Raw genomic sequence first — 55,998 nt, 5'->3', positions numbered from 1 at the left:
CAATTCGAGCGGCGTCGATTCACCGAACTTCACGACCCAGTCCACGCTTTCCAGCGCGGCCAGCAAGGCCATGCGGTCGTCTTCGTGATTGATCGGGCGATCGTCGCCCTTGCCGAGCGTGCGCACCGACGCATCGCTGTTCACCCCGACGATGAGCGTCGCGCCCAGCGCCTTGGCATCGGCGAGATAGGTCACGTGGCCGCGATGCAGGATGTCGAACACGCCGTTGGTGAAGACGACCGGACCGGTCAAGCCTGGGCGCAGCGCGGCGAGCGCCTCGCGCGTGATGATCTTGCGTTCGAAGATGGCGGACATGACGGGCTCGCTGCGGGTTCTGAAAGCGCGCATTGTGCCACGGCGGCTTTGCCAAGGATGACGTGGCGCCAGAGTGCGCGACGGTGCGTGACGGTGCGCGACACCCAAAGCAAACGGCCCGCCGACATGTGCCGGCGGGCCGCTCCCCTATGACTGCGCGATGCGGAGTCTCTGACGAATCAGGCAGGCTGTTCAGCCGATCCGCCGGCCGTCCCGGCCTGCAGACGCTGCACCACTTCCTTGCGATAGCGATTCAGTTCCTGCGCCGTAGCGAACGAACGCTCGAACAGAATGGACAGGTTGTGCAGGATGCGTTCGACCACCTTGCGCTCCCAGCTGTCGTCGAAGCGGATCTGGTCGTCCAGCCAGCGTTCGAGCCATTCCGGGTCAGGCAGACGGGACTGCACGGTATCGCGCGGAAACAGCGCCTGATTGACGTGCAGGTTCGTGGGATGCAGCGGCTTTTCAGTGCGACGCGCCGACGCCATCAGGACGCCGATCTTCGCAAACGCGGCGCGCGCCGTGTCGCCCGCGTTCGTGAGCGCCTTCTTCATGTAGCGCAGATAAGCGCCGCCATGACGCGCTTCATCGCGCGAGATGGTTTCGTAGATATGCTTGATGACCGGCTCGGTATGCCATTCGGCCGCCCGGCGATACCAATGGTTGAGGCGGATCTCGCCGCAGAAGTGAAGCATCAGCGTCTCGAGCGGCGGCGCCGGGTCGAACTCGAAGCGCACCGCGTGCAGTTCTTCCTCGCTCGGGACGAACTCGGGCTTGAAGCGGCGCAGATATTCCATCAGCACCAGCGAATGCTTCTGTTCTTCGAAGAACCACACACTCATGAACGCGGAGAAGTCGCTGTCGTTGTGGTTGTCGCGCAGGAACATCTCGGTTGCGGGAAGCGCGGACCATTCGGTGATCGCGTTCATCTTGATGGTCTTGGCCTGCTCGTCGGTCAGCAGGGACGCATCGAACCTGTCCCATGGAATGTCCTTCTCCATGTCCCAACGGACGGATTCCAGCGATTTGTACAGTTCCGGATAAAGCATGGTGTTCATTGTCCACCCCTGATGCCACTTATGCGACGTTATATCTGTAATGACTGTCGATTCTCGCAGGCCGGAATCCATGCCCGCGAACGACGAAGCTTTCAATTTTACGCGGGATTCCGTCGGCCAAAGACAAAAAGCGACAACGAAGCGCCGTGATCTGCGCTGCGGCAACGCATTGCGTCCCGCCTGAAACACTGCACTTCCCCGTGCAAATGTCGCGTGTCGTACGTCTTGTTCTACCGTGGGTGAGGAGCGAAACCTGTGCCTGAGGTATGGTCAAGTGGCGTCGAGCCTGCCGCCGCCTGCGTGCCGGCGACGCAGTATGGCGTATCCATGTGACAGTTCACGTGACGCTGACTGGATACGCTTGCAATCGCTTCGATCGTGCTTGCCTGGCTCCGCGGACCCGACAGTCCGACCGTGCCCGGCATGCATTGCGTGCCGACGCTCGTCTGAACGAGCGTCAACGATCATAGCACGGCGGAGTTCCGCCATTCGGCGACCACTTCGTCGATGGGCGTGAGTCCGGTCACGTGCTGCACGCCGTCGTGAATCTTGCGGCGCAGCGCGGGACTGCTGCCGCCGGCCCAGATGCGCACATGCGGCGGCAACAGCTTGCGCAGGTCGTTCAGGCCATTCGCGACGGACTGCGCCGGCATCACCGCCGTGAACGACAGCGCGACGATATCCACGTCATGCGCCGTGACCGCGGCCGCGATGTCGTGCAACGGCGTCTGCAAGCCCAGCTGGACGCATTCGCATTCGGAAAGCACGAACATCGCTTCCGCCATCAGGATGCCGAGGCCATGCCCTTCGCCCGAAAGCGTCGTGAGCAGCACGCGCGGACGGCTGCCGCGCCCGCGCGTGGCTTCGGCGAGCGGACGCATCAGATTGCGCAGCGTGCTCTGGATCGATTCGCTGAACAGATGTTCGTGGAACACCTGCAAGGTCCCGGCGGCCCACGCATTGCCGACGCGCGCGGACAACGGCGCCACGACATCCAGTACGAAGCGTTCCAGGCCGTCGCGGGTGGCGCGCTTGAGCAGGCCAAAACGGAAGTCGTCGTATTTGCTGGCGCGCAGCAGCGAGATCAGATGATCGAGTTCGGCGTCCGGCGCATCCTGGCCAATGCCTGAGCTTTCGGCGAGGTGCTGCAAGGTATCGATCGACTGACCGAGCACCTTGCTTGGACGATGCCCCGCGTCGAGCAGACGCTTGACGAGCCGCAGCTTGGTCACCTGCTCCTGCGGATAGAGCCGCTCGCCGCCCGGCGACCGCATGGGCTGCGGAAAACCGTAGCGGCGCTCCCAGACACGCAGCGTGTCCTTGGTCAGACCAATCTCCTGAGCGATCGCGCCAATGCCGATGCCCACGCCCGCGCCGGCTGCGGCAGACCGTGGCATGGACTCGGGAAGGCCAGCGCCATCCGGGAGCGGCTTCGAAACGAATTCTTGTTGTGGCGAAGTTGTCATGGACAAAATGGATGAAGCAACTCTGATGAGGTCGAAATAGCGTGCCTTTTCGACCATCTGCATGGACAAAGTTCAACACCGTCTACTTTTCATCATAGACAGAATTTGGGCGATTGGCTGCGTCGAAACGCCCTGCTGCCGTGTTCAATACGACGCAGGGAGACGTTCGGATGCGTGCAGGACAAAAAGTGTTCTACGGGATGAATGCAGGCAAGCCGGCGCAAGGCGTGTCTCGCTGGAGAGCCTTCAGCACCGGAAGAAGAAACGGCGACGCAAGATGCGTCGCCGTTCGTTTGGTCGGATCAATTGTCCACTACAGGAACTCAGGCAGGCTTCTTCCTGGGCGGGATTTTCCGCGCCGGCGGCTTCTTCGCCGCTGCGGCCGGCGACGCCGGCTCCTCGTCCGCCGCCTGCGTGCCCGCTTCCGTAGCGGGCGGCTCGCCCGAGCCCGCGCCCGCCGCACCCGGCGGCGGCGTCATGCCGGGCTGCAGCATTGCCAGATGCGCGAGCTGGTTGAACTGCGATTGCAGCACATTCCACCAGCCCGACGGATCGAAGCCGGGCGGCGGCGCGGCCGGTTCCTTGTCCCGAGGCTCTTCTTCATCCGCGGGCGCCCGGGGCGCGGCTTCTTCCTGCGCCCGCGTTTCGGATCTCGCGGCGGACGCCCCGCCCATCGGCCAGCCGGCAGCCGCGCCGCGCGACTGTTCCGCCGCCTGCTGCGCGCTCTCCACCGACGTCTGCGCGTACGCGCCGAACGCACGCAAGGTGGCGAGCGTCGCGCGCTGCACTTCGAGCGCCTGGATCGCCGACTGCAGCATGTTGAGATTGAGCTTCAGCCATTGCTCGACCGCGCGCATGTCGGTCACGCGCTTGTCGAGTTCCTCGATATTCGTGAGCGGCGCGAGCATGTCCGACATCATCGAGAGAGAAGGTCCCACGCCCTGCCCGCCGCCCGGCATCGCGGCGGCGAACGGATTCAGGCGCATCAGTTCCCACATCTTGCCCATCATGTCCGCCTGACCGAATCCGGGAAAACCGGGAATCGTGTAGGGCGGCGTTCCGCCAGAATGATCGGTCATTTGACTCTCCTTGTTTTGCGTGTGTGTTCGCGCTCAACGCCCAGACTCAGAACGGCGCGCCGCCGGGAAAGTCCGGCGCGCGCCGCTCGCGCAGCGAGCGCATGCCCTCGTGCACATCGGGACCGGCGAAGCCCATGAATTCGAGCGCCAGCGACGTATCGAAGGTCGGCCCGGCCGAGCGCAGCCAGTTGTTGAGCGCGTACTTGGTCCAGCGGATCGCGGTCTGCGAGCCCTGCGCCAGCCGGTTCGCCACTTCGATCGCCTTCGGCATCAGCTCGCTTTCGTCCACCGCGAGCGACACCAGCCCGATCCGCTCCGCTTCCTCGCCGCTCACCGGCTCGCACAGCAGCAGATAGTACTTGGCCTTCGCCATGCCGCACAGGAGCGGCCAGACGATCGCCGCGTGATCGCCGGCCGCGACGCCCAGCCGCGTATGCCCGTCGATGATGCGCGCCGACTTCGACGCGATCGAGATATCCGCCAGCAATCCCGCCACCAGCCCCGCGCCGACCGCCGGGCCGTGCATCGCGGAGACGATCGGCTTGCCGCAGTTGATCACGTTGTACACGAGATCGCGCGCCTCGCGCCAGACGCGCGCGCGCACGTCGAAGTCGTTCGCCATCTCCTCGACGAGCCCGAGATCGCCGCCGGCCGAGAAGCCCTTGCCTTCGCCGCGGATCAGCGCGACGCGCGTCTCGGGATCGCGATCGATGTCGCGCCAGATGTCGGCGAGTTCGCGATGCATGTTGGCGTCGGCGGTGGAGAGGCCGCTCTTGTTCGCGCCCGCGCCGGGCATCACCACTTCGAGCACGCCGTGCGGATGGCGGCGCAGTTCGAGCGATCGATAGCCCGAGTACATGGAGAGGTCGCTCATGATCCTGTCAGATGAAGAGTCAGCGCGGCTGGTAGATCCACTTGCCGTCGCGAATCTCGACCATCACGCGCGCGCGCTGGTCGAGGCCGATGTGGTCGTTGGGCGTCATGTTGACCTGCCCGTTGGTGTCGGCGAACTGCTTCGTGCCTTCGAGCGCGTCGCGCAGCGCGCTGCGGAACGCCGGCGTGCCGGGCGCACCCGCCTTCATCGCGATGGGCACTGCGCGGTTCAGCAGCATGCCCGCGTCCCACGTGTACGAGCCGAACGCCGACACCGTGCCCGCACCCTGCTTCGCCTCGTACAGTTTGATGTAGTCGAGCGCGAGGCGCTTCGCGGGATGATCGTTCGGCAATTGCGCGGCGACCAGCACGGGGCTCGTCGGCAGGAAGGTGCCGTTGCAGTCCGCGCCGCACACGCGCAGGAAGTCGCGGTTGCCGACGCCGTGATTGTGATAGATCAGCCCCTTGTAGCCGCGCTGCGCCAGCGTCTTCGGCGGCAGCGCGGCCGGCGTGCCGGCGGCGCCGACCACCACCGCATCCGGCTTGGTCGCGAGGATCTTGAGGATCTGTCCGGTCACGCTCGGGTCGGTGCGGTTGAAGCGCTCGTTCGCGACCACGCGGATCTTGTGCAGTTCGGCGAACTTCGCGACTTCGGCATAGAAGGTCTCGCCGAGCGCATCCGCCTGGCCGATGTAGGCCAGCGTCTTCACGCCGTGATTGCTCGCGTGTTCGGCGATGGCGGAGGCCATCATCGCGTCGGTCTGCGGCGTCTTGAAGACCCAGCGGCGCTTGTCGTCGACGGGCTCGATGATCTTCGCCGACGACGCCAGCGAGATCATCGGCGTCTGTCCCTGCGCGACGACGTCGATCATCGCGAGCGAGTTCGGCGTGATGGACGAGCCGATGATCGCGTCGACCTGGTCCTCGCTGATGAGCTTCTTGGTGCTCTGCACGGCCTGCGTGGTGTCCGAGGCGTCGTCGAGGACGATGTAGTCGACCGGCCGGCCGCCCATCTCCTTCGGCAGCAGCGCGACGGTGTCGCGCGCCGGAATCCCGAGCGACGCGGCCGGCCCCGTCAGCGAGAGCACCAGGCCGATCTTCACGTGCTGCGCACTTTGCGCGAAGGCTGCCGTCGCGGCCAGCGTCATTGCCGCGCCCACCAGAAACTTCCACTTGCCTGCCGCCATCCGAGTCTCCTTTTCTTGTTTGTTCTGATCGCTGCGAAAGCAGCCCGGCAAAGTGTAAGGCGCGGCTCGCGCGCACCGCATCGGGCGAAACCCGTTGCGGCGCGCGGCGCTTCAGTGTTCCGGCTGCACCACCGCCTGATCGATGGCGCCGAAGATCGACTTGCCGTCGGCGTCGAACATCTCGATCTTCACGCTGTCGCCGAACTTCATGAAGTCCGTCTGCGGCGCGCCGTGCTCGATGGTCTCCAGGCATCGCTTCTCGGCGATGCAGCAGTAGCCGCGCGTCGCGTCCTTGTTGGAGATCGTGCCGGAGCCGACGATCGCGCCCGCGCGCAGATTGCGCGTCTTCGCGGCGTGCGAGATCAGCTGGCCGAAGTGGAACACCATGTCCGTGCCGCAATCCGGATGGCCGACTTTCTTGCCGTTCCAGTGCACGGTCATCGGCCGGTGCACGCGGCCCTCGCGCCAGGCATCGCCGAGTTCGTCGGGCGTCACGGCCACCGGCGAGAACGCGGTCGCGGGCTTGCTCTGGAAAAAGCCGAAGCCCTTCGCCAGTTCGGCGGGAATCAGATTGCGCAGCGACACGTCGTTCACCAGCATCAGCAGACGAACGCTCTTCAGGGCTTCGTCGGGCATCGCGGCCATGTGGACGTCCGACGTGATCACGGCGACTTCGGCCTCGAAGTCGATGCCATACGATTCCGTCGCGCAGACGATGTCGTCCGCCGGGCCGATGAAGTCGTCGCTGCCGCCCTGGTACATCAGCGGATCGGTCCAGAACTCGGGCGGCATTTCGGCGTTGCGCGCACGGCGCACGAGTTCGACGTGATTCACGTACGACGAGCCGTCGGCCCACTGGAACGCGCGCGGCAGCGGCGCCATGCAGGCTTTGGGATCGAACGGGAAAGTGTTGCGCGCACGGCCGAGGTTCAGCGCCTCGTACAGGTCGAGCAGTTGCGGCGCGTAGAAAGTCCAGTCGTCGAGCGCGCGCTGCAGCGTGGAGACGATTCCGTCGGCGATGGCCGCCGTGCGCAGATCGCGCGAAACGACGACGAGCTGGCCGTCGCGCGTGCCGTCCTTCAGCGTGGCGAGTTTCATAGAGCGGGAAGTGACGTGGATGACGTTGGGGGAAATGTATTTTACGATGGTGAATCCCCAACGCCGCGCTCTCCCTGCGTTTGTTATTCATGCCATCGACCCGCTCCGCCGCGCCCGACGACGACGACACGCTCGACGTCAGCGATCCCGACACCGCCGAAGAGAAGACGCGCTCCGGCATTCAGTCGATCGAGGTGGGCTTCCGTCTGCTCGACGTGCTCACCAACGAACCCCGCGCGATGATGCTGCGCGATCTCGCGCAGCGCGCCGGCATGAGTCCGGCGAAGGCGCATCGCTATCTCGTGAGTTTCGTGCGGCTGGGCGTGGCGTCGCAGGATCCGGTGTCGGGGCGCTACGAACTTGGCGGCTTCGCGCTGCAAATGGGTCTGGCGCGGCTCGCGCGCGTGGACGGCGTGCGGCTCGCGCGGATCGCGCTCGCGGAACTGCGCGACCGGCTGGATCAGACGGTCGGCATCGCGGTGTGGGGCAATCAGGGGCCGACGGTCGTGCACTGGATGGAATCGAGCCATCCGGCGAAAGCGTCGCTCAAGCTTGGCGACGTGATGCCGCTGCTGTCGTCCGCCACCGGCCTGCTGTTCGCCGCGTACCTGCCGCGCAGCAAGACGCAGCCGATGCTCGAGCGTGAACTCGCCGCCACGAAGCAGCGCCTCGCCGATGTCGAGCCGCTGCTGGCCCAGGTGCGTGAGCACGGCGCGGCGCGCGTCGAAGGCATGCTGCTGCCGACCATCCACGCGTTCTGCACGCCGGTGTTCGACGCCACCGGCGAACTCGCGCTGGGCCTCATCGCGCTGGGGCACGAAGGCGCTTTCGACACGCACTGGGGCGGTGAAATCGATACCGCGCTGCGCGACTGCGCCCGCAGTCTGTCGTACGAACTGGGGTACAAGGAAGGCGAACGCTGAGTGCGCTTACGGCACGGGCGCAGGAACATCGGTTCCGTCGCGCGTGTCGTAGTCCTTTCGCGTTTCTTGTTGCGTTGACTGTGCGTTGACTGTCATACGCGCGCCTTACCCTTCGCCCGATGCCATTCTTTCCGTTCCGCCGCCCTCGCCCGAACGCCGGCGAGCCGTCCGATGCCGCCCCGCAGTCCGCCGCGCCGCGCCGCTGGGGACGCTGGGCGCTGGCCGTGCTGATCGTCGCGGGATTGCACTGGAGCGCGGTGCGATGGTTCGAGCGGAACCGGCAGCCCGAGAATCCGCCGCCGGAGACGCCGCCGGTGCAGATCGAATTGCTCACGCCGAAACCGGTTGCGCCGGCGCCTGCGCCCAAGCCCGCACCCGTTCCGAAGCCCGTCGCCCCCGCGCCGAAGCCCGCGCCCGCCGCGCCACCTGCCGCACCGATCCTGAGCGCGGCGACACCGCAACCCGATGCGCCCGCCGCTGCATCGGGCGTGGCGGCCTCGGCGCCGGCCGCCGCGTCGGGTCCCGCGCAACCGGCGGCGCCCGCGCCGGCATCGGCCTCGCAGTCAGCACAAGCCGCGCAGGCCCCCGCCTCGGGCGACACGTTCAACGTTCCGCCCAGCGGCGAGCTGCGCTATGACACGCTTGTGAACGGCATGATGAATCAGACCGGCACGATCCACTGGACTCACGACGGTCCGCATTACGAGATGGTCGTCTCGATTCCGCTGCCTTTCGTCGGTCCTTATGTGTATTCGAGCAAAGGCCATATCGATGGCTTCGGCATCGCGCCGGAGCAGTACTCCGAGCAGCGCGGCCGCCGCGCCGCCGACGTCGCCATTTTCAATCGCGAAACGAAGCAGATCGTCTACACCAAAACGCCGCAAGCGCAGCCGCTCGCCGACGGCGCGCAGGACCGTTTCAGCGTCGTCATGCAGTTGTCGAGCCTCGTGCGCGGCGCGCCGGACCGGTACAAGCCGGGCGTGACCCGGCAATTCAGCGTCGCGGACAACGACAGCAGCGAGATCTGGTCCATCGAAACCGTCGGTGACGAAACCGTGCAGACCCGCGGCGGTTTCACCAACGCCCGCCATTTCACCCGCCTGCCGCGCAAGGAAGGCGACCGCCGCAAGCTCGACATCTGGCTCGCGCCGTCGATTGGCTGGCTGCCCGTGCGGATTCTGCAAACCGAGCCGAACGGCATGCAGCTGGAACTGCTATGGGCCGGCAAGCTCGCGGCGCCCGCCGCCGCGGATCAAGGCAGCGGTGCGGGCACGCCGGATGCGTCAGAGGAATCCGCGCCGGACGCCCGGGATGCGGCCAAGCCGTAACGCCGACGTAACGTTCGCGGTTCGGGGGCCGTAACACGCCGTGACATCGACACTCCGCGCGCAGGCATCGAACGCAGCAAAGCGCAGTCTTTCGACAACATCGCAAACCGCAGTCTTGACGGAGCCGATATGCAGTTGACCATCAATCGCATCGACACCCGCTATGTTCTCGACAACGAAGGAGGCGGCCCATGGATCGTCTTCATTCATCAACTGGCGGGCGATCTGTCCGTCTGGGATCAGATGGCCGGATATTTCCGCAACGATTTCACCGTGCTGCGCTATGACCTGCGCGGCCACGGCGAAACCACGGCATCGCCCGACAGCTTCACCATCGACGATCTCGCCGACGACCTGGCCGAGCTGCTCGACCGGCTCGGCGCGCCGTCGGCGCATGTAGTGGGGCTGTCGATCGGCGGAATGGTGGCGCAGAAGCTGGCCATCCGTCACCCGGACAAGGTCGCCACGCTGACCGTGGCCGGCGCCCCCGCCTTCATTCCCGACGACGCCCGCCCCGTCTTCGCGCAACGGGCAGCGTCCGTGCGCGAAAACGGCACCGCGAGTATCGTGGAAGCGACGCTCGAGCGCTGGCTCACGCCCGGGTTTCGGAAAGCCCATCCTGAAGTCGTCGAGCCGATCGCGGAAACCATTGCGCGTACGCCAGCCGAGGGTTTCGCACGGGCCGCCGAGGCGGTCAGCGGTTTCGACGCCCGCGAGGGATTATTATCCGTAGCGAAACGAACACTGGTTATCGCGGGTTCAGGCGATGTTGGCACGACACCTGCTGCTTCCAGAGTGATCGCGGACACGATCCCGGACGCGCAATTCGAAACACTCGACGCCGCGCACCTCACGCCAGTCGAGGAATCGCAACGTTTCAGCGCGCTTCTAGGAAATTTCCTACGCGATTCCGCGTGATTCTTACCGTAGCTGCTGCAAAAGAACGCCTCGATACCACGGCATCACATCGGGGCCACCCCTTGAATTCCCACTCTCTCGCTCCACTTAAGGTTCAGGCTGCAGGAGCAATCAAGGAATAAGGAGTGTCGCCATGCAAATGATCTACAACAGCCCCAACTATTGCGTCGTCGAGTTTCCGCCGCAGGACAACCACCTCGCGATGCGCGCCGGCGGTTACGAGATCGTCGACAAGAACACGCAGCGCGAGATCTTCATCGACGGCGCGCTCGCCGCCAAGTTTCGCGAGACCGTGCAGAAGCTGATCGAAGAAGAACCGTCGCTCGAGGACGTGGACGAATTCCTTGGCCAGTTCGACATGTTGATGAACCAGCCCGTCGTGCTTCACTGATGCGCCGTTCGCGCGTGCCGGCATCGCGCCGGCCGCGCCCGCCGCCGCACGGTCATGCGGCTCCGGTGACACTTGCCTCCCCGAAGACCCCGCCCGCAACACGCAACCGGCGGGGTTCTTTTTTTGCCGACAATGCCCCGGCCTGCCCCGCCAGGCGCGCGGCGCGCCGGGGCGGCCGCCCCGCGCTGCCGCTACAATGTCAGGCTCTCCCCATTGGTGCAGGCCTCGTCCGTCATGACCCAGAACGCCATTCCAACCACCGCGCGCGCCTACACGCGCGGCGCAGTGCTGCCCGAACTGCTGCAGAAGCGCATCCTGATCCTGGACGGCGCGATGGGCACGATGATCCAGCGCTACAAGCTCGACGAAGCCGCCTATCGCGGCGAGCGCTTCAAGGACTACGACCGCGACATCAAGGGCAACAACGAGTTGCTGTCGCTCACGCAGCCGCAGGTGATCCGCGAGATTCACGAGCAGTATCTGGCGGCGGGCGCGGACATCATCGAGACGAACACCTTCGGTGCGACGAGCGTCGCGCAGGCCGACTACGGCATGGAAAAGCTCGCCGCCGAGATGAACGTCGAATCGGCGAAGCTTGCGCGCGAAGCCTGCAACCGTTACTCGACGCCGGACAAGCCGCGCTTCGTCGCGGGCGCGATCGGACCGACGCCCAAGACCGCAAGCATCTCGCCGGACGTGAACGATCCCGGCGCCCGCAACGTCACCTTCGACGAACTGCGCGACGCGTACTACGAACAGGCCAAGGCGCTGCTCGACGCGGGCTGCGACCTGTTCCTGGTCGAAACCATCTTCGACACGCTGAACGCCAAGGCCGCGCTGTTCGCGCTGGACCAGCTGTTCGATGACACCGGCGAGCTGCTGCCCATCATGATCTCGGGCACCGTCACCGACGCCTCGGGCCGCATCCTGTCCGGCCAGACGGTCGAGGCCTTCTGGAATTCGCTGCGTCATGCGAAGCCGCTGACCTTCGGCCTGAACTGCGCGCTCGGCGCGGCGTTGATGCGGCCGTATATCGCCGAGCTCTCGAAGCTGTGCGATACCTATGTGTCCTGCTATCCGAACGCCGGCCTGCCGAATCCGATGAGCGACACCGGCTTCGATGAAACGCCGGACGTGACCTCGGGCCTGCTGAAGGAGTTCGCTTCCGCCGGCCTCGTGAACCTCGCGGGCGGCTGTTGCGGCACGACGCCGGAACACATCGCCGAGATCGCGAAGGCGCTCGCCGACGTGAAGCCGCGCGCGTTTCCGTCGCAGTATCGCGACGCAGCCTGACACCGAAACTCATACGACCCCGCACACCATGACCGATCACACGATGCGTCTTTCCGGCCTCGAGCCGTTCAACGTCAACGAGGGTTCGCTCTTCATCAACGTCGGCGAGCGCACCAACGTGACCGGCTCGAAGGCGTTCGCGCGCATGATCCTGAACGGCCAGTTCGACGAGGCGCTGGCCGTCGCGCGCCAGCAGGTGGAAAACGGCGCGCAGGTCATCGACATCAACATGGACGAGGCGATGCTCGATTCGAAAGCCGCCATGGTGCGCTTCCTGAATCTGATCGCGTCGGAGCCCGACATCGCGCGCGTGCCGATCATGATCGACTCGTCGAAGTGGGAGGTGATCGAGGCGGGCCTCAAGTGCGTGCAGGGCAAGGCCATCGTCAATTCCATCTCGCTCAAGGAAGGCAAGGAGCAGTTTCTGCATCACGCGAAGCTGATCCGCCGCTACGGCGCGGCGTCGGTCGTGATGGCCTTCGACGAGCACGGCCAGGCCGACACCTTCCAGCGCAAGACCGAGATCTGCAAGCGCTCGTACGACATCCTGGTGAACGAAGCGGGCTTCGAGCCGGAAGACATCATCTTCGATCCGAACATCTTCGCCATCGCGACCGGCATCGAGGAGCACAACAACTACGCGGTCGATTTCATCAACGCGACGCGCTGGATCAAGCAGAACCTGCCGTATGCGAAGGTGAGCGGCGGGGTGTCGAACGTGTCGTTCTCGTTCCGCGGCAACGATCCGGTGCGCGAGGCGATCCACACGGTGTTCCTGTATCACGCCATCCAGGCGGGCATGGACATGGGCATCGTCAACGCGGGCCAGCTGGGCGTGTATGCCGATCTCGACGCCGAACTGCGCGACCGCGTGGAAGACGTGGTGCTGAACCGCCGCGAAGACGGCACCGACCGGCTGCTCGAAATCGCCGACAAGTTCAAGACCGGCGCGGCGAAGAAGGAAGAGAACCTCGAGTGGCGCAACCAGCGGGTGGAGGCGCGGTTGTCGCACGCGCTGGTGCACGGCATCACGAATTTCATCGTCGAGGATACGGAAGAAGTCCGGCAGAAGATCGACGCCGCCGGCGGCCGCCCGATCAACGTGATCGAAGGGCCGCTGATGGACGGCATGAACATCGTCGGCGACCTGTTCGGCCAGGGCAAGATGTTCCTGCCGCAAGTGGTGAAGTCGGCGCGCGTGATGAAGCAGGCCGTCGCGCATCTGATTCCGTTCATCGAGGAAGAGAAGCAGCGGCTCGCCGAAGCCGGCGCCGACGTGCGCTCGAAGGGCAAGATCGTCATCGCGACCGTGAAGGGCGACGTGCACGACATCGGCAAGAACATCGTTTCCGTCGTGCTCCAGTGCAACAACTTCGAAGTGGTCAACATGGGCGTGATGGTGCCCTGCGCGACCATCCTGCAGAAGGCCAAGGAAGAAGGCGCGGACATCATCGGGTTGTCGGGGCTGATCACGCCGAGTCTCGAGGAAATGGCCTATGTCGCCGCCGAAATGCAGCGCGACGACTATTTCCGCGGCAAGCAGACGCCGCTTCTGATCGGCGGCGCAACGACGTCGCGCGTGCACACCGCCGTGAAGATCGCGCCGCATTACGAAGGCCCGGTGGTGTATGTGCCGGACGCGTCGCGCTCGGTGTCGGTGGCGTCGAGCTTGTTGTCGGACGAAGGCGCGGCGAAGTATCTCGACGATTTGAAGAGCGACTACGACCGCATCCGCACCCAGCACGCGAACAAGAAAGCGCAGCCGATGGTCACCTACGACGAAGCGCGCGCCAACCGCACGAAGATTGACTGGAGCGCGTACACGCCGAAGAAGCCGAGCTTCATCGGCCGTCGCGTGATCCGCAACTACGATCTGGCCGAGCTGGCGAACTATATCGACTGGGGTCCGTTCTTCCAGACCTGGGACCTCGCGGGTCCGTATCCGGCGATCCTGAACGACGAGATCGTCGGCGAGTCGGCGCGGCGCGTGTTCTCCGACGGCAAGTCGATGCTCTCGCGCCTCATCCAGGGCCGCTGGCTGACGGCGAACGGCGTGATTTCGCTGCTGCCCGCGAACACGGTGAACGACGACGACATCGAGATCTACACCGACGAATCCCGCACGCAAGTGGCGATGACCTGGCGCAACCTGCGCCAGCAGAGCGTGCGTCCGGTGGTGGACGGCGTGATGCGTCCGAACCGCTCGCTTGCCGACTTCATCGCGCCGAAGGATTCGGGCGTGAAGGACTACATCGGCCTGTTCGCGGTGACGGCGGGCCTGGGCGTCGACAAAAAGGAACGACAGTTCGAGGCGGATCATGACGACTACAGCGCGATCATGCTGAAGGCGCTCGCCGACCGCTTCGCCGAAGCCTTCGCCGAAGCGCTGCACGCGCGCGTGCGGCGTGAACTGTGGGGCTATGCGCAGAACGAGGCGCTCGACAACGATGCGCTGATCGCCGAGAAGTATGTCGGCATCCGGCCGGCGCCGGGCTATCCGGCGTGCCCGGATCACCTCGTCAAGCGCGCCATGTTCGACGTGCTGCAGGCGGACGAGATCGGCATGGAGCTGACCGAATCGCTGGCGATGACGCCTGCCGCCAGCGTGTCCGGGTTCTATCTGGCGCATCCGGACAGCACGTATTTTTCGGTCGGCAAGATCGGCGACGATCAACTGGCGAGCTATGCGCAGCGCATGAACATGCCTTTAACCGAAGCCGAACGGGCGCTCGCGCCGCAGCGCTGAACTAGCGTCCCGCCGCGCGGCTGACCAGTCGGACTTGCACGCAGCGTGTGGCGAAAAACCATACGCGCGGCGTTATAAAGGGAAAAAGGCGCGAAAAAGCGGCAGGCTATCGGCGGGAAATTTTGTCTTTCCGTAGACTGTCGCTGCGATACGCCGTCACGACGACGGACACGCATACTTCGTCTCGGAGAAAGTCGCATGAAAAAGCTGACGTCCGCCGCCACCCTAGCGATCGCAGCCGCCGTTCTCGCGTCGAGTCCGGTTGCCTTCGCGCAGCCTGCCAGCAGCACGACCGCATCTTCGTATTCGCCGCCGCAGACCGAGCACAAGAAGAAGCCCAAGAAGCCGAGGAAGCCCAAGTCGGCGACCAACGGGCAGTCGCAGTAAGCCGGCATCGACGCGACGATAACCGTTCGACGCAGCAGAAGCACCCGTTGGAAAAAAACCCGCATCGTTCATCACGCGATGCGGGTTTTTCGCTTTCAGCGCATGAACAAGCGCTGAGTCAAACGCTGATAAGCGCGTTCAGACGCCCCAGAGAATATCTTTGCCGTCCTTCTGCGCGAGCCGCATCATGTCGAGGAACGGATACGCACGTTGCGCCAGTCCGATGGGAATTTCATGCGGCTCGTGGCCTTCCTCGCCTTCATGAAAGTGGCCGTCGTGCTCGGCGCGTTCTTTCCTGTCGCTGCTGACGGCGGCTTCGAGCTTCTCGATGGCCGAGGGCAAGTCCTCGTGCGTGATGACGCCGCGCTCCGTGAGCTGTTTCCCGATGATGCCGAGCAGGTATTCCGCCAGGTTCTCCAGCATCATGACGTCCGGTGCGGCGGGTGATTTGAATGTGATCAGCATGGCATGGTCCTTTGCTTTATGTTGGGTTATAGGCGGTTTGCAAGAAGGCGGTTTGCAAGCAGCGCGCCGATGAGCCGGTCTCCCTGACAACGTGACAACACCCTGATTCGACATATTAGCACCTGCTAAAATCCCCACTTCATCGGGTTAAAACCGGGCCAACTGCCGCTCCGCGCGTGACCGAAGGTTGCGCTGAGCGATGAACATGGCAAGCGGCGCCGCCCGCATCACGGATCGCGAACGCGCGGTTCGCCCGCGGTTCATTGTCACGACGCCGCACCCTTCCGGACCCGCTCCACTGGATCACTTTCAGCATGCTGCCCGCACACAAACACACTCTCGAAACGCTCCTCACCGACGCGGTCAAGCAGGTCGCGCAAGCCACCCAGGGCGCCAGCGAAGCGGCCTTCGTCGCGCCGGCCATCGTGCTCGAACGGCCGAAGGTCGCCGCGCACGGCGACGTCGCCTCGAACGTCGCGATGCAGCTCGCCAAGCCGTTGCGCGCCAATCCGCGCCAGCTTGCGCAGCAGATCGTCGATGCCTTGCTCGGCGCCGAGCTGGCCCAAGGGCTGGTCGAGAGCGCGGAAGTCGCGGGTCCCGGCTTCATCAATCTGCGTCTTGCCGCGACGGCGAAGCAAGCCGTGATCCCGGCCGTGCTGGATGAAGCCGCCGCCTATGGCCGCTCCACCCGCGACGCCGGCCGGCGCGTGCTGATCGAGTTCGTTTCGGCGAATCCCACCGGGCCGCTGCACGTCGGCCATGGCCGTCAGGCGGCGCTCGGCGACGCGCTCTCCAACCTGCTCGGCACGCAGGGTTACGACGTGCACCGCGAGTTCTACTACAACGACGCGGGCGTGCAGATCAACAATCTCGCCATCTCCACGCAGCTGCGCGCGCGCGGCCTCAAGCCGGGCGACGCGGAATGGCCAGACGCAGCCTACAACGGCGAGTACATCGCCGACATCGCGCGCGACTATCTGGCGGGCGAAACCGTCGCGGCGAAGGACGGCGATCCGGTGAAGGGCAAGGGCGACGTCGAAGACCTCGAAGCCATCCGTCACTTCGCGGTCGCGTATCTGCGTCACGAGCAGGACATGGATCTGACCGCGTTCGGCGTGAAGTTCGACCAGTTCTATCTGGAGTCGTCGCTGTACAAGGAAGGGCGCGTCGAGCAGACGGTCGCGGCGCTCATCGACGCCGGCAAGACCTACGAGCAGGACGGCGCGCTGTGGCTGCGCACCACCGACGACGGCGACGACAAGGACCGCGTCATGAAGAAGTCCGACGGCACCTATACGTACTTCGTGCCGGACGTCGCCTATCACGTGACCAAGTGGCAGCGCGGGTTCACGAAGGTCATCAACGTGCAGGGCTCGGACCATCACGGCACCATCGCGCGCGTGCGCGCGGGTCTGCAGGGACTGGGCGTCGGCATTCCGAAGGGCTATCCCGACTACGTGCTGCACAAGATGGTGACCGTCATGCGCGACGGCGAGGAAGTGAAGATCTCCAAGCGCGCGGGCAGCTATGTGACGGTGCGCGACCTGATCGAATGGTCCGGCGGTCTCGCGCCGGGCCACGAGACCGCGCCGGACCAGATCGACGAAGCCACGATCCGGCGCGGCCGCGACGCCGTGCGCTTCTTCCTGATCTCGCGCAAGGCAGACACCGAGTTCGTCTTCGACATCGATCTCGCGCTCAAGCAGAACGACGAGAATCCGGTCTACTACGTGCAGTACGCGCACGCGCGCATCTGCACGATCCTCAACGACTGGAAGGAACGCTACGCCGGCGACCTGTCGCAAGCCGCGCAAGCCGATCTCTCGCCGCTGTCGAGCGACCGCGCCATGGCCCTGCTCAACAAGCTCGCCGAGTACCCGGACATGCTCCAGCACGCGGCCCTCGAACTCGCGCCGCACGCGGTGGCCTTCTATCTGCGCGATCTCGCCGGCGAATTTCACTCGTTCTACAATGCGGAGCGCGTGCTCGTGGACGACGAGAAAGAACGCAGCGCGCGCATCGCGCTGCTGGCCGCCACCCGCCAGGTGCTCGAGAACGGTCTCGCGACGATCGGCGTCTCCGCTCCCCAAAAGATGTGATGTCTGCCGCCCCCGGCACCGCGCGCCCTGCGAAATCGGACTTTTCGGCGCGCGCGGACGGGAGGCTGGCGCGGATCGGTATTAAGCCACGGCTATAATCGTCGGCCAAACCAGAAGACTTTCTCGCAGGTGATCCAAACGATGGCAAAACCACGTCGCACGACCAGTCATTCCAAGCAGTCGAAGCAAACCGGGGGAACCTTCATCGGCATCGTGCTGGGGCTGATCGTCGGCCTGGCCATTGCTGTCATCGTCGCGCTGTACATCACCCGCGCGCCCACGCCGTTCGTCGCGAAGGTCGCGCCGCCGGCCTCGGACGCCAACTCCGCGCCCGCCGCTGCGCAGCCGTATGACCCGAACCGTCCGCTGCAAGGCAAGACGCCGGGCCAGCCGGTGCCGCAAGCCGCGCAGCCCACGCCGCCGAATACCGCGCCAGGCCAGACCAACAATCAGACGCAGTCGTCGGGCATGCTCGACGAACCGCAGATCGTCGAAGTGCCGCCCTCGGGCACGACCGATTCGAACCCGAAGGCCGCGAGCTCGGCCGCCGCGAAGAAGCCTGAGAACGCGCCGAACGCCACCAGCAACGCCGCCGCCACGCCGCCGAAGGGCGGTTCCGCACCGGCCACCGCCAAGACCACGCCGCCCGCGCCGGGCGACGTGAACACCGGCTACTTCCTGCAGGTCGGCGCGTACAAGACTCAGGCCGACGCCGAACAGCAGCGCGCGCGTCTTGGCTTCCAGGGTTTCGAATCGCGCGTCACGCAGCGCGATGCGGGCGGTGTGACGTACTATCGCGTGCGGATTGGTCCGTTCGCGAAGTTCGAGGACATGAACACGGCGCGCCAGCGTCTGTCCGATGCCGGCGTCGACACTGCGGTGATCCGTTTCTCGCGGCAGTAAGCATTGCATCGGGGTCGGGCGCCCGCGCCGTTGTTCATCCATGGCGTGGGCGAACGCGAGGATCGGCGGCGCCGGACTTCGCCCGAGCATGGTTTAAGCACGGCTTAAGCATCGTGTGTCCCACTTGAGGGCCTCTTTTTTTTAGCCTCCGCGACTCTTTTGCTTTCACTCTCCCATCATGAAAAAACTGTTTAGCGCGTTCGCCCTGTCCCTCGGCATTGCTGCCGCCTCGATGAGCGTCGCGAGTTCGGCCATGGCCGACCCCACCGCCGGCAAGGACTACTCCGTGCTGCAGGCGGCCCAGCCGGTCGGCGCACCCGCCGGCAAGGTGGAAGTCATCGAGTTCTTCTGGTACGGCTGCCCGCACTGCAACGAGTTCGAGCCGTATATCGAGGCATGGGAGAAGAAGCAAGGGCCGGACGTCGTGTTCAAGCGCGTGCCGGTGGCGTTCCGCGACGACTTCATCCCGCACTCGAAGATGTACCACGCGCTGGACGCACTGGGCGTCGCCGAGAAGGTCACGCCCGCCGTGTTCAACGAGATCCACGTGAAGAAGAACTACCTGCTGACGCCGCAGGCGCAGGCGGACTTCCTCGCCACGCAAGGCATCGACAAGAAGAAGTATCTGGACGCCTACAACTCGTTCTCGACGCAGAGCGCCATCCAGCGCGACAACAAGCTGTTGCAGGACTACAAGATCGACGGCGTGCCGACGGTCGTCGTGCAAGGCAAGTATGAAACCGGCCCGGCCATGACCAACAGCCTGCAAGGCACGACGCAGGTGATGGACTTCCTGGTCCAGCAAGTTCGCGACAAGAAGCTCTGATTCCCTCGTCAAGCACGCCGGTATGAATGCAGTTCGTCTGAAAGTCTTCATCACCGGCGCATCGAGCGGCATCGGCCAGGCGCTGGCCGAGCATTACGTGCGGCGCGGCGCCGTGGTCGGTCTGGTCGCCCGGCGCGCCGACTCCCTCGCGGCGTTCGCCGCCAGGTTCCCGCAAGCCTCCCTCTCGCTGTATCCCGTCGACGTGCGCGACGCCGCCGCGCTCGCCGATGCCGCACGCCGTTTCATCGACGAGCACGGCCCGGCGGACGTCGTCATCGCCAATGCCGGCGTGAGCCGCGGCGTACTGACCGGCGAAGGCGATCTCGACACCTTCCGCGCCGTGATGGACGTCAACTATTACGGCATGGTCGCGACCTTCGAGCCGTTCATCGCCTCGATGACGGCGGCGCGACACGGCACGCTCGTGGGCATTGCGAGCGTCGCGGGCGTGCGCGGACTGCCGGGCTCGGGCGCGTACAGCGCCTCCAAGGCCGCGGCGGCGAAGTATCTGGAGTCGCTGCGCGTGGAGATGCGCCCGCTCGGCGTGAGCGTCGTGACGATCGCGCCAGGCTACGTGCGCTCCGAAATGACCGCGCACAATCCCTATCCGATGCCCTTCCTCATGGATGCCGAGCGCTTCGCCGGGAAGGCTGCGCGGGCAATCGAGCGCGGCGTGCGTTATGCGACCTTCCCGTGGCAGATGCGCGTTGCCGGCATGCTGCTGCACGCGCTGCCGCGCTGGCTCTATGACAGGCTCTTCGAACGCGCGCCACGCAAGCCGCGCACGCCGCGTATCCACGAGTCATAAAAAAACCGGCTGCGCCCACACGCAGCCGGTTTCGCTTCAAGCGCGCGCCGGCAATCAGAACGCCACGAACGCCGCGCCGTTCGACACCTCATACCCCACATAGACGTGGCGGCCGAAGAAGAACGGCAGGCCGAAGTCGAACATGTTGGTCAGACCCAATTGGCCGCCGAGGCTGTCGAACGCGTACTTCGAGCCATCCGCCGTCAGCGTGCGCGCGCTGACGAGCTGGAACGGCACGATCGCGGCATTGCCTTCGCTGCCGGCGATCTTCGCCGACAGCGATTGCTCCGAACCCGGACAGTAGAACGCGTTGTCATTCGAGCACAACGTGTAGGTGTCCGGGAAGAAGTTGCCGTTCGATCCGGAATCGAAGAAGGTCGCGAGGGTGTTGCCCTTGTAGATGCCGGTCAGGTTGCCGTACTGGTCGGTACCGTACTTCGTCACGCCCGTGAGCGCATTGTTGCTTTGCGTCCCTATGCCGAATATCAGCACGCCGGTCGCGCTGGTTGCGCCGCCGTCGGGCACTGGCGGCAACTGCACGATCACGCCGTTGTTGTCGGCCGCGAACCGGGTGACGGGATTGGTGACCTGCTGCGCCACCGGCACCGTGGTGCCCGTGCAGTTCGCGCCGTTGCTGCACGAGTAGTACATCTGGTTGAGCGCCGACGTCGTGCACAGGCTGCCGCAATCCGCCGCCTGCGGCCCGACGCCGAGAATGCCGTTCGCGCCGATCTGATCCGTCGAGTTCTCGTCGTTGCCGGACGGGCAGCCGTTGTCGCCCGTCGGCGCGCTCGATGCGCTGAGGTCGCCGATGATCTGCACCGGCACGTTCGACGCCACTTCGGAGCCGATCTTCACGTCGGCCGTGCGGACCGTGCCCCAGGTATAGCCGTCCGCGAAGCCCGCGCATTCCGCGAGCTGGCCGCCATTCGCCGCGGCCACGCCCGGCAGGCTCGTGATGACCGACTGCGCGGCTGAGCCGAGCAGACGCAAGCCATACGATGCGGTATCCACCTGGATGTTGTTGATCGTCTGGCACACCGTGGTGCCGGGTGCGCAGACGGTGACCGAGACATTCGGAATGTTGACGAAGCCGGCCACGCCCGAATTGACGTTGATCGGCACGGCGTTGGTGCCGTTGGGCTGGATGGGCTGGGCCGTCGCCGTGCTGGTGGGGGTGCTGCCGCCGCCCGATCCGCCGCCTCCGGACGAGCCACCGTTGTTCGAGCTGGAGTTGTTGTCGCTGCCGCCGCCGCAGGCTGCCAGCATGATCGAAAGGAACAACGCGCTCATCCAGCGGACGAAGCCGCCGGCGCGTTGCAGGTTGAGGGCGGGAAAGCCGAGTGTCGTGCGCTGCATGCCGGTATCTCCCGTCGTCTACTGGATGTCGCTGGCGTTGACGCCGGCGGGCAAGGATTGCGGCAGATACGCACGGCCCTGGAAGGCGCCCATGTGACCGCCGGACTCCACGACCAGACCGCTGCCTTGCACGCTCACCGGCCCCCGGCCGCCGCGCGCGGCCCGTTGTGCCTTCAGGCCTTGCTGGTACTGGGGAAAGTAGCTGCCGAGCAGCGAGACGAGGTCGGGCATGCGCGGCCCTTTCCAGGCGATGCCGAACACCACATCTTGCGCCGTCAGATATTCGTCGATCGTGGTGCCGCTCGGGAGCAACGTGGACCGCACGGTGTAACCGGCTGATGAACTCGAAGATGCGCCGCTCGCGGTGGCCGCGCGCGCGACCACCTGCGCGGTGGGAGACGTGGCGCCTTGCGGCTTGGGCATCGGCGCGCCGCCGAGTACGGCATAGGCGGGTGCGGCTGTCCATACGCACAGCGCGCCGACCGCGCCAGCCAATACCTTCGTCAGACGCCCATGACGGGTTTGTTTCGATGCCTTCACTGGGCCTCCTGTCGGATTTTCCGGCCTGCCGCCCTCTCAGAAGCGACTGGCCTTGTGACAATAGAGTGACTGATGCGCCACTGTTTTTTCACGCCCAGACTTGCGACGTGACTACCGTCAGTATGCCAGCCGGGAGGAACAGGCCTAGCGTTCGCGGACGCGCACAATAAAAAACGCGGAGCGCAATGACATGCGCTCCGCGTTATCGCAAGGACCGGGCCTGTCGGACCGATGCCCCGCAAAAGACCGTCAGAAGCCGAGGCTGGCCAGCAGATCGTCCACTTGCGACTGATCCTGCACGACGTCGCTGCGCCCTTCCGGGTTGATCTGCGGCCCGTTGAGGAGCCCTTCCGGACTGCCGCTCGCCGACGACATCAATGCCGCCGCCGATGCCGCGAACTGCTCGCGGCGCTCGGGCGCGATGTTTTCGAGCAGCACGCCCAGCAATTGTTGCTCGATCAGATACACGACGTCCGTGATCTTCTTGATCACCTGACCGGTGAGATCCTGGAAATCCTGCGCGAGCATGATTTCCAGCAATTGCGCGTTGGTTGCCTGCGTGCGTTCCGGCACGCTCTGCAGGAACGTGCGGGTTTCCGCGAGCAGCGCGCCCGCTTCGGCCTGGGCGAGCGGCGCCTCGTACCAGCGAGCCCAGCGCGCGTCGAGCGCCTGGGCTTCGCCCTGCATCGCTTCCTGCATCGGCTTGGCGAGCTCGATGGCGTTGAGCGCGCGCTCGGCGGCCTGTTCGGTCATCGTCGCGACGTACTTGAGGCGGTCGCGCGCGTCGGGCACGGCCTGCGCCGCGGCTTCGACCTGCTTGTCGAGACCGAGCTCGCGCATCGAGTCGCGCAGTGTGCGCGTCAGCTGGCCGATGCGCGCGAGAATGCGGTCGCTCGACGCGTCGCCCTCGGCTTCGGCCGCGGAGGCGACCGCGGCGGCCAGTTCAGTGGTCAGATCGTTCACGATCAGCTCCCCGCTTTAGCCATCTTCTCGAGAATCTTGGTCAGCTTCTCGTCGAGCGTCGCGGCGGTGAAGGGCTTCACCACATAACCGTTCGCGCCGGCCTGGGCCGCCGCGATGATGTTCTCCTTCTTCGACTCGGCGGTGACCATCAGCACCGGCAGATGCGCGAGCGCCGCGTCGGCGCGGATCTGCTGCAGCATCGCCAGGCCGTCGAGGTTCGGCATGTTCCAGTCGGTGATCACGAAGTCGAAGCCGCCGCCGCGCAGACGCGCAAGACCGGCCGCGCCGTCTTCGGCTTCATCGACGTTCCCGTAACCCAGCTCCTTGAGCAGGTTACGCACGATACGGCGCATCGTCGGAAAATCGTCGACGACGAGGATCTTCATGTTCTTGTCCATCATTACTCCCGTGTGTTCTCAATGCGGCTGCGCCGCTCAATCCAAAAAACTCAGACGCGCTGCACGCGTTCGCCCATCGAGGCGAGCCGCGCCATGACGCGGCGGCTCATTTCCGTCAGCGGCGCGACTTCGCTCGCGCCACCCATTGCAATTGCTTCGCGCGGCATGCCGAACACCACGCAACTCGCTTCGTCCTGTGCCAGCGTGTACGCGCCCGCCTGCTGCATCTCGAGCAGACCGGCGGCGCCGTCGCGGCCCATGCCGGTCAGGATCACGCCGATCGCGTTCTTGCCCGCGTGCTGCGCCGCCGAATGGAACAGCACGTCGACCGATGGCCGGTGCCGGTTCACCGGCGGCGCATCCGAGAGATGCGCGACGTAGTTCGCGCCGCTGCGCGCAAGCACGAGGTGCGCATGACCCGGTGCGATGTACGCATGGCCCGGCAACACGCGCTCGCCGTGTTCCGCTTCCTTCACGGTGATGCGGCACAGGCCGTTCAGACGCTGCGCGAACGACTTCGTGAAACCCGGCGGCATGTGCTGCGCGATCATGACCGCGGGCGCGTCGGGCGGCAGCGGCGTCAGCACTTCGCGGATCGCCTCGGTGCCGCCCGTCGAGGCGCCGACGATCACGAGCTTTTCCGTCGAGACAAGCGGATTGTTGAAATGCGGCGCCGGCTTGTGCGGGCTCGCCTGCGCCGGCGCGCTCGCCGGATGCGCGTGCTGCCTGACGCGTGCGCGCGACGCGGCGCGGATCTTGTCGGCGAGTTTCTCGGCATAGTCGAGCATGCCGTCGCGAATGCCGACCTTCGGCTTCGTGACGAAATCGACCGCGCCGAGTTCGAGTGCGCGCAGCGTGATCTCGTTGCCGCGCTCCGTCAGCGACGACACCATCACGACCGGCATCGGCCGCAGGCGCATCAGCTTCTCGAGGAAATCGAGACCGTCCATGCGCGGCATTTCGACGTCGAGCGTCAGCACGTCCGGGTTATGCAGCTTGATGAGTTCGCGCGCGACGAGCGGGTCCGGCGCGGTTGCGCACACCTGCATGTCGGGTTGCGAATTGATGATCTCGGTCATCAGGCTGCGCACGAGCGCGGAGTCATCGACGCACAGCACCTTGATCTTCGGCGCAGCGGATGTTTTTGCGGGGATCGCGTGATTCAGGCTCATGCTTCCTCCGGCGTTTTCGCGCCGCGCAGGCTGCGGGCCGCATTGCCGAACAGTTCCACGCGCGGCTTCGCGAGCGTGCTTGCCGAAGTGGTAAAGAGTTCGACGCGCGGTTTGGCAGCGCCGGCATTCGACTGGAACAGTTCGACACGGGCACGCGCCCGGGCGAGCCGTTCGGCGCGCTCTTCCGGCGTGCGCTGCACCAGCGCCTGCTCGCGCTCGACCACGACGGGGTCGTGCTGCGTCTTCAGTTTCTTGACCATGACCTGACCCGAACGCGGCATGAACGCGACCTTGCGCGGATGCATGCCCTGCAGGTCTTCCGCCACGATGCGGATCTTTTCCAGCGCGAGGTAGCGGCGCACGAACTCCGAGTTGCGGTCGCCAATGTTGATCGTGGTCATGCCCGCGAGCACCGCGCCGCCGCCGAACACCTTCGCCTCGAAACGCTCGCGCCGCCCGCCCCGCTTGATGAGTTCGTTGATGAGCACTTCCATCGCGTAGGCGCCGTAACGCATCGAATCGGAAGACGCATGCGATGCATCGGAACCGTCGTCGGGCAGCATGAAATGATTCATGCCGCCGATGCCCGCCGTGCGGTCGTTGATGCACGCCGCCACGCACGAGCCGAGCACGGTGACGAGGACCATGTCCTCGCTCGTCATGTAGAACTCGTTGGGCAGCAGCTTGACGCCCGGCTTCTTGAAGTGATTGTCGTAATAGAGATTCGACGCGATCGGCAGTCCGCTCATGCCGCCTCTCCCGCCAGCGCGCGTGCGCTCTTCGACGCCGTGCCCGGTTTGGCGTCGCGCGCCAGTTCGTACACGGTCTGGCCGCGCAGCCTGAAGGCCTGCGACACATACGTGAAGTTCTCCGAATGCCCCGCAAACAGCAGCGCACCCGGTTTCATCAAGGGCTCGAAGCGCGACAGCACCTGGCCTTGCGTCGGCTTGTCGAAGTAGATCATCACGTTGCGGCAGAAGATGACGTCGAACGGGCCTTTCACATCGTAGCGCGCATCGGTCAGGTTCACGCGGCCGAAGTTCACCATCGCGCGCAGCTCGGGACGCACCTTCACGAGGCCCCCATGCGAACCCGTGCCCTTCAGGAAGAAGCGCTTCAGGCGCTCGACCGGCATTGCCTTGACCTGGTCCAGCGAATACACGCCCGCATCTGCCTTGGCCAGCACCTGGCTGTCGATGTCGCTTGCGAACACCGTGCATTGGCGCGCTGCGTGTTCGCCCAGCGCTTCGACCAGCGTCATCGCGATCGAATACGGCTCCTCGCCGGTGGACGCCGCCGAGCACCACACCGAGAACGGCTGCGGCCGGCGCTTGACGAACTCGGACAGGATCGGAAAGTGATGCGACTCGCGGAAGAACGCGGTGAGGTTCGTGGTCAGCGCATTGACGAAGGCTTCCCACTCGGCGTTGTCCTCGTGGGTTTCGAGGCGGTCGAGATAATGCTTGAACGTGTCGATGCCGCACGCCCGCAGACGGCGCGCGAGACGGCTGTAGGCCATGTCGCGCTTGTGGTCCGAGAGCGAGATGCCCGCGCGCCGGTGAATCAGCTCGCGGATGCGGGCGAAGTCCGCCGCCGTGAATTCGAAATCGCGCTCGACTTCGCCGCGCACAGGGGCAGGCAAATCGAGGCGCGGGTTGCGCGTGGCCGTCATGATGATTCGTGCTTCCCCGGCATCGCTGCCGATGCCTGATGTGGCGTGTCCGTCGCGCTCGCAAACCGCGTGGCGTGCGAAGACCCTGCGCCCGCGCGACGTCCTGGCATTCCGAAGAAACGCTGCTCGTCGATGGTGTCGCGCGCTGCCTGCATGGTCGTTCCGTTTCGCACTTGATTGAATGAAGGCTTGGATGAAGGCTTAGAAGGTTTCCCAGTCGCCGTCGTCGGCGGTCGCCGCCTTGACGCGCGGCGCGGGCATTGCTGCCGGTACGCTTTTGCGCGGCGCGGGAGCGGCCACTTTCTTCGCCGGTTCCTTCGCAGCTACCTTCGCAACTTCCTTGATAACGGCCGCTTCCGTCACGACGTTAGGCTCCGCCACAACTTTCGCGGAGTGGGACGGCTTCGACGGCTTGAACGCGGTCTTTGCAACAGCGGGCCGAGCCGGCGTCGGCTCGATGCGCGCAGCCGGCGTGAGCCGGGCGGCGGCCGTCGTGGCGCTGCCGCGCACGGGCGCGGCGCCCTCGACACGCCATTGCGCGACAACGCCCTTCAACTGACGCGTCTGCTCTTCGAGCGACGCGGCAGCAGCCGCCGCCTGCTCGACGAGCGCGGCGTTCTGCTGAGTCACGCTGTCCATCTGCGTGACGGCGCGGTTGACCTGCTCGATGCCGTCGGACTGTTCCTCCGACGCCGCGCTGATCTCGCCCATGATGTCGGTCACGCGGCGCACGGCCTGCACGATCTCGCCCATCGTGGCGCCGGCACGCGCCACGAGTTCCGTGCCGCTATCCACCTTGGCCGACGAGTCGCCGATCAGCGCCTTGATCTCCTTGGCCGCCGCCGCGCTGCGCTGCGCGAGCGAACGCACTTCGCCCGCGACCACCGCGAAACCGCGGCCTTCCTCGCCGGCGCGCGCCGCTTCCACGGCCGCGTTCAATGCAAGAATGTTGGTCTGGAACGCGATGCCCTCGATCACGCCGATGATGTCGACGACCTTGCTCGAACTCGACGCGATCGCATGCATGGTGTCGACGACCTGCTCGACCACCTCGCCGCCGCGCGATGCGATATCCGATGCATTCACCGCCAGCTGGCTCGCCTGGCGTGCGTTGTCGGCGTTCTGCTTCACCGTGCTGGTGAGCTGTTCCATGCTCGACGCCGTTTCCTGCAGCGATGCCGCCTGCTCTTCCGTGCGTTGTGAAAGATCCGTGTTGCCGCTCGCGATTTCGTGCGCGCCGACATCGATCGATTCCGCACCGCGATGCACCGCGCCCACCATCGTGGTCAGGTTGCCGCGCATGCGTTCGATGCCCGCGAACAGGCGGCCGATCTCATTGCCCTGGTCGCTGTGCGCGGTGTGCGTGAGGTCGCCGTTCGAGATGCGGTCGAAATGCTCGACCGCCTCGTTGATCGGCTTGACGATCAGGCTCGCCAGCGCCATGCGCGTGCCGATCAGCATCAGCACCGCCAGCGCAAGCACCGCGCCGATCGTCACGTTGAGCGCGGCGACATGCGACGCCGTGCTCGCACGCGCGCTTTCGGCATGATCCTGCTGCGCGGCGACGGCAGTCGTCACGGCCTGGTCGAAGGCGACGAACATCGGGCTGATCTTCGTGTCGGCGATCGCGTGATACGCGGCCATGTCCTTGGCGCGGATCGCGGCGAACTCCGGCTCCACGCCCGTCTTGAGCAGCGCGTCGTGCTGCGTGACGAGCGCGTCGAGAATGTCCTTCGGCAGCGTCGGCTTCGACGTGTCGAGATAGAGCTTCCAGTTCTCGTTGCTTTTGCCGAGCAGATACTGGCCGCGTTCGATTGCCTTCTGCGCTTCCGCATCGTTACCCGCTTCAGCGAGCGAACGCACGCGGTCGAGCGTGACGCGCGAGCGCAGCAGATACGACGAGGTTTCGGACAGCGCGCGCATCGCGGTCATGTCCTGCTGCGCGAGCGACGTGAGCGCGGAGTTCGCAGCGTTGAGACCGGTGAGCGCGAGCGCGCCGATCACCGCCGCGCAGCCGGCGAACAGGAGACCGACGAGCGTGAGCGTCGTGCGGATCGACAACTTCTTCAGCATGGCTTCGTTCCTGCTTGGCTAAGTGCGTTTCATGCGCCGACGGCGTCGATCAATTCCATCTCGCGGCTCGTCATGAGCTTCTCGATGTCCATCAGGATCAGCATGCGGCCCTCGACGGTGCCGAGGCCCGTCAGGTATTCGGTGGCCAGCGTGCCGCCGAATTCCGGCGCGGGCATCACCTGTTCTGCCGTGAGCGTGAGCACGTCGGAGACGCCGTCCACCACCATGCCCACCACGCGATGCGCGACGTTCAGGATGATCACGACGGTCTGGTTGTCGTAGTCGACCCGGCCGAGGTTGAACTTGATGCGCATGTCGACGATCGGCACGATGATGCCGCGCAGGTTGATCACGCCCTTGATGAAGGCGGGCGCGTTGGCGATGCGCGTGACGTTGTCGTAGCCGCGGATCTCCTGCACCTTGAGAATGTCGATGCCGTATTCCTCGGCGCCGAGCGTGAAGACGAGGAATTCCTGTCCGGCGGCTTCGGCCTGTTGCGCGTCGCGGCGCATGGCGCTCGACGGCGCTGCGTTGATCGATTGAATGTCTGCCACGAGAGCTCCCTGTGTCTTTCGTCTGGTCGGGTAGTGTTAATGTGCGTGCGCGCCGTGCTGGACGCGCGACTCGCGATTGAGCGCGGCCACGTCGACAATCAGCGCGACGCTGCCGTCGCCCAGGATGGTCGCCGCGGAAATGCCGTGCACCTTGCGGTAATTCGTTTCGAGGTTCTTGACCACCACCTGCTGCTGGCCGACGAGTTCGTCGATCAGCATCGCGAAGCGGCGTCCTTCCGTCTGCATGATGGTGACGATGCCCTGGGTCGGTTCGGTGCGCGCGCCTTCGACGTCGAACACACTGTGCAGCGCGACCAGCGGCAGGTATTCGCCGCGCACGCGCACCACGCGTTCGCCGTTGGCGACCGTGTAGATGTCCTCGGCCACCGGCTGCAGCGACTCCATCACGAAGTTGAGCGGCAGGATGAAGATCTCGTTGCCCACCTTGACCGACATGCCGTCGAGGATCGCGAGCGTGAGCGGCAGCACGATCTTCGTCGTCGTGCCCGCGCCCTGGCGCGAGCTGATCTCGACGTGACCGCCCATCGACTGGATGTTGCGCTTGACCACATCCATGCCGACGCCCCGGCCGGAGATGTCCGTCACCTGTTCGGCGGTCGAGAAGCCCGGCATGAAGATGAGTTGCCAGACTTCTTCGTCGCTCATCGATTCGGACACTTGCATGCCCTGCTTCTGCGCCTTCGCGAGAATCTTGTCGCGGCGCAGGCCGGCGCCGTCGTCGCTCACTTCGATCACGATATTGCCGCCGTGATGCGCCGCCGACAGCACGAGCTGGCCGGTCGCGGACTTGCCCGCCGCACGGCGCGCTTCCATGGTTTCGATGCCATGGTCGAGCGAGTTGCGCACGAGGTGCGTGAGCGGATCGATGATGCGTTCGATCAGGCTCTTGTCGAGTTCGGTCGCCTGACCGAACGTGACGAGTTCCACTTCCTTGCCGAGCTTGCCGGCAATGTCGCGCACGAGGCGCGGGAAGCGGCTGAATACGTAATCCATCGGCATCATGCGGATGGACATGACGGCCTCTTGCAGGTCGCGCGCGTTGCGCTCGAGCTGCGCCATGCCGTTGAACAGACGGTCGTGCAAGGCGGGATCGAAGGTGCTGGTGGTTTCCGCGAGCATGGCCTGCGTAATCACGAGTTCGCCCACCAGGTTGATGAGCTGATCGACCTTTTCCACGCCGACGCGAATCGAGCTGCCTTCCGCCGATGCGGCGGCTTGCGGCCGCGCCTTTTTCTCGGCGTCGCCCGTTGCGGCCCTGGACGGCTGGGCGGCGGGCTGTCCCGCCGCCGTTGCCGCTTCTTGTGGTACTGCTTCGTGAGCGGCCACGGATGCAGGCGACGGTTCCGCCTGCGATTGCTTCTGCTCTTCCTGTAGCGTGGGTTGCACCGCGTGCGGCGCGGCCGCTGCCGGCTGCGCCTCGATGGCTTGCGCCGCGCCGTCGCCCCGGCCGATCGTGATCTGCGTTTCATCGATCACGAAGCAGCACACGGCGACGATATCGTCGGCGGGAACGTCCGAGTCGAGCCATACGACGTACTCGGCATCCGCCTTCTGTTCCCCGACGATGCTTCCCAGATTCCCCAACTCCTCGATCAGAGTCGTCAGGTCCTTCTCGCCCACCCCCCGTAGCGTAATTTTCAGGTGGGGTCCAACTTCCGCGCGCGGCGCGCCGGTGTGTCCCGGCGTCGCATCAGCGACGGTTCCTGCATGTGTGACGCCGTTGCTGCTGTCGGCGAGTTCGAACGCGCCGTCCCAGTTGCCGTCGTCTTCGAGAATGTCCATGGCCTGCGCCAGCACGTGCGCGGGCGGTGCGTTCGGCCCGTCGTACGCCGGCGCTGCGGCCTCGTTGTGCTCGGCGCCCGGCAACGCGGGCGGCTCGATGTGCGCCGCGACCGGCGCTACGGCCGCTACCGGCGCCACGCTGGTTTCCGCGCTCTCGTTCTTCAGGCGCTCGAGCTTCGCGCAGATCGCCGACGCCGCGGCGGCATCCGGCTCCTCGCTTGCGCGGTAGGCCGCGAGCTGATCGGAGAGCACGTCCTTGGTCGCCAGGAAGGTGTCGATCATGTCGCGGCGCAGAACGAGCTCGTTGTTGCGCGCGCGATCCAGCAGCGATTCGAGGATGTGCGTGGTTTCGGTGAGCGCGGTGAAGCCGAAGGTCGCCGCGCCGCCCTTGATGGAATGCGCCGCGCGGAAAATCGCCGCGAGGTCTTCCGGATCCGGATTCGCGATGTCGAGAACGAGCAGCAGTTGCTCCATCTGCGCGAGCAGTTCATCGGCTTCGTCGAAGAACGTCTGATAGAACTGGGTAATGTCGAGTGTCATGCTTGAGTCACCGCTGGAATGCTGTTCAATCGGCGCCGTGCTGCGCGCGTTTCAATGCTGTTTTTTGCGACGTTTTCAGTGCTGCGCGTCTTCCGAGAGCGCGGCGACCAGTTCGGTCAGCAAGTCCGGATCGAGCGGCTTCTCGATCCAGCCCGTCGCGCCCGCGCTGCGCGCCGCGTTCTTGAACGGTTCGCCGTCTTCGGTCGTGAGCACCAGGATCGGCGTCGCGCGGTACGCGTGGTTCGCGCGCAAGGCCATGATGAGATCGAGCCCGCTCTTGCCCGGCATGTGATGGTCGGTCAGCACGAGATCGAAGCGCTCGGCGAGCGCGCATTCCAACCCTTCGTCGCCGTCGGACGCGACCGTCACTGCGTAGCCGGCCACCGCCAGCGTCGCCGAGATGATTTGCCGCATCGCGGCCGAGTCATCGATTGCCAGAATGTTCTTGATCATGTTTGTCTCTTGCCGTTGCCGTGTTGACGGTCGAAACGGGTCCGGTCTTGAGGCTGTTTTTGAGGCTGTTTTTGAGGCTGTTTTTGAGGCTGTTCTTTGAGGCCGCTTTATCACGGGCTCATGCGCTCAATGCGCCGCGCTTCTCGCCGCGATGCCTGGAATCAGTTGCCCGAGCGTCGTCGGCGCTCCGTTCGCGTCCGTGCCGTTGTCGAGCGTCGCGCCCGCGCCGCCGTCGTCGCGCAGCATCGCCAGTTCCGTCTTGCGATTGAGCACGATGACGCTGATGCGCCGGTTCTCCGGATCGAACGGATCCTTCTTGTTCAGGTTTTGCGTGGACGCGAGACCCAGCACGCGCATCACCTTGACTTCGTCCATGCCGCCCGCGACCAGCTCGCGACGCGATGCGTTCGCGCGATCCGCCGACAGCTCCCAGTTGCTGTAGCCCTTCTCGCCGCCGGCGTATTTCACGGCGTCGGTGTGGCCCTGCACGACGATGCGGTTCGGCACGTCGTTCAGCGTCCGGCCGATCTCGCGCAGGATGTCGCGCATGTAGGGCTGCACGGCGTTGCTGGAGAGCGCGAACATCGGGCGCTTCTGCGTATCGACGATCTCGATGCGCAAGCCCTGCTGCGTCGCTTCGATGCGGATCTGCTGCTTGAACTGGCGCAAGGTCGGATTGGCTTCGATGGCGGCCATCAGCTTGACCTGCAGATCGTGCAGGCGCGCCTGCTCGCGGCGTTCGAGCTCGCCCTGCGCGGCCTTGAGGAGTTCTTCGTCGGTCGTGGATGATGCGCGCTGCGCGAGCCGCGTGCTGCCTTCCGAGCGGCGCGCGGCGCCCGGCTCTTCGCTGGAGATGTCGCGGCCGCCGCCCATCAGGATGCTGTTGTCCATGCCGACGGTCTTGCCGCCGACCATCGCCGCCTTGAGCGGCATGTTGAAGTATTCGGCGATGCCGCGGCGCTGCACGGGCGAGGTCGAGGAGAGCAGCCACATGAGCAGGAAGAACGCCATCATCGCGGTCATGAAGTCCGCATAGGCGAGTTTCCAGGCGCCGCCGTGATGACCCTTGGCACCCTTGCCGACGACGCGCTTGATGAAGATGGGACGTTCGCTGTCGTTGCTCATGGCTGTGTCCTGACCGAGGGATCGTGCGCGAAGCGAGGCATCACTTCGCCTTGACCCGGCGCACGTGTTCCTCGAGTTCGGCGAACGACGGACGTTCGGTCGAGAACAGCACCTTGCGGCCGAACTCCACCGCGATCGCGGGCGCGTAGCCGTTCAGGCTCGCGAGGATCGTGACCTTGATGCACTGGAACATCTTGGTCTGCTCGGCCACGCGCTGCTCGGCCACGTTGGCGAGCGGCCCGATGAAACCATAGGAAAGGAGAATGCCGAGGAAGGTGCCGACCAGCGCCTGCGCGATCATCTCGCCGAGAATGGCGGGCGGCTGGTCCGCGGAGGCCATGGTGTGCACCACGCCCATGACGGCCGCGACGATGCCGAACGCCGGCATCGCGTCGCCGACCTTGGTCAGCGCGTGCGCGGGGGCTTCGCCCTCGACGTGATGCGTTTCGATTTCCTCGTCCATGAGGCTTTCGATTTCGAACGCATTCATGTTGCCGCTGACCATGAGACGCAGGTAATCGGTCAGGAATTCGACGATGTGGTGATCCGCGAGAATTTGCGGGTACTGGCTGAAGACCGGGCTCTTGGAGGGATCCTCGATGTCGCCCTCGAGCGCCAGCGTGCCTTCCTTGCGGGCCTTCGCGAGCAGCACGTAGAGCAGGCCCATCAGCTCCATGTACATGCCCTTGTTGTACTTCGCGCCCTTGAAGAGCGTCGGGAGGACCTGGATGGTCGCCTTGATGGTCTTGACGTTGTTGCCGAGGATGAACGCGCCGACGCCCGCGCCCACGATCATCAGAATCTCGACGGGCTGCATGAGCGCGCCGAGGTGTCCGCCTTCGATGGCATAGCCGCCGAACACGGACAGCAATGTGACGAGCGCTCCAACAAAAATCAGCACAGTCGAGTCCTCACGTTTTTGATGCGGTAAGACCGCCGTTAGGTGGTTTACGGCACTCGACTGGAAAACTTTGATGGCATGTCCGCGCCGCCGGCAAACGTTGCAATCCGCGCCGCAGAACGGGCCCGGGCGTGTGCGGCGTCAGGCCGCAAGGCTCCGCGCCGGCTCCGCCGCCGCGGCCGCTGCCAGCGTCTTGCGCGTCTTGCCGGCGCGCGACGGCGGCTGGCACAGGCCGCACACGTAGCCCGCGCGCAGTTCGTATGCATGCGCGACGAAACGTCCGCCGCAGCGGGTGCACGCGTTGGTCTGGAGCATGCCGGATTCGAAATAGCGCACCAGGGTCCAGGCGCGCGTGAGCGACAGCACGGGTTCGTCGCCGTAGAGGGCGGCGTGTTCGAGGTAGAGCCGGTAACTTTTCACGATCGCCTGGATCGTGCTCTGCGTGCCGTCGGCGCCGCCGTGTTCATGGATGAAACGATAGATGCCGTGGAACAGCGACGAATGGATGTTCGGCTGCCAGGTCATGAACCAGTCGGTCGAGAACGGCAGCATGCCCTTCGGCGGCGAAGCGCCCTTCAGTTCCTTGTAGAGCTTGATGAGCCGGTCACGCGACAGGGTCGTCTCCGCTTCGAGCAATTGCAGGCGCGCGCCCAGCTCGATCAGTTCGATCGCGAGCGTGATCTCGCGGACTTCCGCCACTACGCTTCTGGTTGCCATCGGCCGTCCGCTTCGTGCGTCAGCCGATCTGCGCGACAGGACTGTCGGCCAGCAGGATCGCCGCATGCGCCTGCGTGAGCGCCGCGCTCTTGTCCTTGTCGGCCAGCGACGAGAGGATGGTGTGGTCGTCGAAGCGGAAACGGCACAGCAGATGGCTCGACGACGCCACTTTCACGGCCTGCGCGAGCGTCAGCGAGGACAGCACCTGCGCCACCTGCTCGGACAGGCCGAGCCGGTACATCGCCGAGACGCGGTCTTCCTGCAGAAGCCGCTGGGCGAGAAGCACATACGACAGATTCACCTCGCGGATTTCCACGAGCGTACTCGTAGCGCTGTTCGTCATTTTTTCCCCGAATCGTTACGTGGCTGGTCAGGCCGGCGGGGGAACGTTTGCTCGGTTCGCTGCAGACGCGACGAAACCGGCCCCGCACGTGTTCTCTTGTGCCAGACGATTGTCGCCGATGCTCGAAGGCGCGGCTGTCGGAGAACGTGTCCGAAGCATCGCAGGATTTCAAGGAGGTTGTGTGTAGGAATTTTTCCTACACGGCGCGGAAACGGGTCGCAACGCACCTGTGGATGCAAGAACCGGATATCGGCAGCGATTCGTCTGACTTAATGGAGGTTTGACAAGTCTAAGCGCCGCGAACGCGTGCCAGTGGCGTCCGAACGTGCGGTTCGGCGCCCGGGAACGCTGCATGCTCAATACTGCCGCGCGGTCATTTTTCCAGATGTGTGATTCGTCTACATTGCTGACAACACTGCAATTTCTGACTTCGTAACAGCGATTGTTTCGCGCTGTAACAACGATAAGCGATTGAAAAATGACGTGAAATGCCGCTCTCGATCCCGATAATGAGCAGTAAGGGATAACCCGGTCGCGATGTAATCTTCATCTCCGGGCCGATCTCGGGCGGCGTCTTACCTGCGCGGCCCGCCCGAAATGGCATGTGTTGAGCGCTCGACCGGAGCGTGACTGCGATGCCTTAAATGACGCCTTCACCGGCATGGGACCCGAGCCTGACGCGAAAGCGCCCGCTCTGCCCGAAACAGGAGAGTCACGTTATGCGAATCGCACAAATTGCACCGTTGCACGAAGCAGTTCCCCCGAAGTTCTACGGCGGCACTGAGCGGGTAGTGTCGTACCTGACCGACGCACTCGTCGATCTGGGCCACGACGTCACCTTGTTCGCCAGCGGCGATTCGCAAACCAAGGCGACCCTGGAAGCCGCATGGCCGCGCGCCCTGCGTCTGGATCCGACAATCCGCGACGCTCTCGCGCCGCACATGCTGCTGCTCGAAACCGTCCGCCGCCGCGCGCACGAGTTCGACGTGCTGCATTTCCACCTTGATTACATGCCGTTCCCGCTGTTCACGCAGTTGGACACGCCGTTCGTGACGACGCTGCACGGCCGTCTCGACCTGCCAGAACTGCAGCCGATCTTCAACACGTTCACGAAGGCGAACGTGATTTCAATCTCCGACAACCAGCGCGGACCGTTGCCGCAGGCCAACTGGCTGAACACGGTGTATCACGGTCTGCCGAATGAACTGCTGACGCCGCAAACGAGCAAGAAGCCGGAATACCTGGCGTTCCTCGGCCGTATTTGCCCGGAAAAGCGTGCTGATCTGGCCATCAAGATCGCGGCGCAAAGCGGCCTGCCGCTGAAGATCGCCGCCAAGGTGGACAAGGTCGACCAGGAGTATTTCAAGACCACGATCGAGCCGCTGCTGTCGCATGCGGACGTCGAGTTCATCGGTGAGATCAACGAAGCGCAGAAGCCGGATTTCCTGTCGGGCGCCAAGGCCCTGCTGTTTCCGATCGACTGGAACGAGCCGTTTGGCCTGGTGATGATCGAATCGATGGCTTGCGGCACGCCGGTGATCGCGTTCAATCGCGGTTCGGTGCCCGAGGTGATCGACCATGGCGTGACCGGCTTCATCTGCGAGGACGTGCAAGGTGCCGTGGGCGCGTTGCAGCGTCTGGACGAACTCTCGCGCACCGAGATTCGCGCGCAGTTCGAACGCCGCTTCAGCGCGCAGACGATGGCGCAGAATTACGTCGACAGCTACACCGCCATGCTTCAGGCCGCGAAGCGTCCGGTGCTGCGCCAGGTTGCCGTCGGCTAAGCAGCCTTCCCACGCATGCGGTCTTCGATGACCGCAACGAGAACCGCCCTTCGGGGCGGTTTTTTTTCGTCTCAGGCTTGCGAAGGGGGCCGTAACCGAACAATCCTAAAATTCTTCCAGACGTGGTGAATTCGCCGATTTATCAAACAAATTTGACAATTTGCAAAATAAAGCGCGCTTAAACTGCGCTCGATGCGCTCATTCAGTGCTCTTTTCGAAACAGCGGCAATCACATTTCACGAAGGCGGAAACATGAATTTATCGAAACGTCTTGGGGCCGAAATCTTCGGTACGTTCTGGCTGATCCTGGGCGGCTGTGGAAGCGCCGTGCTTGCCGCTGCCTTTCCCGAGCTCGGGATCGGGTTCGCGGGGGTTGCGCTGGCATTCGGCCTCACCGTGCTGACCATGGCGTATGCCATCGGTCACGTGTCGGGCTGCCATCTGAATCCGGCCGTGAGCATCGGCCTGGCCACCGCGGGGCGCTTCCCCGTGCGCGATCTCGTGCCGTATATCGTTGCCCAGGTGATCGGCGCGACGTTGGGGGCGTGGGTGCTCTACCTGATCGCCATCGGCAGCCCGAGTTTCGATTTCTCGCTGAGCGGCTTCGCCGCCAATGGCTTTGGCGAGCACTCGCCGGGACATTTCACGATGATCGCCGCGCTGATCTGCGAAATCGCCATGACCTTCTTCTTTGTCTTCGTGATCCTCGGCGCCACCGACGACCGGGCGCCCAAAGGCTTCGCGCCGCTTGCCATCGGCCTGTGCCTGACGCTCATTCACCTGATCTCGATCCCGGTGACCAATACGTCGGTCAATCCCGCGCGTTCGACCAGCCAGGCGTTCTTCGTCGGCGGCTGGGCGCTGGATCAGCTGTGGCTGTTCTGGATTGCGCCCATCGTCGGCGCGATCATCGCAGGGCTCGTGTATCCCTCGCTTACGCGTCAGGCATTCCGCCAGGAGCCTTCCGAGGTCCGCAGCAACCCGAAAACGGTGGGTTTTCCGCTCGCGGAGACTGCTCGTGAAGCCGATTAAGGCTGAGCGACACGCTCTTCGAAGACTCGAACGATTAAACCGGCGCGACAAATGTAATGCCGAATTACGAAGCATGCTTATGATTTGCCGCGGCGTTAAATATCTGCTGCAGATCACATCCGTGTGAGGCCCATCTGACGGGCCTCACACGCCTACTCTCCGAATCGGAGCGTTTCATTTTCTCCTTACTTCGTCCTTGCAACCGGTAACAAGTCGTCGAAGCGTGTAAGACGCTGCGCCCGTACATTGGACTCATGCGACATACACGTCGCCTTCAAGGAGAAACACAATGAAGCGCATCGTCACTCACATGCTCGTCGCCGCCGGTCTTGCCTTGGGTGCAGTCGGCGCCGCTCAGGCTCACAGCGATCTGCACATCGGCGTGTCGCTCGGCGCGCCCGCTTATGTGGCCCCGGCTCCCGTCTATGTCCGCCCGGCTGCGCCGGCGTACCGCGCGCCGTACTACCGTCATGAAGCACCGCGCTGGCACGACGGCCGTGATCAAGGTCACTGGAATCGCACCGGCTGGGATCATCGCGGCTATGGCAACAACTGGGGACATCGCGGCTAAGCACGCGGATGCCCCACTCGCGGGAGACCACTCAAGCGCGACGGGCGGCTGGACCACACCAGCCGCCCGTCTTGCATTTCGCCGGGTCCGGCGCTCAGTCCTGCGGGTAACCCGGCGAGGCCAGCTCGTCATGAACCCCGAACAGCTTGCGCAACTGATGCGCAACCCCCGCCTCGAAATTGTTGCCGATGCGCGGCACATCGGGCAGCCGCTTGATAAGGTCCGGATTGGCGTTGTTCATCATGAACGGATGCCCTGCGGTTTCGAGAAGATCGATGTCGTTCATGTTGTCGCCGAAAGCAACGCACTGCGACGGATCGACGTCGAGCCGCTCCAGCACGAAACGCAGCGCGCGGCCTTTCGAGACGTCGGAGGTCATGACTTCTAGACAATCCGGCAGCGAATAGGTGACATACAGCGAGTCGCCAAACTCGCGCTCCAGATTCGCCGCGACTTCCTTGAGATCCGCCGGCTCGCCGATGTACAGCACCTTCGCGATGTTCTCGCCGTCGTGCTCGCGCAGATCCATCACTTCATACTTAAATCCCGAATCCTGGTGAAAGACCAGCAGTTCGGGCGCATGGCGGTCGATCAGCCAGGCGTCGTCGGCGAACAGATTCACGATGACGCGCCCATGCGTGCCCGTGAGATCCGGCTGCACGAGGCGCCGTACGGCGGCCGGGTCGAGATCGCGCGAGTAGATGCGCTGATCGCCCGGCGCATGCACGCGCGCGCCGTTCGACGTAATCAGATACGCGTCGACGCCGAGCACGTCGCGAATGCCGGCGACGTCGCGATAATGCCGTCCCGTCGCAATGACGATGGGCACGCCGCGCGCGGCCAGCGTGCGCACGGTTTCGGCGGTGAAGGGATCGAGCTGGTGGTCGCTGTTCAGAAGCGTGCCGTCGAGATCGGTTGCAATGGCCGAGTACATGCCTGCCTTTGTCGTGGGCTCAGGCGCCGGGTGCGCTGCGTACACTGCATACCTGGTTGCGCGCGCCCTGTGCGGAGCGATGAGCGGAGGGAACCTGCCGCGAAGTGCGCCATTTTATCGCGCAGTGCCGGCTGCCTCTCCGGACTCGGACGCCGCCCGGCGCGCCAGTTCAAGCGCGCCCGCAGCCGAATCCGCACGCGGCGCGCGCATCCGCTCACGCAGATCAAGCGAAACAAACGGTTCGTATGGAACGGCGAGCCCGCCGCACAAGGCAATCGGCAAGGCGCCGTGCGGGTCGAGCGCGGCCACGAGCGCTTCGATTTCCTGGCCGGCCTGCGCGAGCAACCGTGCGGCGGCGGGATGATCGCGAAACGCAAAGACGCTGGGTGCGAGCGTGGCGTAGGCGGTCTGGTTCGCGTTGCACAGCCACACGACGAGACTGTCGCGATCCGTCGCGCCGGTTCGGGCGAGCAATTCACGAGACCAGCCGTCTTCTGCGGCACGGCCGTCGAGCACGCGCTGCAGATGAACCACTGCGCGCAGCCCGAGCCAGGCACCGCTGGCCTCGTCGCCGCTCGGAAAACCGTAGCCGCCGGCTATGCGACACACTCCTTCCTGATCCAGCGAAGCCGCGATGCTGCCCGTGCCCAGTGCGACGATCACGCCAGGTTCGCCGCCATGTGCGCCGACCACGGTGGTGTAGGCGTCGCTCTCGACACGCAACGCGCGCACTTCGGGCGCGGCCGCGAGAAAGCCCGCGAGCCAATCGGCATTGTTCACGCCGGCGAGGCCGCAGCCGAGTGCGCAAGCACGCCAGTCGAACGGCAGCGCCGCGTTGGTGAACGCGCTACGGCATGCGTCCTCGATGGATTTCCACGCCCGCTCGACGCCGAGCCCGAGACCCGACGGGCCGCCGCTGGCGCGTGCGAGCTCAACGCCATGCGCGTCCGCGAGGATCACGCGTGTACCGCTGCCGCCGCCATCAATGCCGAGCAGGAATGCGTCAGTTGCCGTGGAGGAAGTCAAAGTCGAAATGGATTTCATGGACGCCAGCTTACCGGCCGCGGCGGCCTGCGCCAATTAGCCGAATGGACGAGGTGGCGGGACGAGAACGTTCCGCTATGCTGACGCGACCTTGATGACCACCGGGAACCGCACATGGCAGACACCCAACCCGCCCGCTGCGCGTGGGCAACCACCGACGCGATGATCGACTACCACGACCATGAATGGGGCGTGCCGTCGCGCGACGACCAGCATCTGTTCGAGATGCTGGTACTCGAGGGCGCGCAGGCGGGATTGTCCTGGTCGACCATCCTCAACAAGCGCGACGGATACCGCGCCTTGTTCGCGAATTTCGACATCGGGCGCGTGGCACGCTTCACGGATGAGGACATCGAGCGGCTCGTGCAGGACGCGCGCATCGTGCGCAATCGCGCGAAGGTGACGTCAGCGGTGCTCAACGCGCGCGCGGTCCTGCAGATCCAGAAAGAGCACGGGTCGTTCGCGGAGTTCATCTGGTCGTTTGTCGACGGCGTCACCATCGATACCCCGCGCGACGCGAAGCATCCCACGCCCGCCTCGACACCCGAGTCGGATGCCCTGAGCCGCGCCCTCAAGCAGTACGGCTGCAAATTCGTCGGCACGACCATCTGCTATGCCTTCATGCAAGCGACTGGCATGGTCAACGATCACGCGGCCGAATGCATCGCGCGGACCTTTGCCAGAACCAGACGCAAGAGCGCGTCGCCAAGGTCGAAGTGAAGTTCAACACGCGCGGCAAGTTTTAGCTGTTTTGGCCACATTTTCGAGGGCGATTGTTCTTTGCTAGGGAAAGTCCTGATGGAAGCGTGTTTTTTTGCAGTGAAGCACGCGCGAAACCCCGAACAGCAAGGCATTTGACCGGGTTTTCCGCACTGCACGAACGTACGGTACGTGTAAAAATGGCGTCCTCGCGTGCGCTGGCGCACCTTTTTACCGGGCCGAACCGTTATAAAGACGGTGTACGGATCGTTCATCGAGTGTAGAAATCCGACGCGAGCACACAGGGCGACAGTGAGACCGAACGCCCAGGCCGGGAAAAGCGCCGTGTTCGAAGCAGTGACCGGAGGGCATCAGCGTTTTTTTATGTTGCTGGACATCGCAACAACGCCGCCGTTCCGGAGCAGCAGGTGCAGGTTCTCGAATTCAAACGCATGGCCGCTGCGCAGGGGCGCAGGGGAGAAGATCATGAAAAGCTTGAACTTCCTGACCCATCAGGAGATTTTCAACAGCGCCGTACAGCATCTGTTCATGCAGGGACAAGCCGCATTGCTCCCGCATGGCGGCGGCGCCTATCGCGGTTACTGCGGCGGCTGCCCTGTCGGCCGGTTCATCAGGCCGCGCGACTACATCACGGCGATGGAAGGCGTGCCCATCCGCTACATCGCAAAACCGCCCGAGCATGTGCCGGCCTATATGGATGTCGGTGTCGCGGCGCTCAAGCGCGCGCTGCTACGTGCGCGCATCAACGTGTTCGATCCCAATACCGTCGAATTGCTCTCTTGCCTGCAGAACGTGCACGACGTCTTCGGCAAGTGGGAATGGCGCGAGCGTCTTTCGTCGATCGCACGTCAGTTCGGGCTTTCCGCCGAACTTCTGAAAACGGCTGCCTGAGCACAGTAGGTGTAGTGATGTTGAGCCCGATGAAGATGTTGAGCCCGAAGGACATTTACGACCGCGTCAGCACGCATTTGCTGACCCAGCGCGCGGTGTCCGAAGATGACAATGGATCCTGCCGCCTGCGCAGCCCGGAAGGCCGCAAGTGCGCGATTGGTTCGCTCGTGCGTGACGATCTGTACGAGGCGGCGCTGGAAGGTGTCGGCATTTCCTACTACCGGCATGCGCAGGATGGCGAGCTGATGCGCGCGCTCTACGCGTCGAATGTGAACGCCTACGATCCCAACATCATTGATTTGCTGATCGAACTCGAACAGGTTCACGACGACGCCGACGTGGAAGAGTGGCCGCATCTGCTGGCGGCGCTCGGCAGGCGGCACGCGTTCGTCTGACGCCGGTTTCTCTCACGTACAAGCAACAAGGCGGTGCGCCCTCACGGGTCGCACCGCCTTTTTGCCATGCAAGCCGAGGAATTGCGGCTCCCCGACTTGCACGCGATGCTTAGTGCATCTTCTTCGGCAGCATCTGGCTGCGCAGGCGCTTGCGCAGACGCGCGACGGCAGCTGCCTTCTTGCGCTTGCGCGCGGTGGTCGGCTTTTCGTACGACTGGCGCTCGCGCAGTTCGGCGATGGTGCCGTTGCGCTCGATGGTGCGGCGGAAACGCCGAATCGCGACATCGAACGGCTCGTTTTCTTTGAGGACGATAGTAGTCATGTAAATCCTGGTTTGCTAAACGTATTTCTAAGCGCGCGACGACAAAATCGCCGCGCCCCGGCACTCCGATCGTCCACCGGACGCGGCGCTGGATCACACCAGACAGCGCGCCGCGACGGACACGAGCAAAGCGGCCACGGAGGCCGGAACAGAGAGAGTTGGGATTCAGCCGCCGAAGCGGCATGCGCATTCGAAAGAACGACGTGAACGCGCGTTTCGGAGCCGTTCGCCGCCGGATGTTGACGTTGTCGATTTTGACTTGGTCATTCGGCTGCGAAGGCAGGAAAACGGGCACATTTCTCGATTCGGGCGCGATGTTACCAGAACAGCGCGCCGCTGCCAACACTTCGCGCCGCCCAACTCCTTGATGTGACAGATTATTTCTGCCACGCACTGGCTTCGTCGAGCAGTTCGACATCTTCGCTCGACAGGACAAGGCGCGTCGCGGCCGCGAGGCTTTCCAGTTGTGCCACGGACGTGGCGCTCGCGATCGGCGCCGTGATACTTGGCCGCGCGATGAGCCACGCGAGCGAGATCGTCGCGGGTGTCGTGTCGTTGCGCTTCGCGACTTCGTCGAGTGCATCAAGGATTTTCAGGCCGCGTGCATCCAGATATTTCTCGACGCGCGAGCCGCGCGCCTTGTTCTGCGTATCCGCCTTCGAGCGGTACTTGCCCGACAGAAAGCCGCTTGCGAGCGCGTAGTAAGGCACGACTGCCACGTCATTTTTCTGCACGACCGGCTCGAGTCCGGTCTCATAGCCTTCGCGATCGTACAAGTTGTATTCCGGCTGAAGGATCTGATAGGCGGGCAGGCCCGAATCCTTCGCGACCTTCAAGACTTCCTCCAGACGCTCGCCCGTATAGTTCGACGCGCCGATCACCCTCACCTTCCCCGCCTGGATCAGCTTCTGATAGGCGTTGAGCGTCTCGTCGAGCGGGGTGGCCTCGTCATCGTGATGCGAGAAATAGACATCGATGTAATCGGTCTTCAGGCGTCGGAGCGAATCGTCGGCGGCGGCGGCGATGTTCGCCGCCGTCAGCCCCGGGCGCGTGCTGAGCTTGCCCACCTTCGTCGCGAGCACGATCTTGTGGCGCTTGCCGCTCTCCTTGAACCACTTGCCGATGATCGTCTCGGATTCACCGCCCTGATGACCTTCGACCCAGGCGGAATAAACGTCGGCGGTATCGATGAAATTGAGACCGTGGTCGACAAATGCATCGAGGATGGAAAACGACGTGCGTTCATCGGCGGTCCAGCCAAATACATTGCCGCCAAAAACTAAAGGCGCGACTTTCAATTCCGATATACCGACATTACGTGTCTGCATGAATGCTCCGAATCCGCGTGGAAGAGGGACTAAAAAGCATACGCGTGATTCGGAAGGCTTGCTGGGCGGGCCTTCGAAGGCTTTCGACACTATTCGTTACACAAATCGGTTAGCCCGGCCTTAAGTTTTTTTCGAGTGGCCCGATAACCTCAAGTAGGCGGCCGGCTATCACCGAGCGCAGGACCGCCAGGCAACAACTCGGTGCCATTAGCCAAAGCCAGATTAGTCTCCCAGGAGAGAACAAATGATCGGTATCAATAGCAATATCAACTCGCTGGTTGCTCAGCAGAACCTCAACAGCACGCAAAGCGCGCTGTCTTCGGCGATCACCCGCCTCTCGTCGGGCAAGCGCATCAACAGCGCGGCCGACGATGCAGCAGGCCAGGCAATCGCCTCGCGCATGACCTCGCAGATCAACGGTTTGAACCAAGGTGTGTCGAACGCCAACGACGGCGTCTCGATGACCCAGACGGCTGCTTCGGGCCTGTCGCAGATCTCGGACAACCTGCAACGTATTCGCCAGCTGGCCGTGCAGGCTTCGAGCGGCTCGCTCTCGTCGAGCGACCAGGCTTCGCTGCAAAAGGAAGTGACGCAGCGTATCGCTGAAGTGAACCGTATCGCTTCGCAAACGACCTACAACGGCACGAACGTGCTCGACGGCTCGGCTGGCACGGTGTCGTTCCAGGTTGGCGCGAACGTCGGCCAGACCATCGGTATCGATCTGAGCAACGGCGTGTCGGCTGCTCAACTCGGTGGCGGTCTGCCGCAGAAGGGCGCGACGATCGGCACGCTGTCGGGCCTGAGCCTGACGAGCGCGGGCGCTGCAACGACGGGTACGGCCAAGGCCGACATCACGTCGATCAACGTGCTGGCTGACGGCAAGGGCGGCTTCACGTTCACCGACCAGAACAACCAGGCGCTGTCGAGCGCGGCAACGACCGCCCTGTTCTCGGGTACGACCACGGGCACGGGCACGGCGCTCTCGCTGACGGCAAAGGGTGCGCTGGTTGGCGCCTCGACGACCCAAACGGCTGCAATCAAGGCCGCCTCGGCTGCGAACGTGCAAACGACGACGACGACGTATGCCGCCGCCGACACGAAGCTCGGCGCAACGATCGCCCTCGATTCGAACGGTCTGCTTCCGGATCTGTCGGGCGCGGGCACGGGTGCAGCCACGGACATCACCGGCATCAATGTCTATGCCGATGGCAACGGCGGCTACAAGTTCAAGACGGTCGCCAACGGCACGGAAAGCGGCTCGTACCTGTCCACGGCCGACGCAAGCAAGCTCTTCACGCAAACGCCCAATGCCGGCGGTGTCGCAACCCTGACGGGCACGGCGCTGACGACGACCACCGGCGGCGCGGACCAAACGGACATCACGGCCGTTCAGAACGACGCAGCTAACGTCGCCACCGCCACCACGACCTCGCCGACGACCAAGCTCGGCAGCGTGTCGATCTCGCTCAAGGCCGATGGCACGGTCGCTGGCTCGGCAGACACGCCGGCCTACAGCAGCGTCAACATCTATGGCGACGGCGCTGGCGGCTTCACCTTCAAGGGTGTGGATGCAAACGGCGCGGAAACCGACATCAGCGCGTCGGTGACCGGTCTGTTCGACACGACCGGCGGCACGCTGACCGGCAAGGGCGCGCTTGCGGACAACGCAAACGCCACGGGCGCCGCTGACGGCATCGCTCAAGCCAATGCGCAGAACGTTCCCCCGAAGGTCTCCGACATCGACCTGACGAAGGCCAACGGCGCGAACCTGGCGATCGAATCGATCGACAACGCCCTCGACAGCGTCAACTCGATTCAAGCTGACCTCGGCGCCGCACAGAACCGTTTCTCGTCGATCGCTTCGACGCAGACGGCTCAGTCGACCAACCTGTCGTCGGCACAGTCGCAGATCACCGACGCGAACTTCGCGCAGGAAACCGCGAACCTGTCGAAGGCTCAAGTGCTGCAACAAGCTGGTATCTCGGTGCTGGCTCAAGCGAACTCGATGCCCCAGCAAGTTCTGAAGCTCCTCGGCTAAGCATCACGGCCGACGCTGTAACCGGCGCGCATCAGCCAGTACAATGCGCGCCGGAAGCAACAAAGCAGCAAAGCAGCAAAGCAGTCAGCGCAAAGGGAGCTCGTCTCCCTGTGCGCGTTTTCGGAAGATGACGACTTCCGCCTCATTCCAAACGATCGCGAAGTAATACGAGCGGAGCACACATGACCACCGTAGCCACGACATCGGGTTCCACTGTCGATCCGACCAGCGCCGTACAACAGGCCGCACAGTCGATCATCAGCGGTTCCACCAACTCGACGATGGACGTGAACTCGCTCGTCACCGCGATCGTCAACGCGAAGGTCGCAGGCCAGACCGACGCGCTCAACAACAAGAAGACCGCCGACAACACGCAGCTCACCGCGATCGGCACGCTCAAGTCCGTGCTGTCGCTGCTGCAAAGCTCGATCACGAATCTCGCCAACGGCAAGACGCTCGGCTCGTTCACCGCCACCGCCGACGGCAAGGGCCTCACCGGCAGCGCCGACACCACGGCCGTGGCCGGCAGCTACGCGGTCAACGTGCAGAACATCGCCTCGGCGCAATCGCTCACGTCCGGCACGTTCTCGACCACCGACGCGCTCGGCACCGGCTCGATCACGCTGAAGGTCGGCAACAACAGCAGCACGATCAAGCTCGACAGCAGCAACAACACGCTGTCGGGCATCGTGTCGGCGATCAACTCGGCGTCCGACAATCCCGGCGTCACCGCGACCATCGTCAACGGCTCGGACGGCGCGCACCTCGTGCTGCGCTCCACGTCGACCGGTCTCGGCAATCAGATCGGCGTCGATGTCACCGCGGACAGCAGCACCTCCGCCATCAACAAGCTTCAGGTCAGCTCGTCCACCACAACCACCGATCCGGACCCGACCGACCCGACCAAGACCATCACCGTTCCCGAACACACCACCATCAGCAGCACCAGCGGCTGGACGCAATCCAGCGCGGGTGTGGACTCGCACCTGACGGTGGCCGGCACGCCGGTCACGAGTTCGAGCAACACGATCAAGGAAGCGGTGACGGGCGTCACGATGAACATCACCGCGGACTCCGTCGGCACGACGCAGACGCTCACGATCGGCCAGGACGTCACCGGCCAGAAGACCGCCATCGATGCCTTCGTCACCGCCTACAACAACTTCATCAGCACGGCGTCGTCGCTGACGTCGTTCGATTCGACCGCCAGCTCGCAAGGCGCGCTGCTCGGCGACTCGATGATGAACACCATCAAGAATACGATCTCCAGCACGATCAGCAAGGGCATCGGCGTCGGCACGGGCAAGGTGAACCTGGCGTCGATCGGCATCACGCTGCAGCCGGACGGCACGCTTTCGACCGACGAAGACGCGCTCACCAACGCGCTCACCAACAGCAGCGGCACGGTCGCCTCGCTCTTCAACACGACCGACGGCGTGGCCGCTCAACTGAACACGAGCCTGACGGCGTTCCTGCAGACCGGCGGCATTATCGACACGCGCACGACCGCGCTCAACGACGACCTGACCAGCATCGCCGATCAGCAGACGCAGCTCACCGCGTACACCGCGCAGCTGACCACCTCGTACAACGACCAGTTCACGGCGCTCAACTCGTTGATGTCGTCGATGGCCACGCAGTCGAGCTATCTGACCGCCCTCTTCGGCGGCACCAACAGCGCCGGCGCGCTGGCCACCAACAAGAGCTAAGGACCGGACATGAACCAGCACGAACTGATTCAGGAAGCCTGGTCACTGACCGAGGCCATCGAAACGGCAGTGGGCAACGAAGACTGGGCGCGCGCCGCCGAGCTGACCGAAGCGCGCGCACCGCTCGTCATGGCGCTGCGGGCCGAGCAGCCGGCGGAGTCGCTCGCGGTCATCCGCAAGATCCAGGCGAGCATCGATGCCGTTGCATCGCGCGCGCAGTTGGCGCAGACGGCGCTCGCCGCGAACTATCGCCGTTCGATGGACGGCGCCAAGGCCGCAAGCCGCTATCAACAAGCCGCGCGCTTCTAAAGTTTTCAGCTGCCGCGCCGATAACACAAGAACAACAAGAACAACGCGCCGATGTCGGGCGCGCTGCTTCGCTCTTGATGCCCGCCTCGCGCGGGCATTCTTATTTGTGGCGGGGCTTGATCTGTCGGGCTTTATCGACCCAGCGTCAGCGCCAGATACGCCGCATACAGCACGCCGTTCCCGAGCAGCGCCCACAGCACCACGCCATTCGGCTTCGCATTGAAGCGCAGCCACGCCGCCGCCGCCAGCGTGATCAACACGCCGGTCAGCACTTCGACACGCGGTTCCCACGGCGTCAGCATGATGCCGATCGCGGGCAGCAAGGTGCCCTGGAACACCATCGCGCCCGTGATGTTGCCGAACGCGAGCGTGTCCTTCCCTCTGCGCGCCCACAGGATGCTGTTCACCTTCTCGGGCAATTCGGTGGCGATCGGAATGATGATCAGCGACAGCAGCAGCGCGGAGATTCCAAGCGCCTGCGACACCCCTTCGACGCCGTGAATGAAGCCCTTCGCGCCGCCCACCAGCAACACGATGCCGACCAGGAACTGCAGCATGATGCTGCCCATGGACGTCTTCAATCCCAGGCGCGAAGCGAACAGCGCCTCGGGCGCTTCGGTGCCGTGTCCGCTTTCGACCAGGTTCGCCGAGGCCCTGAACGTCGAGATGACATACATGACGTATAGCCCGACGAGGCCCGCCGCGAACATCGCTCGCACGGGCCATGCGTGATGCGGGATGAACATCGCCGCGCACGCGATCAAAAACGCAAACAGGAAGAAGTTGAGATCCCGCGTGAAGCCGCTGCGCTCCGGCACGATCCGTCCTTGCAAGCCGCGCGACTTGAGCACCGCAATCGTCATCAGGCAGGTGGAGAGCGTTGCGAGCATCAGCGGCGCACCGAGAATCGCGCCGACGCCGATTTCCTCGTTGACCGCGCGACTGGGCGTGCCGCCGAGCAAGGCGATGATCGGCACCGTGGTTTCGGGCAGCGCGGTGCCGACGGCAGCGAACAGCGAGCCGGTCACGCCTTCGGAAATGCCGAGCCGCTCGCCGAGATGTTCGAGCGCGTTGGTGAAGAGTTCGGACGCGATCAGGATGATCGCGAGCATCAGTGCGAGTTCGATGAAGAGCATCGTCATGCGGCACCTCGCATGAAGCAATGCGACGAACGCGGCGGAAGCGCCGAAAGACGCGTGAGAAGGAGACGTTGTAGTTGTAGGGACACGATCTTTCCACGGCCGGACGCTGAGCGAACCACGATGCACCACGCGCCGTCCGGCCAGGAACGACGCAGTGCATCGATGGTCTCGCCAAACCAGTCCGGTCGAACGCGCCACGGCAGCAGGGCCGAGGATGTTGACGCGTTCTCCTTCGCGCACGAAGGAAGGCTACTCCCCAAAGACGGCGCAAGTGTAGCCCGATGCCTCCGGTTTCGGCAAGCCGCGCCTTCTCGCCTGGCTCATGGCAGGAATATGCGTATGCGGATCGAATCGTTGTCGATGCAACGAGCATTCGCTATGCTGGCCGCGCCGGGCGCGCTGCTTGCTGCGCCTGCCGACCGTCATCGGACCTGATCCGCCAACAAGAACGAAACGCCGTGTGACCATCGGGTCACGGGAGATCTCATGCGCCTGACACTCGTCGCCGCCACTGCCGCGGCCATCCTGCTCGCCGCGCCGGGCATCGCGCTGTCCAAGCCGCTCACCATCTGCACCGAAGCGAGCCCGGACGGCTTCGACGTCGTGCAGTTCAATTCGCTCGTGACCACCAACGCTTCCGCCGATGTCATCTTCAACACGCTCGTCGCCTACGACGAAGTCGCGAAGAAGGTCGCGCCCGCGCTCGCCGAGAAGTGGGACGTGAGCAGCGACGGCCTCACGTACACCTTCCATCTGCGTCCGAACGTGCAGTTCCAGACGACCGAATGGTTCAAGCCGACGCGGGCGCTCGACGCCGACGACGTCGTGTTCACCTTCTCGCGCATGCTCGACGACAGCAATCCGTGGCACAAGATCGCGGGCGCAAGCGGTTTTCCGCATGCGCAGTCGATGGGCCTCGTGAAGCTCATCAAGGCCGTGACGAAGGTCGATGACCACACCGTGAAATTCGAACTCAACGAGCCCAACGCCACCTTCGTGCCGATCCTCACGATGGGTTTCGCCTCCATCTATTCGGCCGAATACGCCGACAAGCTGCTGAAGGCGAACCAGCAGACCGACCTGAACAGCAAGCCGGTGGGCACCGGTCCGTTCGCGCTGAAGAGCTATACGAAGGACTCGGTGATCCGTTACGACGTGAATCCGGCCTACTGGGGACCGAAGCTGAAGATCGACCGGCTGATCTACGCGATCACGCCGGACGCGGCCGTGCGCGCGCAGAAGATCAAGGCGGGTGAATGCCAGATCGCGCTTTCGCCGAAGCCGCAGGACGTCACCGACGCAAAGAAGGACCACGCGCTGAAAGTGAGCGAAACGCCGGCCTTCATGACCGCGTTCGTTGCGCTCAATACGGAGAAGAAGCCGCTCGACAATCCCAAGGTGCGGCAGGCGATCAACATGGCGTTCGATCGCACGACCTACATGAAGACCGTGTTCGACAACACCGGCACGGCCGCGGTGAATCCGTATCCGCCGAACACGTGGAGCTACGACAAGAACATCGCGGCCTACAAATACTCGCCCGATGCCGCGAAGAAGCTGCTCGCCGAAGCGGGCTTTCCGAGCGGCTTCGACACGACCATCTGGGTGCGTCCGAACGGCAGCGTGCTGAACCCGAATCCGAAGGTCGGCGCCGAGTTGCTGCAGGCCGACCTGGCGAAGATCGGCGTGAAGGCGCAGGTGAAAGTGATCGAGTGGGGCGAGCTGATCCGCTCGGCGAAGCTCGGCCAGCACGACATGCTCTTCATGGGCTGGGCAGGCGACAACGGCGACCCCGACAACTATCTGTCACCGCTGTTCAGTTGCAACGCGGTGAAGTCCGGCATCAACTTCGCGCGCTACTGCGACTCGCAACTCGACAAGCTCATCGCCGACGGCAAGGCGACGCCGGATGTCGCCAAACGCACGCAGTCGTACGATGGCGCGCAGAAGATCATTCACGATCAGGCGCTGTGGATTCCGCTCGTCTATCCGACTGCCGCCGCACTCACGCGCGCCAACGTCAGCGGCTTCAACGTAAGCCCGTTCGGGCGGCTGAACCTGGGTGGCGTGTCGGTGCAGTAAATGCCGGTCAGGCCGGCGCGAAGCGGATCACACCGTCATCGCCGGTCTGGCGCCTGAGCGTTCCATCGAGCCAGAGCACATGCAGGTGCGCAAGCGCCTCGCCGAGCGCGAACGTCATCTGATGGATGTCGAGCTTGCGCTTGAACATGATCGGCACGATATCTGCGGCGCTGCACGGCTTCTCCATGCACGCCTCGCGCACTTCCGCCAGACGCGCGCGATGATGGTCGCGCAGTTGCCCGATGCGCGTCCGCACGCCCCGAAACGGCTTGCCGTGTGACGGCAGCGCGAGCGTCTCCGCGGGCATCGGCTCGTAGCGGCCAAGCGATTCCAGAAACAGCGCCAGCGGATTGCTTTCCGGTTCCAGCGCGAACACGGAGACGTTCGTCGAGATGCGCGGCAACACCATGTCGCCTGAAATCAGCAGCTTGTCCGCCGCGCAGAACAGCGCGCTATGCTCCGGCGAATGGCCGAAGCCCGCGACCACCGTCCAGTCGCGCCCGCCGATGCGGATGACATCATTGTCGCGAATGCGGCGGTATTCATGCGGAATGGAAGGGACCAGGGTCGGATAGTAGCTGTCGCGCTTGCGCAGCGCATCGAGCGAGGCTTCGTCGGTCAGGCCGTGCGCCGCGAAATGCGCCGCCGCGCGCTCGCCGCCCGCATTCGAGCCGTCGCCCGCGGCCATCACGCGGCCCATCGCGTACTCGCCGAGCGAAATCCACAAGCGCACGTTCCAGCGCTGCCTGTCGCCGCCCTTGCAGATCCAGTCGGCGAGGCCAAGATGGTCCGGATGACAGTGCGTGACGATCACACGCAGCACCGGTAGGTCATCGAGCACGGTATCGAACACCCGTTCCCAGTTCGCGCGGATGGTCTCGTTCGAAATCCCGCAATCGACCACGGTCCAGCCATGCTCGCCGTCGATCTCGTCACGCAGCAGCCAGAGGTTGATGTGATCGAGTGCGAACGGCAACGGCATGCGCAGCCAGAACACACCCGGCGCGACTTCCTTGACGCCGCCGGCCTCCGGCAATTCGTCCGCAAAAACATAGTCGAGCTGGCTTTCGAGTGCGTTCATTCGGTCCTTGCCTCCGGGTTTGCGCCGCGTTGCAATCTGGCGAAGTTGACGATAACGTAAACGTCCATTCTAACGTTGCGTGCGCTTTTGCGCTGCCGGCCGCGATGACTCAACCGACGCACTACACCATCACCGACCTGGCGCGCGAGTTCGACGTCACGCCGCGCGCCATTCGTTTCTACGAAGACCAAGGCTTGCTCGCGCCGCAGCGCGCGGGGTCGAACGGCTTGCGGCGCGTGTATTCGCCGCGCGACCGCACGCGTCTGAAGCTCACGTTGCGCGGCAAGCGCCTTGGCTTCACGCTATCGGAAATCCGCACGCTGCTCGATCTGTACGACTCGCCCACCGGCACGCACACGCAGCTGCAGGCTTTCGTCGATACCATCGCGGCGCACCGGGAAGTGCTCGAACGTCAGCTGGAAGACCTGAACACGACGCTGGCCGAACTCGCCGCCTACGAGGAACAAGGCCGTGCGCTTCTCACGGCGGGCGCGGAAAAGCGTCCGCGCAAGCCCAGGGCGGCATGAGCTGATTTCTTCGGAGGCGCACGCCGGCATGAATCACTTCCCCAAGCTGCTCTCGTCGCAAATCGGCTTCGACGTCGCGCAGACGATGCTCGAAGGATTCGATCGCCATTACCGCGTGTTCCGCGACGCCGCCATCCGCGCCAAGCCGCTGTTCGAGCGCGGCGACTGGCCGGCCTTGCAGCAGTTGGCGCGCGATCGCATCGCGTCCTACGACGAGCGCGTGGCGGAATGCGTGATGCGGCTCGAGGACGAATATGACGCCGAGAACATCGATGACGACGTCTGGCAGCAGATCAAGCTGCACTACATCGGCCTGTTGACGACACACCGTCAACCCGAGTGCGCCGAGACCTTCTTCAACTCGGTGTGCTGCAAGATCCTGCATCGCTCGTACTTCAACAACGACTTCATCTTCGTGCGGCCCGCAATCTCGACGGAATACATCGAGAACGACGAGCCCGCCGCGAAGCCCACGTATCGCGCGTATTACCCGGAGAAGGACGGGCTTGCCGGGACGCTCGAACGCATCGTCACGAACTTCCAGCTGGAGACGCCGTTCGAGGACCTGACGCGCGATGTGCAATGCATCCTGGCGGCGCTGCGCGACGCATTCGGCACGCTCACGCCCGCGCCCAACTTCCAGATTCATGTGCTGTCGTCGCTGTTCTTCCGCAACAAGGCGGCGTATATCGTGGGCCGCATCATCAACGGCGATGCGCTGCTGCCGTTCACCATCGCGATCCGTCATGCGCACCCCGGGCAGCTCGCGCTCGATACCGTGCTGCTGTCGCCCGAGCAGGTGCTGATCATCTTCAGCTTCTCGCACTCGTATTTTCTGGTTGACATGGAAGTGCCGTCCGCGTTCGTGCAGTTCCTGAGCACCATCATGCCGCGCAAGCCGAAGGCCGAGATCTCCACTTCGGTCGGCTTGCAGAAGCAGGGCAAGAACGATTTCTATCGCGACCTGCTGCACCATCTGTCGCATTCAAGCGACCGCTTCATTGTCGCGCCCGGCATCAAGGGCCTCGTGATGATCGTCTTCACGCTGCCCTCGTTTCCGTATGTGTTCAAGCTCATCAAGGACGCGTTCCCGCCGCCGAAGGAAACCACGCGCGAAAAGATCCAGGACCGCTATCAGCTCGTGAAACGGCACGACCGCCTCGGCCGCATGGCCGACACGCTCGAATATTCGAGCGTCGCGCTGCCGCTCGCGCGCCTCGACGACGCGCTGATCCGCGAACTGGAGCGCGACGCGCCGTCGATGATCGAATATGAAGGGAACAACCTGGTGATCCGCCATGTATATATCGAGCGCCGCATGGTGCCGCTCAACCTGTTCCTGCAGAACGGCAGCGACGAAGCGATCGAGCACGGCATCAAGGAATACGGCGACGCGATCAAGCAGCTGATCCAGGCGAACATCTTCCCCGGCGACATGCTGTACAAGAACTTCGGCGTGACGCGTCATGGCCGCGTGGTGTTCTACGACTACGATGAAATCGAGTACCTGACTGACTGCAACGTCCGCCGCGTGCCGCCGCCGCGCCACGAGGAAGACGAGCTGTCCGGCGAACCGTGGTATACCGTCGGGCCGCACGACATCTTTCCCGAGACGTACGGCACGTTTCTGCTCGGCGATCCGCGCGTGCGCGCAGCGTTCATGCGCCATCACGCGGATTTCTTCGATCCCGCGCTCTGGCAGCGTCACAAGGAGCAGTTGCTGCGCGGCGAACTCGCCGACTTTTTTCCCTATGACCGGGATGTCCGATTCTGCGTCCGCTATCCGGAACGGTTCGGCGCATCCGGTCGAACGGATGCGCCCGGCGCCTGAAGGCCGCGCATCCCTGCATCGACTATCGAACATGAACTCCAATCACGACCACGACGACGCTTCCAATCCCCTCGCCCATCTGTTCTCGAATAACCAGAGCTGGGTCGAGCGCAAGCTGGCGGAAGACGCCGAGTTCTTCCAGCGCCTCGCGCATCAGCAGGCGCCCGAGTATCTGTGGATCGGCTGCTCGGACTCGCGCGTGCCGGCCAATCAGATCATCGGCTTGCCGCCGGGCGAGGTGTTCGTGCACCGGAACATCGCGAACGTGGTGGTGCACTCGGATCTCAATGCCTTGTCGGTGATCCAGTTCGCCGTCGATGTGCTGAAGGTGAAGCACATCATGGTCGTCGGTCACTACGGCTGCTCGGGCGTGGGCGCGGCGCTGGTGGGCCGGCGCGTGGGCCTCGCCGACAACTGGCTGCGTCATGTCGAGGACGTGCGCGAGAAGCACGCCGCGCTGCTCGACGAATGGCCGATGGGCGAGGCGCGGCATCGCCGGCTGGTGGAGTTGAACACGATCGAGCAGGCCATCAACGTGTGCCGCACGACCATCGTCGGCGATGCATGGGCGCGCGGCCAGACGCTCACCGTGCATGGCTGGACCTACGGCGTGCACGATGGCCGGCTGCGCAACATGGGCATGATGATCAGCGCGCCGGCCGAGGTCGATCCGGTGTATCAGTCGTGCATCGCCGCGATGAGCCGCAGCGGCGCGCATTCCGCGGAGAACGACGTCCTCGCGTCCGATGCGGCGCAGGCCGCGCGTCTGGGCGACGTTCCCGCCGTCATTCAAGGCGTCATCAAGGAGCTCAAACATGAGTGAGACACGCAGTGATCCGGTAGTCATCGTGGCAGCGGCGCGTACGCCGATGGCCGCGTTTCAGGGCGAATTCGCGTCGCTGACGGCAGCGCAACTGGGCGCGGCAGCGATCGCCGCGGCGCGCGAGCGTGCCGGCATCGCGCCCGAGCAGATCCAGGAAGCGATCATGGGCTGCGTGCTGCCGGCCGGACAGGGACAGGCGCCCGCGCGACAGGCGGCGCTCGGCGCCGGCCTGCCGCTCGCCACCGGCTGCACGACCATCAACAAGATGTGCGGCTCGGGCATGCGCGCCGCGATGTTCGCGCACGACATGCTGCTGGCGGGCTCGGCCGAGGTGATCGTCGCGGGCGGGATGGAGAGCATGACCAACGCGCCGTATCTGCTGCCGAAGGCGCGCGGCGGCATGCGCATGGGACACGGCCAGGTGCTGGACCACATGTTCCTCGACGGACTCGAGGACGCGTATGAGAAAGGCCGTCTGATGGGCACGTTCGCGGAGCAGTGTGCGTCATCGTATGCGTTCTCGCGCGAATCGCAGGATGCGTTCGCGATCGAATCGCTCAACCGCGCGCGGCGGGCGAACGAAGACGGTTCGTTCGGCTGGGAGATCGCGCCGGTGACGGTGCAGGGCAGGAAGGGCGACGTCGTGATCCAGCGCGACG

General features: G+C 64.4%; 54 protein-coding genes and 1 riboswitch (2 of these 55 cut by a window edge). Of the genes, 25 read left to right on the top strand and 29 right to left on the bottom strand.

Translation table 11 applies throughout. The features are described 5' to 3' along the window. From rfaE2 to QCE69_RS00750, 7 genes are all read right to left on the bottom strand, one after another. Positions 1-315, bottom strand: partial view of a D-glycero-beta-D-manno-heptose 1-phosphate adenylyltransferase gene (gene rfaE2, locus QCE69_RS00780; protein WP_309928939.1) — the 5' portion only. The gene continues 168 nt to the left of window position 1, outside the view; only the first 315 of its 483 coding nucleotides appear in the window; it begins with the start codon at positions 313-315; the stop codon falls past the left edge of the window. A gap of 179 nt (positions 316-494) precedes the next feature. Continuing rightward, positions 495-1,373 (bottom strand): ferritin-like domain-containing protein, encoded by an 879-nt coding sequence (locus QCE69_RS00775; RefSeq protein ID WP_309913372.1) that lies wholly within the window; start codon positions 1,371-1,373, stop codon positions 495-497. A 464-nt stretch (positions 1,374-1,837) separates the two neighbouring features. Continuing rightward, positions 1,838-2,770 carry a MerR family transcriptional regulator gene (locus QCE69_RS00770; protein ID WP_309928937.1) on the bottom strand — a complete coding sequence of 311 codons (933 nt, stop codon included), beginning with the start codon at positions 2,768-2,770 and terminating at the stop codon, positions 1,838-1,840. Between the two features lie 392 nt (positions 2,771-3,162). Next, the gene (locus tag QCE69_RS00765) at positions 3,163-3,918 is read right to left on the bottom strand and encodes a PhaM family polyhydroxyalkanoate granule multifunctional regulatory protein (RefSeq protein WP_309928935.1); all 756 of its coding nucleotides are present in this window, start codon (positions 3,916-3,918) and stop codon (positions 3,163-3,165) included. A 46-nt stretch (positions 3,919-3,964) separates the two neighbouring features. Further along, positions 3,965-4,792, bottom strand: coding sequence for an enoyl-CoA hydratase/isomerase family protein (locus QCE69_RS00760; RefSeq protein ID WP_309928933.1), 828 nt, complete (start codon positions 4,790-4,792; stop codon positions 3,965-3,967). Between the two features lie 19 nt (positions 4,793-4,811). Next, positions 4,812-5,978, bottom strand: coding sequence for an ABC transporter substrate-binding protein (locus QCE69_RS00755; RefSeq protein WP_309928931.1), 1,167 nt, complete (start codon positions 5,976-5,978; stop codon positions 4,812-4,814). Positions 5,979-6,089: 111 nt separating this feature from the next. Continuing rightward, the gene (locus QCE69_RS00750; RefSeq protein WP_309807040.1) at positions 6,090-7,076 is read right to left on the bottom strand and encodes a fumarylacetoacetate hydrolase family protein; all 987 of its coding nucleotides are present in this window, start codon (positions 7,074-7,076) and stop codon (positions 6,090-6,092) included. An 89-nt stretch (positions 7,077-7,165) separates the two neighbouring features. Between QCE69_RS00750 and QCE69_RS00745 the strand changes: the two genes are divergently transcribed. The 7 genes from QCE69_RS00745 to QCE69_RS00715 all read left to right on the top strand — a co-directional run bounded on the left by QCE69_RS00745 (position 7,166) and on the right by QCE69_RS00715 (position 15,062). Further along, positions 7,166-7,999: an IclR family transcriptional regulator gene (locus QCE69_RS00745; RefSeq protein ID WP_309913357.1), complete on the top strand. Its 834-nt coding sequence runs from the start codon at positions 7,166-7,168 to the stop codon at positions 7,997-7,999. Between the two features lie 119 nt (positions 8,000-8,118). Beyond that, complete coding sequence (locus QCE69_RS00740; protein WP_309928928.1) at positions 8,119-9,327, top strand: DUF3108 domain-containing protein; 1,209 nt, start codon at positions 8,119-8,121, stop codon at positions 9,325-9,327. A 129-nt stretch (positions 9,328-9,456) separates the two neighbouring features. Further along, positions 9,457-10,245: an alpha/beta fold hydrolase gene (locus QCE69_RS00735; RefSeq protein ID WP_309928926.1), complete on the top strand. Its 789-nt coding sequence runs from the start codon at positions 9,457-9,459 to the stop codon at positions 10,243-10,245. A gap of 133 nt (positions 10,246-10,378) precedes the next feature. Beyond that, the gene (locus QCE69_RS00730) at positions 10,379-10,636 is read left to right on the top strand and encodes a DUF3567 domain-containing protein (protein ID WP_309807037.1); all 258 of its coding nucleotides are present in this window, start codon (positions 10,379-10,381) and stop codon (positions 10,634-10,636) included. Between the two features lie 234 nt (positions 10,637-10,870). Beyond that, on the top strand, positions 10,871-11,929 hold the full coding sequence (locus QCE69_RS00725) for a homocysteine S-methyltransferase family protein (RefSeq protein ID WP_309807036.1): 1,059 nt from the start codon (positions 10,871-10,873) through the stop codon (positions 11,927-11,929). A 28-nt stretch (positions 11,930-11,957) separates the two neighbouring features. Next, complete coding sequence (gene metH / locus QCE69_RS00720) at positions 11,958-14,675, top strand: methionine synthase (RefSeq protein WP_309928924.1); 2,718 nt, start codon at positions 11,958-11,960, stop codon at positions 14,673-14,675. A gap of 198 nt (positions 14,676-14,873) precedes the next feature. Further along, the gene (locus QCE69_RS00715; protein WP_309913344.1) at positions 14,874-15,062 is read left to right on the top strand and encodes a hypothetical protein; all 189 of its coding nucleotides are present in this window, start codon (positions 14,874-14,876) and stop codon (positions 15,060-15,062) included. Positions 15,063-15,200: 138 nt separating this feature from the next. Here the strand turns inward: QCE69_RS00715 and QCE69_RS00710 are convergent, their stop codons facing one another. Next, positions 15,201-15,527, bottom strand: a complete 327-nt coding sequence (locus QCE69_RS00710; RefSeq protein ID WP_309913342.1) for a DUF1840 domain-containing protein — start codon at positions 15,525-15,527, stop codon at positions 15,201-15,203. 314 nt (positions 15,528-15,841) lie between these two features. Here QCE69_RS00710 and argS point away from each other — a divergent pair, with 314 nt between their 5' ends. From argS to QCE69_RS00690, 4 genes are all read left to right on the top strand, one after another. Continuing rightward, positions 15,842-17,626 (top strand): arginine--tRNA ligase, encoded by a 1,785-nt coding sequence (gene argS / locus QCE69_RS00705; protein ID WP_309928921.1) that lies wholly within the window; start codon positions 15,842-15,844, stop codon positions 17,624-17,626. Positions 17,627-17,767: 141 nt separating this feature from the next. Continuing rightward, positions 17,768-18,529: an SPOR domain-containing protein gene (locus QCE69_RS00700; RefSeq protein ID WP_309913336.1), complete on the top strand. Its 762-nt coding sequence runs from the start codon at positions 17,768-17,770 to the stop codon at positions 18,527-18,529. 178 nt (positions 18,530-18,707) lie between these two features. Further along, positions 18,708-19,355: a thiol:disulfide interchange protein DsbA/DsbL gene (locus QCE69_RS00695; RefSeq protein WP_309913334.1), complete on the top strand. Its 648-nt coding sequence runs from the start codon at positions 18,708-18,710 to the stop codon at positions 19,353-19,355. A 22-nt stretch (positions 19,356-19,377) separates the two neighbouring features. After that, positions 19,378-20,163 carry an SDR family oxidoreductase gene (locus QCE69_RS00690; protein WP_309913331.1) on the top strand — a complete coding sequence of 262 codons (786 nt, stop codon included), beginning with the start codon at positions 19,378-19,380 and terminating at the stop codon, positions 20,161-20,163. Positions 20,164-20,217: 54 nt separating this feature from the next. Here the strand turns inward: QCE69_RS00690 and QCE69_RS00685 are convergent, their stop codons facing one another. From QCE69_RS00685 to flhD, 15 genes are all read right to left on the bottom strand, one after another. Further along, positions 20,218-21,522, bottom strand: coding sequence for a DUF3443 domain-containing protein (locus QCE69_RS00685; protein ID WP_309913328.1), 1,305 nt, complete (start codon positions 21,520-21,522; stop codon positions 20,218-20,220). Between the two features lie 18 nt (positions 21,523-21,540). After that, on the bottom strand, positions 21,541-22,062 hold the full coding sequence (locus tag QCE69_RS00680) for a DUF2844 domain-containing protein (protein WP_309913325.1): 522 nt from the start codon (positions 22,060-22,062) through the stop codon (positions 21,541-21,543). 249 nt (positions 22,063-22,311) lie between these two features. Then, a complete protein-coding gene (gene cheZ / locus QCE69_RS00675) occupies positions 22,312-23,004 on the bottom strand; it encodes a protein phosphatase CheZ (RefSeq protein WP_309811318.1) in 693 nt (230 codons plus the stop codon). 23 nt (positions 23,005-23,027) lie between these two features. Further along, positions 23,028-23,423 carry a chemotaxis response regulator CheY gene (gene cheY, locus QCE69_RS00670; protein WP_309913322.1) on the bottom strand — a complete coding sequence of 132 codons (396 nt, stop codon included), beginning with the start codon at positions 23,421-23,423 and terminating at the stop codon, positions 23,028-23,030. Between the two features lie 50 nt (positions 23,424-23,473). Then, positions 23,474-24,595 carry a chemotaxis response regulator protein-glutamate methylesterase gene (locus tag QCE69_RS00665; protein ID WP_309913319.1) on the bottom strand — a complete coding sequence of 374 codons (1,122 nt, stop codon included), beginning with the start codon at positions 24,593-24,595 and terminating at the stop codon, positions 23,474-23,476. Continuing rightward, the gene (gene cheD / locus QCE69_RS00660; protein WP_309928919.1) at positions 24,592-25,344 is read right to left on the bottom strand and encodes a chemoreceptor glutamine deamidase CheD; all 753 of its coding nucleotides are present in this window, start codon (positions 25,342-25,344) and stop codon (positions 24,592-24,594) included. The genes QCE69_RS00665 and cheD overlap by 4 nt, the downstream gene beginning before the upstream one ends. Next, positions 25,341-26,267, bottom strand: coding sequence for a CheR family methyltransferase (locus QCE69_RS00655; protein ID WP_309928916.1), 927 nt, complete (start codon positions 26,265-26,267; stop codon positions 25,341-25,343). Before QCE69_RS00655 ends, cheD begins: the two co-directional genes overlap by 4 nt. 201 nt (positions 26,268-26,468) lie before the next feature. Then, a complete protein-coding gene (locus QCE69_RS00650; protein WP_309928913.1) occupies positions 26,469-28,340 on the bottom strand; it encodes a methyl-accepting chemotaxis protein in 1,872 nt (623 codons plus the stop codon). Between the two features lie 29 nt (positions 28,341-28,369). Continuing rightward, positions 28,370-28,852 carry a chemotaxis protein CheW gene (cheW, locus tag QCE69_RS00645; protein WP_404987344.1) on the bottom strand — a complete coding sequence of 161 codons (483 nt, stop codon included), beginning with the start codon at positions 28,850-28,852 and terminating at the stop codon, positions 28,370-28,372. Between the two features lie 78 nt (positions 28,853-28,930). Next, a complete protein-coding gene (cheA, locus tag QCE69_RS00640; RefSeq protein WP_309928910.1) occupies positions 28,931-31,237 on the bottom strand; it encodes a chemotaxis protein CheA in 2,307 nt (768 codons plus the stop codon). 75 nt (positions 31,238-31,312) lie between these two features. After that, complete coding sequence (locus QCE69_RS00635) at positions 31,313-31,690, bottom strand: response regulator (RefSeq protein ID WP_309928907.1); 378 nt, start codon at positions 31,688-31,690, stop codon at positions 31,313-31,315. 126 nt (positions 31,691-31,816) lie between these two features. Continuing rightward, the gene (motB, locus tag QCE69_RS00630; RefSeq protein ID WP_309928904.1) at positions 31,817-32,815 is read right to left on the bottom strand and encodes a flagellar motor protein MotB; all 999 of its coding nucleotides are present in this window, start codon (positions 32,813-32,815) and stop codon (positions 31,817-31,819) included. 40 nt (positions 32,816-32,855) lie between these two features. Beyond that, complete coding sequence (gene motA / locus QCE69_RS00625; protein ID WP_309913300.1) at positions 32,856-33,716, bottom strand: flagellar motor stator protein MotA; 861 nt, start codon at positions 33,714-33,716, stop codon at positions 32,856-32,858. 141 nt (positions 33,717-33,857) lie between these two features. After that, complete coding sequence (flhC, locus tag QCE69_RS00620) at positions 33,858-34,433, bottom strand: flagellar transcriptional regulator FlhC (RefSeq protein ID WP_309913296.1); 576 nt, start codon at positions 34,431-34,433, stop codon at positions 33,858-33,860. A gap of 19 nt (positions 34,434-34,452) precedes the next feature. Next, the gene (gene flhD / locus QCE69_RS00615; RefSeq protein ID WP_309807015.1) at positions 34,453-34,776 is read right to left on the bottom strand and encodes a flagellar transcriptional regulator FlhD; all 324 of its coding nucleotides are present in this window, start codon (positions 34,774-34,776) and stop codon (positions 34,453-34,455) included. A 719-nt stretch (positions 34,777-35,495) separates the two neighbouring features. Here flhD and QCE69_RS00610 point away from each other — a divergent pair. From QCE69_RS00610 to QCE69_RS00600, 3 genes are all read left to right on the top strand, one after another. After that, positions 35,496-36,560, top strand: a complete 1,065-nt coding sequence (locus QCE69_RS00610) for a glycosyltransferase family 4 protein (protein WP_309913293.1) — start codon at positions 35,496-35,498, stop codon at positions 36,558-36,560. 252 nt (positions 36,561-36,812) lie between these two features. Then, positions 36,813-37,592, top strand: a complete 780-nt coding sequence (gene aqpZ, locus QCE69_RS00605) for an aquaporin Z (protein ID WP_309913291.1) — start codon at positions 36,813-36,815, stop codon at positions 37,590-37,592. Between the two features lie 289 nt (positions 37,593-37,881). After that, entirely contained in the window at positions 37,882-38,163 is a 282-nt protein-coding gene (locus QCE69_RS00600) for a hypothetical protein (protein ID WP_309928902.1), read from the top strand. A gap of 94 nt (positions 38,164-38,257) precedes the next feature. On the opposite strand, the gene QCE69_RS00595 is transcribed toward QCE69_RS00600, so the two are convergent. Together QCE69_RS00595 and QCE69_RS00590 are read right to left on the bottom strand one after the other, a co-directional pair. Next, positions 38,258-39,097 (bottom strand): Cof-type HAD-IIB family hydrolase, encoded by an 840-nt coding sequence (locus tag QCE69_RS00595; protein ID WP_309913286.1) that lies wholly within the window; start codon positions 39,095-39,097, stop codon positions 38,258-38,260. A 114-nt stretch (positions 39,098-39,211) separates the two neighbouring features. Beyond that, positions 39,212-40,141, bottom strand: coding sequence for a BadF/BadG/BcrA/BcrD ATPase family protein (locus tag QCE69_RS00590; protein WP_309928899.1), 930 nt, complete (start codon positions 40,139-40,141; stop codon positions 39,212-39,214). A gap of 114 nt (positions 40,142-40,255) precedes the next feature. Here QCE69_RS00590 and QCE69_RS00585 point away from each other — a divergent pair, with 114 nt between their 5' ends. The 3 genes from QCE69_RS00585 (at position 40,256) to QCE69_RS00575 (ending at position 42,147) form a co-directional block, all read left to right on the top strand. Continuing rightward, on the top strand, positions 40,256-40,861 hold the full coding sequence (locus QCE69_RS00585) for a DNA-3-methyladenine glycosylase I (protein ID WP_309928898.1): 606 nt from the start codon (positions 40,256-40,258) through the stop codon (positions 40,859-40,861). 465 nt (positions 40,862-41,326) lie between these two features. After that, positions 41,327-41,752, top strand: a complete 426-nt coding sequence (locus QCE69_RS00580; protein WP_309919520.1) for a hypothetical protein — start codon at positions 41,327-41,329, stop codon at positions 41,750-41,752. A gap of 29 nt (positions 41,753-41,781) precedes the next feature. Continuing rightward, positions 41,782-42,147: a hypothetical protein gene (locus tag QCE69_RS00575; RefSeq protein WP_309913280.1), complete on the top strand. Its 366-nt coding sequence runs from the start codon at positions 41,782-41,784 to the stop codon at positions 42,145-42,147. 109 nt (positions 42,148-42,256) lie between these two features. On the opposite strand, the gene rpsU is transcribed toward QCE69_RS00575, so the two are convergent. Next, complete coding sequence (gene rpsU / locus QCE69_RS00570; protein WP_309807007.1) at positions 42,257-42,469, bottom strand: 30S ribosomal protein S21; 213 nt, start codon at positions 42,467-42,469, stop codon at positions 42,257-42,259. A gap of 377 nt (positions 42,470-42,846) precedes the next feature. Then, a complete protein-coding gene (locus QCE69_RS00565) occupies positions 42,847-43,797 on the bottom strand; it encodes an aldo/keto reductase (RefSeq protein WP_309928896.1) in 951 nt (316 codons plus the stop codon). 244 nt (positions 43,798-44,041) lie between these two features. Here QCE69_RS00565 and QCE69_RS00560 point away from each other — a divergent pair, with 244 nt between their 5' ends. The 3 genes from QCE69_RS00560 to QCE69_RS00550 all read left to right on the top strand — a co-directional run bounded on the left by QCE69_RS00560 (position 44,042) and on the right by QCE69_RS00550 (position 47,853). Continuing rightward, positions 44,042-45,835, top strand: a complete 1,794-nt coding sequence (locus QCE69_RS00560) for a flagellin (protein WP_309928893.1) — start codon at positions 44,042-44,044, stop codon at positions 45,833-45,835. Between the two features lie 182 nt (positions 45,836-46,017). Continuing rightward, positions 46,018-47,544 carry a flagellar filament capping protein FliD gene (gene fliD, locus QCE69_RS00555; RefSeq protein ID WP_309928890.1) on the top strand — a complete coding sequence of 509 codons (1,527 nt, stop codon included), beginning with the start codon at positions 46,018-46,020 and terminating at the stop codon, positions 47,542-47,544. A 9-nt stretch (positions 47,545-47,553) separates the two neighbouring features. Beyond that, positions 47,554-47,853 carry a flagellar protein FliT gene (locus QCE69_RS00550; protein ID WP_309928888.1) on the top strand — a complete coding sequence of 100 codons (300 nt, stop codon included), beginning with the start codon at positions 47,554-47,556 and terminating at the stop codon, positions 47,851-47,853. Between the two features lie 131 nt (positions 47,854-47,984). On the opposite strand, the gene QCE69_RS00545 is transcribed toward QCE69_RS00550, so the two are convergent. Next, positions 47,985-48,995 carry a sodium:calcium antiporter gene (locus QCE69_RS00545; RefSeq protein WP_309928886.1) on the bottom strand — a complete coding sequence of 337 codons (1,011 nt, stop codon included), beginning with the start codon at positions 48,993-48,995 and terminating at the stop codon, positions 47,985-47,987. 97 nt (positions 48,996-49,092) lie between these two features. Next, positions 49,093-49,270: riboswitch (yybP-ykoY riboswitch) on the bottom strand. Between the two features lie 211 nt (positions 49,271-49,481). Here QCE69_RS00545 and QCE69_RS00540 point away from each other — a divergent pair. Continuing rightward, the gene (locus QCE69_RS00540) at positions 49,482-51,077 is read left to right on the top strand and encodes an ABC transporter substrate-binding protein (RefSeq protein ID WP_309928883.1); all 1,596 of its coding nucleotides are present in this window, start codon (positions 49,482-49,484) and stop codon (positions 51,075-51,077) included. A 7-nt stretch (positions 51,078-51,084) separates the two neighbouring features. Here the strand turns inward: QCE69_RS00540 and QCE69_RS00535 are convergent, their stop codons facing one another. Then, the gene (locus tag QCE69_RS00535) at positions 51,085-52,158 is read right to left on the bottom strand and encodes an MBL fold metallo-hydrolase (protein ID WP_309928880.1); all 1,074 of its coding nucleotides are present in this window, start codon (positions 52,156-52,158) and stop codon (positions 51,085-51,087) included. A gap of 104 nt (positions 52,159-52,262) precedes the next feature. Here QCE69_RS00535 and QCE69_RS00530 point away from each other — a divergent pair, with 104 nt between their 5' ends. The 4 genes in view from QCE69_RS00530 to QCE69_RS00515 are tightly spaced (at most 31 nt apart) and all read left to right on the top strand, a layout consistent with a single transcriptional unit that may run on beyond the window. Further along, positions 52,263-52,685, top strand: coding sequence for a MerR family DNA-binding transcriptional regulator (locus tag QCE69_RS00530; RefSeq protein WP_309928879.1), 423 nt, complete (start codon positions 52,263-52,265; stop codon positions 52,683-52,685). A gap of 28 nt (positions 52,686-52,713) precedes the next feature. Beyond that, positions 52,714-54,516 carry a bifunctional isocitrate dehydrogenase kinase/phosphatase gene (gene aceK, locus QCE69_RS00525; RefSeq protein WP_309928876.1) on the top strand — a complete coding sequence of 601 codons (1,803 nt, stop codon included), beginning with the start codon at positions 52,714-52,716 and terminating at the stop codon, positions 54,514-54,516. 31 nt (positions 54,517-54,547) lie between these two features. After that, the gene (gene can, locus QCE69_RS00520) at positions 54,548-55,339 is read left to right on the top strand and encodes a carbonate dehydratase (protein ID WP_309928874.1); all 792 of its coding nucleotides are present in this window, start codon (positions 54,548-54,550) and stop codon (positions 55,337-55,339) included. Continuing rightward, positions 55,332-55,998, top strand: partial view of an acetyl-CoA C-acetyltransferase gene (locus QCE69_RS00515; RefSeq protein ID WP_309928871.1) — the 5' portion only. The gene runs 527 nt beyond the window's last position; 667 of the gene's 1,194 nt are visible here — the first part of the coding sequence; it begins with the start codon at positions 55,332-55,334; its stop codon lies beyond the right edge, outside the window. The genes can and QCE69_RS00515 overlap by 8 nt, the downstream gene beginning before the upstream one ends.

The sequence above is a fragment of the Caballeronia sp. LZ032 genome (assembly GCF_031451315.1).
GTDB lineage: Bacteria > Pseudomonadota > Gammaproteobacteria > Burkholderiales > Burkholderiaceae > Caballeronia.
Note: the sequence above shows the minus strand (reverse complement) of the source record. Positions and strands in the feature narration are given on the sequence as shown.

What these genes read in the sequence shown, in the direction of transcription:
- QCE69_RS00575 (WP_309913280.1), top strand. Translation starts at nt 41,782, where the DNA reads ATGAAGATGTTGAGCCCGAAGGACATTTACGACCGCGTCAGCACGCAT.
- QCE69_RS00600 (WP_309928902.1), top strand. Translation starts at nt 37,882, where the DNA reads ATGAAGCGCATCGTCACTCACATGCTCGTCGCCGCCGGTCTTGCCTTG.
- QCE69_RS00560 (WP_309928893.1), top strand. Translation starts at nt 44,042, where the DNA reads ATGATCGGTATCAATAGCAATATCAACTCGCTGGTTGCTCAGCAGAAC.
- QCE69_RS00650 (WP_309928913.1), bottom strand. Translation starts at nt 28,340, where the DNA reads ATGCTGAAGAAGTTGTCGATCCGCACGACGCTCACGCTCGTCGGTCTC.
- QCE69_RS00540 (WP_309928883.1), top strand. Translation starts at nt 49,482, where the DNA reads ATGCGCCTGACACTCGTCGCCGCCACTGCCGCGGCCATCCTGCTCGCC.
- flhD (WP_309807015.1), bottom strand. Translation starts at nt 34,776, where the DNA reads ATGACGAACAGCGCTACGAGTACGCTCGTGGAAATCCGCGAGGTGAAT.
- QCE69_RS00700 (WP_309913336.1), top strand. Translation starts at nt 17,768, where the DNA reads ATGGCAAAACCACGTCGCACGACCAGTCATTCCAAGCAGTCGAAGCAA.
- QCE69_RS00770 (WP_309928937.1), bottom strand. Translation starts at nt 2,770, where the DNA reads ATGCCACGGTCTGCCGCAGCCGGCGCGGGCGTGGGCATCGGCATTGGC.
- can (WP_309928874.1), top strand. Translation starts at nt 54,548, where the DNA reads ATGAACTCCAATCACGACCACGACGACGCTTCCAATCCCCTCGCCCAT.
- QCE69_RS00735 (WP_309928926.1), top strand. Translation starts at nt 9,457, where the DNA reads ATGCAGTTGACCATCAATCGCATCGACACCCGCTATGTTCTCGACAAC.
- QCE69_RS00590 (WP_309928899.1), bottom strand. Translation starts at nt 40,141, where the DNA reads ATGAAATCCATTTCGACTTTGACTTCCTCCACGGCAACTGACGCATTC.
- motB (WP_309928904.1), bottom strand. Translation starts at nt 32,815, where the DNA reads ATGAGCAACGACAGCGAACGTCCCATCTTCATCAAGCGCGTCGTCGGC.
- QCE69_RS00765 (WP_309928935.1), bottom strand. Translation starts at nt 3,918, where the DNA reads ATGACCGATCATTCTGGCGGAACGCCGCCCTACACGATTCCCGGTTTT.
- QCE69_RS00755 (WP_309928931.1), bottom strand. Translation starts at nt 5,978, where the DNA reads ATGGCGGCAGGCAAGTGGAAGTTTCTGGTGGGCGCGGCAATGACGCTG.
- cheA (WP_309928910.1), bottom strand. Translation starts at nt 31,237, where the DNA reads ATGACACTCGACATTACCCAGTTCTATCAGACGTTCTTCGACGAAGCC.
- flhC (WP_309913296.1), bottom strand. Translation starts at nt 34,433, where the DNA reads ATGGCAACCAGAAGCGTAGTGGCGGAAGTCCGCGAGATCACGCTCGCG.
- QCE69_RS00725 (WP_309807036.1), top strand. Translation starts at nt 10,871, where the DNA reads ATGACCCAGAACGCCATTCCAACCACCGCGCGCGCCTACACGCGCGGC.
- QCE69_RS00710 (WP_309913342.1), bottom strand. Translation starts at nt 15,527, where the DNA reads ATGCTGATCACATTCAAATCACCCGCCGCACCGGACGTCATGATGCTG.
- QCE69_RS00580 (WP_309919520.1), top strand. Translation starts at nt 41,327, where the DNA reads ATGAAAAGCTTGAACTTCCTGACCCATCAGGAGATTTTCAACAGCGCC.
- cheY (WP_309913322.1), bottom strand. Translation starts at nt 23,423, where the DNA reads ATGGACAAGAACATGAAGATCCTCGTCGTCGACGATTTTCCGACGATG.
- QCE69_RS00730 (WP_309807037.1), top strand. Translation starts at nt 10,379, where the DNA reads ATGCAAATGATCTACAACAGCCCCAACTATTGCGTCGTCGAGTTTCCG.
- QCE69_RS00530 (WP_309928879.1), top strand. Translation starts at nt 52,263, where the DNA reads ATGACTCAACCGACGCACTACACCATCACCGACCTGGCGCGCGAGTTC.
- QCE69_RS00715 (WP_309913344.1), top strand. Translation starts at nt 14,874, where the DNA reads ATGAAAAAGCTGACGTCCGCCGCCACCCTAGCGATCGCAGCCGCCGTT.
- cheW (WP_404987344.1), bottom strand. Translation starts at nt 28,852, where the DNA reads ATGCGCCGCGACGCGCAACAGGCCGAAGCCGCCGGACAGGAATTCCTC.
- QCE69_RS00690 (WP_309913331.1), top strand. Translation starts at nt 19,378, where the DNA reads ATGAATGCAGTTCGTCTGAAAGTCTTCATCACCGGCGCATCGAGCGGC.
- QCE69_RS00595 (WP_309913286.1), bottom strand. Translation starts at nt 39,097, where the DNA reads ATGTACTCGGCCATTGCAACCGATCTCGACGGCACGCTTCTGAACAGC.
- QCE69_RS00545 (WP_309928886.1), bottom strand. Translation starts at nt 48,995, where the DNA reads ATGACGATGCTCTTCATCGAACTCGCACTGATGCTCGCGATCATCCTG.
- fliD (WP_309928890.1), top strand. Translation starts at nt 46,018, where the DNA reads ATGACCACCGTAGCCACGACATCGGGTTCCACTGTCGATCCGACCAGC.
- QCE69_RS00750 (WP_309807040.1), bottom strand. Translation starts at nt 7,076, where the DNA reads ATGAAACTCGCCACGCTGAAGGACGGCACGCGCGACGGCCAGCTCGTC.
- QCE69_RS00655 (WP_309928916.1), bottom strand. Translation starts at nt 26,267, where the DNA reads ATGACGGCCACGCGCAACCCGCGCCTCGATTTGCCTGCCCCTGTGCGC.
- QCE69_RS00740 (WP_309928928.1), top strand. Translation starts at nt 8,119, where the DNA reads ATGCCATTCTTTCCGTTCCGCCGCCCTCGCCCGAACGCCGGCGAGCCG.
- QCE69_RS00585 (WP_309928898.1), top strand. Translation starts at nt 40,256, where the DNA reads ATGGCAGACACCCAACCCGCCCGCTGCGCGTGGGCAACCACCGACGCG.
- QCE69_RS00695 (WP_309913334.1), top strand. Translation starts at nt 18,708, where the DNA reads ATGAAAAAACTGTTTAGCGCGTTCGCCCTGTCCCTCGGCATTGCTGCC.
- metH (WP_309928924.1), top strand. Translation starts at nt 11,958, where the DNA reads ATGACCGATCACACGATGCGTCTTTCCGGCCTCGAGCCGTTCAACGTC.
- QCE69_RS00610 (WP_309913293.1), top strand. Translation starts at nt 35,496, where the DNA reads ATGCGAATCGCACAAATTGCACCGTTGCACGAAGCAGTTCCCCCGAAG.
- rpsU (WP_309807007.1), bottom strand. Translation starts at nt 42,469, where the DNA reads ATGACTACTATCGTCCTCAAAGAAAACGAGCCGTTCGATGTCGCGATT.
- QCE69_RS00550 (WP_309928888.1), top strand. Translation starts at nt 47,554, where the DNA reads ATGAACCAGCACGAACTGATTCAGGAAGCCTGGTCACTGACCGAGGCC.
- QCE69_RS00685 (WP_309913328.1), bottom strand. Translation starts at nt 21,522, where the DNA reads ATGCAGCGCACGACACTCGGCTTTCCCGCCCTCAACCTGCAACGCGCC.
- QCE69_RS00535 (WP_309928880.1), bottom strand. Translation starts at nt 52,158, where the DNA reads ATGAACGCACTCGAAAGCCAGCTCGACTATGTTTTTGCGGACGAATTG.
- QCE69_RS00775 (WP_309913372.1), bottom strand. Translation starts at nt 1,373, where the DNA reads ATGAACACCATGCTTTATCCGGAACTGTACAAATCGCTGGAATCCGTC.
- QCE69_RS00665 (WP_309913319.1), bottom strand. Translation starts at nt 24,595, where the DNA reads ATGAGCCTGAATCACGCGATCCCCGCAAAAACATCCGCTGCGCCGAAG.
- argS (WP_309928921.1), top strand. Translation starts at nt 15,842, where the DNA reads ATGCTGCCCGCACACAAACACACTCTCGAAACGCTCCTCACCGACGCG.
- QCE69_RS00565 (WP_309928896.1), bottom strand. Translation starts at nt 43,797, where the DNA reads ATGCAGACACGTAATGTCGGTATATCGGAATTGAAAGTCGCGCCTTTA.
- aceK (WP_309928876.1), top strand. Translation starts at nt 52,714, where the DNA reads ATGAATCACTTCCCCAAGCTGCTCTCGTCGCAAATCGGCTTCGACGTC.
- QCE69_RS00760 (WP_309928933.1), bottom strand. Translation starts at nt 4,792, where the DNA reads ATGAGCGACCTCTCCATGTACTCGGGCTATCGATCGCTCGAACTGCGC.
- cheD (WP_309928919.1), bottom strand. Translation starts at nt 25,344, where the DNA reads ATGAGCGGACTGCCGATCGCGTCGAATCTCTATTACGACAATCACTTC.
- QCE69_RS00635 (WP_309928907.1), bottom strand. Translation starts at nt 31,690, where the DNA reads ATGATCAAGAACATTCTGGCAATCGATGACTCGGCCGCGATGCGGCAA.
- aqpZ (WP_309913291.1), top strand. Translation starts at nt 36,813, where the DNA reads ATGAATTTATCGAAACGTCTTGGGGCCGAAATCTTCGGTACGTTCTGG.
- QCE69_RS00745 (WP_309913357.1), top strand. Translation starts at nt 7,166, where the DNA reads ATGCCATCGACCCGCTCCGCCGCGCCCGACGACGACGACACGCTCGAC.